Annotated in this window: 37 protein-coding genes (1 of these 37 only partly in view); 29 read left to right on the plus strand and 8 right to left on the minus strand. The window is 61.6% G+C overall.

Annotated features, from left to right (window positions below):
• The 5 genes from I2C21_RS13395 to I2C21_RS13415 form a co-directional block, all read left to right on the plus strand.
• Positions 1–468, plus strand: the 3' portion of a protein-coding gene (locus tag I2C21_RS13395; RefSeq protein WP_195279482.1) for a glucose-6-phosphate isomerase. It extends 867 nt beyond the left edge of the window; 468 of the gene's 1,335 nt are visible here — the last part of the coding sequence; its start codon lies off the left edge, out of view; its stop codon occupies positions 466–468.
• A 172-nt stretch (positions 469–640) separates the two neighbouring features.
• Entirely contained in the window at positions 641–1,054 is a 414-nt protein-coding gene (locus tag I2C21_RS13400; protein WP_101691470.1) for a hypothetical protein, read from the plus strand.
• 192 nt (positions 1,055–1,246) lie between these two features.
• Entirely contained in the window at positions 1,247–2,239 is a 993-nt protein-coding gene (locus I2C21_RS13405) for a PepSY domain-containing protein (RefSeq protein ID WP_195279483.1), read from the plus strand.
• A gap of 118 nt (positions 2,240–2,357) precedes the next feature.
• Entirely contained in the window at positions 2,358–2,924 is a 567-nt protein-coding gene (locus tag I2C21_RS13410) for an RNA polymerase sigma factor (RefSeq protein ID WP_101691591.1), read from the plus strand.
• A gap of 2 nt (positions 2,925–2,926) precedes the next feature.
• The gene (locus I2C21_RS13415) at positions 2,927–4,036 is read left to right on the plus strand and encodes a PepSY domain-containing protein (RefSeq protein WP_195279484.1); all 1,110 of its coding nucleotides are present in this window, start codon (positions 2,927–2,929) and stop codon (positions 4,034–4,036) included.
• A gap of 75 nt (positions 4,037–4,111) precedes the next feature.
• On the opposite strand, the gene I2C21_RS13420 is transcribed toward I2C21_RS13415, so the two are convergent.
• The 5 genes from I2C21_RS13420 to I2C21_RS13440 are packed head-to-tail and all read right to left on the minus strand — an operon-like array spanning position 4,112 to position 10,354.
• Positions 4,112–5,989 (minus strand): S-layer homology domain-containing protein, encoded by a 1,878-nt coding sequence (locus I2C21_RS13420; RefSeq protein ID WP_195279485.1) that lies wholly within the window; start codon positions 5,987–5,989, stop codon positions 4,112–4,114.
• 37 nt (positions 5,990–6,026) lie between these two features.
• Positions 6,027–7,250, minus strand: coding sequence for an ABC transporter permease (locus I2C21_RS13425; protein ID WP_193538294.1), 1,224 nt, complete (start codon positions 7,248–7,250; stop codon positions 6,027–6,029).
• The gene (locus I2C21_RS13430) at positions 7,247–8,023 is read right to left on the minus strand and encodes an ABC transporter ATP-binding protein (RefSeq protein ID WP_101691465.1); all 777 of its coding nucleotides are present in this window, start codon (positions 8,021–8,023) and stop codon (positions 7,247–7,249) included. The genes I2C21_RS13425 and I2C21_RS13430 overlap by 4 nt, the downstream gene beginning before the upstream one ends.
• Before the next feature lie 3 nt (positions 8,024–8,026).
• Positions 8,027–9,706 carry an RND family efflux transporter gene (locus tag I2C21_RS13435; protein WP_195279486.1) on the minus strand — a complete coding sequence of 560 codons (1,680 nt, stop codon included), beginning with the start codon at positions 9,704–9,706 and terminating at the stop codon, positions 8,027–8,029.
• 24 nt (positions 9,707–9,730) lie between these two features.
• Positions 9,731–10,354: a TetR/AcrR family transcriptional regulator gene (locus I2C21_RS13440; RefSeq protein ID WP_101691463.1), complete on the minus strand. Its 624-nt coding sequence runs from the start codon at positions 10,352–10,354 to the stop codon at positions 9,731–9,733.
• A gap of 325 nt (positions 10,355–10,679) precedes the next feature.
• On the opposite strand from I2C21_RS13440, the gene I2C21_RS13445 reads away from it, so the two are divergent.
• The 6 genes from I2C21_RS13445 (at position 10,680) to I2C21_RS17925 (ending at position 17,276) form a co-directional block, all read left to right on the plus strand.
• Positions 10,680–11,840, plus strand: coding sequence for a MalY/PatB family protein (locus I2C21_RS13445; protein ID WP_195279487.1), 1,161 nt, complete (start codon positions 10,680–10,682; stop codon positions 11,838–11,840).
• Positions 11,841–12,162: 322 nt separating this feature from the next.
• Positions 12,163–12,657, plus strand: coding sequence for an NADH-quinone oxidoreductase subunit NuoE family protein (locus I2C21_RS13450; protein ID WP_195279500.1), 495 nt, complete (start codon positions 12,163–12,165; stop codon positions 12,655–12,657).
• Positions 12,641–14,533 carry an NADH-quinone oxidoreductase subunit NuoF gene (locus I2C21_RS13455; protein WP_195279488.1) on the plus strand — a complete coding sequence of 631 codons (1,893 nt, stop codon included), beginning with the start codon at positions 12,641–12,643 and terminating at the stop codon, positions 14,531–14,533. Before I2C21_RS13450 ends, I2C21_RS13455 begins: the two co-directional genes overlap by 17 nt.
• Before the next feature lie 11 nt (positions 14,534–14,544).
• Complete coding sequence (locus I2C21_RS13460; protein WP_195279489.1) at positions 14,545–16,242, plus strand: [FeFe] hydrogenase, group A; 1,698 nt, start codon at positions 14,545–14,547, stop codon at positions 16,240–16,242.
• A gap of 185 nt (positions 16,243–16,427) precedes the next feature.
• On the plus strand, positions 16,428–17,117 hold the full coding sequence (locus I2C21_RS13465; RefSeq protein ID WP_195279490.1) for a carboxypeptidase-like regulatory domain-containing protein: 690 nt from the start codon (positions 16,428–16,430) through the stop codon (positions 17,115–17,117).
• A 27-nt stretch (positions 17,118–17,144) separates the two neighbouring features.
• Complete coding sequence (locus I2C21_RS17925; protein ID WP_502709459.1) at positions 17,145–17,276, plus strand: hypothetical protein; 132 nt, start codon at positions 17,145–17,147, stop codon at positions 17,274–17,276.
• 514 nt (positions 17,277–17,790) lie between these two features.
• Here the strand turns inward: I2C21_RS17925 and gdhA are convergent.
• Entirely contained in the window at positions 17,791–19,128 is a 1,338-nt protein-coding gene (gdhA, locus tag I2C21_RS13470) for an NADP-specific glutamate dehydrogenase (protein WP_193538306.1), read from the minus strand.
• A 294-nt stretch (positions 19,129–19,422) separates the two neighbouring features.
• Positions 19,423–20,319, minus strand: a complete 897-nt coding sequence (locus tag I2C21_RS13475; protein ID WP_195279491.1) for a LysR family transcriptional regulator — start codon at positions 20,317–20,319, stop codon at positions 19,423–19,425.
• A 442-nt stretch (positions 20,320–20,761) separates the two neighbouring features.
• Between I2C21_RS13475 and I2C21_RS13480 the strand changes: the two genes are divergently transcribed.
• The 18 genes from I2C21_RS13480 to I2C21_RS13560 all read left to right on the plus strand — a co-directional run bounded on the left by I2C21_RS13480 (position 20,762) and on the right by I2C21_RS13560 (position 40,577).
• Positions 20,762–21,871: a PTS sugar transporter subunit IIC gene (locus tag I2C21_RS13480; RefSeq protein ID WP_193538308.1), complete on the plus strand. Its 1,110-nt coding sequence runs from the start codon at positions 20,762–20,764 to the stop codon at positions 21,869–21,871.
• A 206-nt stretch (positions 21,872–22,077) separates the two neighbouring features.
• On the plus strand, positions 22,078–23,238 hold the full coding sequence (locus I2C21_RS13485; RefSeq protein WP_101691455.1) for an amidohydrolase family protein: 1,161 nt from the start codon (positions 22,078–22,080) through the stop codon (positions 23,236–23,238).
• A gap of 75 nt (positions 23,239–23,313) precedes the next feature.
• Positions 23,314–23,922 (plus strand): ferredoxin family protein, encoded by a 609-nt coding sequence (locus tag I2C21_RS17830; RefSeq protein ID WP_353654815.1) that lies wholly within the window; start codon positions 23,314–23,316, stop codon positions 23,920–23,922.
• Complete coding sequence (locus I2C21_RS17835) at positions 23,867–24,823, plus strand: hypothetical protein (RefSeq protein ID WP_353654816.1); 957 nt, start codon at positions 23,867–23,869, stop codon at positions 24,821–24,823. The genes I2C21_RS17830 and I2C21_RS17835 overlap by 56 nt, the downstream gene beginning before the upstream one ends.
• 4 nt (positions 24,824–24,827) lie before the next feature.
• Positions 24,828–25,682: a hypothetical protein gene (locus I2C21_RS13495; RefSeq protein ID WP_195279492.1), complete on the plus strand. Its 855-nt coding sequence runs from the start codon at positions 24,828–24,830 to the stop codon at positions 25,680–25,682.
• 25 nt (positions 25,683–25,707) lie between these two features.
• Positions 25,708–26,325, plus strand: coding sequence for an amino acid synthesis family protein (locus I2C21_RS13500; RefSeq protein ID WP_101691453.1), 618 nt, complete (start codon positions 25,708–25,710; stop codon positions 26,323–26,325).
• A 216-nt stretch (positions 26,326–26,541) separates the two neighbouring features.
• Entirely contained in the window at positions 26,542–27,438 is an 897-nt protein-coding gene (locus I2C21_RS13505; protein ID WP_195279493.1) for an NAD(P)-dependent oxidoreductase, read from the plus strand.
• Positions 27,439–27,471: 33 nt separating this feature from the next.
• Positions 27,472–28,341: an FAD binding domain-containing protein gene (locus I2C21_RS13510; RefSeq protein ID WP_195279494.1), complete on the plus strand. Its 870-nt coding sequence runs from the start codon at positions 27,472–27,474 to the stop codon at positions 28,339–28,341.
• An 18-nt stretch (positions 28,342–28,359) separates the two neighbouring features.
• On the plus strand, positions 28,360–28,845 hold the full coding sequence (locus tag I2C21_RS13515; protein ID WP_101691450.1) for a (2Fe-2S)-binding protein: 486 nt from the start codon (positions 28,360–28,362) through the stop codon (positions 28,843–28,845).
• Complete coding sequence (locus tag I2C21_RS13520; protein WP_101691449.1) at positions 28,842–31,157, plus strand: xanthine dehydrogenase family protein molybdopterin-binding subunit; 2,316 nt, start codon at positions 28,842–28,844, stop codon at positions 31,155–31,157. The genes I2C21_RS13515 and I2C21_RS13520 overlap by 4 nt, the downstream gene beginning before the upstream one ends.
• 78 nt (positions 31,158–31,235) lie before the next feature.
• A complete protein-coding gene (locus I2C21_RS13525) occupies positions 31,236–32,426 on the plus strand; it encodes a 3-isopropylmalate dehydratase large subunit (protein ID WP_101691448.1) in 1,191 nt (396 codons plus the stop codon).
• A 1-nt stretch (position 32,427) separates the two neighbouring features.
• Positions 32,428–32,919, plus strand: coding sequence for a LeuD/DmdB family oxidoreductase small subunit (locus I2C21_RS13530; protein WP_101691447.1), 492 nt, complete (start codon positions 32,428–32,430; stop codon positions 32,917–32,919).
• A gap of 6 nt (positions 32,920–32,925) precedes the next feature.
• Entirely contained in the window at positions 32,926–34,788 is a 1,863-nt protein-coding gene (locus I2C21_RS13535; RefSeq protein WP_286167301.1) for a cobalamin-dependent protein, read from the plus strand.
• A 36-nt stretch (positions 34,789–34,824) separates the two neighbouring features.
• The gene (locus I2C21_RS13540; protein WP_193538316.1) at positions 34,825–35,961 is read left to right on the plus strand and encodes a 2-methylaconitate cis-trans isomerase PrpF family protein; all 1,137 of its coding nucleotides are present in this window, start codon (positions 34,825–34,827) and stop codon (positions 35,959–35,961) included.
• Positions 35,962–35,982: 21 nt separating this feature from the next.
• On the plus strand, positions 35,983–37,419 hold the full coding sequence (locus tag I2C21_RS13545) for a glutamate mutase L (RefSeq protein WP_193538318.1): 1,437 nt from the start codon (positions 35,983–35,985) through the stop codon (positions 37,417–37,419).
• A 34-nt stretch (positions 37,420–37,453) separates the two neighbouring features.
• Positions 37,454–38,335 (plus strand): isocitrate lyase/PEP mutase family protein, encoded by an 882-nt coding sequence (locus I2C21_RS13550; RefSeq protein ID WP_101691443.1) that lies wholly within the window; start codon positions 37,454–37,456, stop codon positions 38,333–38,335.
• A gap of 40 nt (positions 38,336–38,375) precedes the next feature.
• On the plus strand, positions 38,376–39,785 hold the full coding sequence (locus I2C21_RS13555) for a serine dehydratase alpha family protein (RefSeq protein WP_101691442.1): 1,410 nt from the start codon (positions 38,376–38,378) through the stop codon (positions 39,783–39,785).
• Positions 39,786–39,869: 84 nt separating this feature from the next.
• Positions 39,870–40,577: a class I SAM-dependent methyltransferase gene (locus I2C21_RS13560; protein ID WP_195279495.1), complete on the plus strand. Its 708-nt coding sequence runs from the start codon at positions 39,870–39,872 to the stop codon at positions 40,575–40,577.
• A 56-nt stretch (positions 40,578–40,633) separates the two neighbouring features.
• Here I2C21_RS13560 and I2C21_RS13565 read toward each other — a convergent pair whose 3' ends face one another.
• Positions 40,634–41,506 carry a fumarylacetoacetate hydrolase family protein gene (locus tag I2C21_RS13565; RefSeq protein ID WP_101691440.1) on the minus strand — a complete coding sequence of 291 codons (873 nt, stop codon included), beginning with the start codon at positions 41,504–41,506 and terminating at the stop codon, positions 40,634–40,636.
• Between the last annotated feature and the right edge of the window lie 151 nt (positions 41,507–41,657).

Here is a 41,657-nt window from a genome sequence, read left to right on the forward strand (position 1 = left end):
GGCAAGGGACTCCTCCCCGCCAGCGTGGAGTTCACCGCCGACCTCCACTCCATGGGACAGTATATCCAGCAGGGCGAGCGGCTGATGTTTGAGAGCGTGGTCCGGTTTGCCGAGTCGCTGGGGAGCTTCACGATCCCCCATGATCCGGACAATGTGGACGGCCTGAACTTCCTCTCGGGCAAGCCCCTGTCCTTTGTGGCGGAACAGGCCATGCGGGGAACCCTCCTGGCCCATGTGGACGGCGGCGTGCCCAACCTGGTCATCCAGGCCGCCCGCCGGGATGAGCACACCGTGGGTGAGCTGATCTACTTCTTTGAGTATGCCTGCGGACTGTCCGGCTATCTGCTGGAGGTCAATCCCTTTGACCAGCCGGGTGTGGAGGCCTATAAGAAGAATATGTACGCCCTCCTGGGGAAACCGGGTTATGAGGCCCAAAAGGCGGAGCTGGAGGCACGGCTGGGCCATTAAGCGTGTTCTTAGAGTGAAAAGGGACCGCTGTGGTGATAAGTACCCAAAGCAGGCGGAACCTTTCTTTGAAATTTAAGCAAACTTCTGTAAATCAGTTGCAATCTAATCTTTGATATGGTAACATGATACAAAGACCGGGGGAGTCCCGGTGGACAAATAAGGAGTGATAATTATGGTGAGAGTGATCATGGGTGTCAAGGGCACCGGTAAGACCAAGCAGATGATCGACCTCATTAATTCTGCCGTTCACAGCGAGCACGGCAATGTGGTATGCATTGAGCGCGGCGGTAAACTGACATATGACATCCATTCCAAGATTCGTCTGGTGGAGTCCAGCAACTACGACATGGGTACCTTCGAGTTTATGAAGGGCTTCATCAGCGGCCTGTATGCCGGTAACTATGACATTACCCATGTGTTCATCGACAGCCTGACCAAGATCGTCAATGCCGATGTCACCGATCATACTCTGGAGGAGTTCCTGGATTGGCTCAATTCCTTCTCCGAGAAGAACAACATCAAGTTCACCGTGACCATCAGCGCTGACCGCGAGCTGGCCAGCGAGGGCGTACAGAAGTACTTCTAATTTGGATGATATGGACGGCGGGACCGCATGTGCGGTCCCGCCGTTTTGCATCTTTTCGGGGCTCGCAAAAAAAGATAAAAAAATTTTTTCAGAGTGTGCGATAAAAACAGGGAGCTGTGCGTTATATGGGTGAAGAGACCAAAAGAGATCCACATACAAACTTGATTTTATATTAGAAGGGAAGGATCAGTTATGATGAAGCAGAATCGCTGGAAGAAGAGTGTCGCCGCTCTGACGATGGCAGGTGTTTTGGCTCTGGGTATGGCGGCGGGGGCCGCGGTGGTCCGGCAGAAGATCACGGCGGAGCTCCGGCCCGACATCACGGTAAAGGTCAACGGAAAGGTGCAGGATCTGGACAAGGACGCCATCAGCTACAATGGCAGCACCTATCTGCCGGTGCGTGCCATCGGTGAGGCGGTCGGCATGGATGTGAACTGGGACAGCAGAACCCAGACGGTTTCTCTGGATGGGGCCAGCAACTGGGACGATGTGGACGCCTACATCACCCTGGCAAACGCCAAGACCATCGCCCTGGAGGATGCGGGACTGAGCGCCAGCAAGGTCACCTTCACCAAGGCGGAGAGCGGATGGGATGACGGACGCCCGGTCTACGATGTGGAGTTTACCTATAACGGGAAGAGCTATGACTATGAGATCTGCGCCTGGACCGGCAATATCATCTCCCGCGACGGCCAGTACTGGAACGATAATTGGGATGATAACTGGGGCAACGGGAATGGCAACGGCAACTATATCGGCATGGCCCGAGCCAAGACCATCGCTCTGGAGGATGCGGGGCTGAGCGCCAGCAAGGTCACCTTTACCAAGACTCAGGGGGACTGGGATGATGGCCGGAAGGTCTATGACATCGAATTTGTCTCCGGCAGCACCAAGTATGAGTATGAGATCGCCGCAGCCACCGGAACGGTCCTGAAGCGGGAGCATGAGAGCTGGAGCGGGGGAACCAGCAGCAGCACGGCCATTGGCGTGGAGAAGGCCAAGACCATTGCGCTGAACGACGCGGGGCTGAGCGCCAGCCAGGTCACCTTTACCAAGGCGCAGACCGACTGGGATGACGGCCGGATGGAGTATGATGTGGAGTTCCGCAGCGGCGGTATCGAGTATGAGTACGAGATCGACGCCTATTCCGGCGCGATCCTGAGCCGGGATGTGGACCGGGATTGAATCCCATGTGGAAATGATCGGAAAACTCTGCTATACTGAGCCCATAAGCTGTAACGGGGGGATGGCCGGCGGCCATCCCCTTTTTGTTAGGGCAAAGGGGGAATGAAGCGTGTTTCTGATGATGGAGGGCGCGTGGGAGGCGGGGCGCCGATTGGCCGCTACCGACTGTGAGGCTCTGCTCCGGCGGATCGGGCAGGGCGATGCGGAGGCCTTTGAGCACTTTTACCGCGCCACAGATCGGGCGATCTATGCCTATGCGCTCTCTCTGACCCGAAACCACCATGATGCGCAGGATATTATGATGGAGGCCTATCTCAAAGTGCGTTCGGCCGCCCATCTCTACCGGCCGGGCGGAAAACCCATGGCCTGGGTCTTTACCATTGTCAAAAATCTGGTGCGGGATCAGCAGCGGCGTACCGGCCGGGAAGAGCTGATGGGGGACTGCCCCGAAGGGGAGCTGGCCATTCCGGAGAGTGACCGGAGCGATGAGGCCATGGTCCTGCGCCAGGCCATGCGTGTGCTGAGTGCAGAGGAGCGGGAGATCGTACTTCTCCACGCGGTATCCGGACTCAAGCACCGGGAGATTGCCGGAATGCTGGAGCGACCCCTTTCCACGGTCCTGTCCAGGTATCACCGGGCGCTGGGAAAGCTGCGCGCCGCGCTGCTGGAATGCGAGGAGGTGTGAGGATGAGAAGAGAATGGAACGACCGTGAGGTAGAACAGCTGCTGCGCCGCGCCGTGGACCGAAGCGTCCCCGATGTGTTTGAGCAGGTCTCTTCTGAGGAGGTCCCTCCGCTGCTGAATGAGGACCACATCGTCCCCTCACCGGTGCGCCGCCGCAGGCGGTGGCCCATTTTTGCGGCGGCCTGTCTGCTGTTGTTCCTTGCAGGGGCATTTTATCTGTGGATGAGTACGGCGGCCATCATCTCGATTGGAGAAGAGCCGGAGATCGAGATGGCAGTCAACCGGTTTCAGCGGGTCCTCCGGGTGGACGGGATAGCGGATGACGCAGTCCTGGGCCAGATGACCCTGGAGGGCGCGGAGGTGGAAGACGCGCTGGAGAGCGTGTTTACTGCGCTGGCCCGACAGGGACTGTTGACCGGTGGACTGGAGACCCCGGTATCGGTAGACGGCGGGAGCTGGCGCTACAACCGGGAGCTGCTGGATCTGGCCCAGGAAGAGCTTCAGGAGGCGTGGGAGGAGTACGGCGGAATACAGCCGCCCGCTCCGAGTGGGGATGATATGGAGCCGGATCTGCCCTCTCCCGAACCCACACAGCCTGTGCCCTCCGCTGCGCAGCCATCTTCCCCCGGGACGGCTGTGACGGCGGTGCCCAGCACCTCTCCGACGGCCGTTGACATGGCCCAGGCCCGGGCTGCTGCACTGGCCTATGTGGGTCTGAGCGAGGCGGACGTCGTCATAGAGAAGGAACAGCAGGACTGGGACGATGGGCAAATGTACTATGAGCTGGAATTCCACAGTGCCGACACCGCGTATGAGTGCGTCGTGAACGCCGCCGGCCAGGTGGTCCAGTGTGAACAGGAGCCGCTGCACGGCGGGGGCGGTGCGATGGAGCGAAACGGACAGAGCGCTTCCATCAATGCCCGCCAGGCGGCCGAGGCGGCCTTGGCCCATGCGGGCGTCAGCGCCGCACAGGTGGCGGACTGGAGCAGCGAGCGGGAGGAAGACAACGGCGTAGTCTATTATGAGGTGGAATTTCAGTGCGGCGCCGTAGAGTATAAGTATCACATTGACGCACAGAGCGGAGCGGTGCTGTCTTATGAACAGGAGAGCTGACCGCCTGTTGGAAGAGAAAAAGAGGCCCCCGGCACGTAATCGTGCCGGGGGCCTCCGTCTGTTTTTGAGAAGGGGTTATTTCGCCTTGGCCAGGATCACGCGGATCTGACCGCCGTCAACGGCCGGTTTATCATAGTAGCCGGTGAGGGTATAATCCCCGTTGTTCACCCGGGAGAGGCTGGAGTAGTAATAGCTGTCATTGCGGATCTCGTAGACGGCCACCTGCTCAGAGACCGGGTATTTCTGATTGGCAGAGGAGATGGCGGTGGTAGAGGAGACCGAGTCCAGCGCGACCTCGCTCAGGTTCCGGACACGGTCGGGGTCCTGAACGGAGCCGATGACCTGGCAGGCTCCCTTGTGTACGCCGTAGACCGTATTGGTGGTGACAAGAGGAATGGAGGTTCCGGCCAGATCCAGGGTGTAGTTGCCCATCAGGGTCATGCCGGCGTTGATCTCCTTGGCGGAGGTAAGTACGCCGTAAGAATGCATATCTCCGGTGACATCTTCCAGGATGAGACGGTCGATCTCGCCCTGTTCATTGGTGGAGTAGAAGCGTACCGCGTCGCTCTTGAGCTTCACGCCGCTCAGACGGTTGGGATAGACCCGGATGGCGGTGGTATCGTCGTAGGTATCCAGGATCTCCACATTGTCGGCCAGAGTATAGTCCCCCAGCTTGGTGGCGTCGGAATTAAAGGAGCCGGAGAGACTGGAGCTGGAGAGACGCTTGACCTGGATGGAGTCTCCGCTTCCGGTCACCCGTACCAGGTCACCCTCGTCCCAGTATTTATCCCGGGTGGGATAGGTAGCGGTGGCGCCGGAGGTGGTGACCAGAGTGATGGAGTAGCTGGTATAGGAGTCGCCGTTTTCGTCCACGTAGGAGCTGTTCTGTACCGCGGTGACCATGCCGACCACATCGGAAGATTCGCCCAAAACGCCGGAGGAACGGATGGCGGCAACGCCGCCGTCCCGGCCCAGCAGCAGGGTAACGGCATCGCCGGTACGGAACTGGCCCAGATCGCTGACGGAGTAGACCGCGTCGCTGCTCTCCAGAGGATACTCAGTTCCGGCTACCGTGACCGAGGTGGGACGGGAAGCAGAGGGAGAGACCCGCTCCAGCGTACCGGTCACCTTCTTGCTGTATGCCCAGAGCTGGTTCATGGAGTCAGACCAGTAGACCACATCCAGAGGCTGGATGGCCTGAGAGGAGGCGAGCTTTCCGTCCCGGTACACGGTGACGGAGGAGAGAGAGAAGGGAAGCTTGGAGGTCCAGCTGCCCTCTGCCACCACGGGGCCTTCCATGGCCGAGTTGACCAGAGCGACCCGGTCCAGCGTACCGTTCTGATCCACCAGATTGAGGCCGGGCTCCAGCGTGTTGAGATAGTAGCTCCCCTGTTTGGTCTTGGCGGTCATAAGATTGTAGAAGAGATAGAGGGCGTCTTCCCGGGTCATGGGGCTGTTTTGGGTGGCGGTGACCCCCTCATCCAGACCCAGATTGTGATAGGCCGCCATCTGCCCGGCGGGATAGGCGCCGGTAAAGTCCTCTGAGGTGTAGCCCAGCAGGGGCAGGACCATGGTCACACCCTCGGCCAGGGTGATGTTGGCCGAGGGGTGGAAGGTGCCGTCCAGATAGCCCGAGACATACCCGGCCGACGCGGCGGCCTGCACATAGGGGGCGGCCCAGTGGGTCCGGGGCACGTCGGGATAGGGAGAGACACTGGCAGCCTCTCCGGCGCTGTCCCGGTAGGGAGAGGCGGCGATCACCATTTTGGTGAACTCCGCCCGGGTGACATAGCGGTCCAGGTGAAGGTCGCCGTTTTCATCCCCCACCAGAATGTCCAGGGCGGAGAGGACCTGGCCCGCCTCCTCCTCAGAGGGGATGGCGGCCAGGGAGGCGGGCATCAGACCCGCCACAAGCGCAGCGGACACAAGTCCGGCGAGAAGCGGTTTTTTCATATAAAAACTCCTTTTTCTCCGACGGGAGGGTATGGGATTACTCATACCGCAGCGCGTCGATTGGATTGAGGCGGGCGGCCTTGTTGGCGGGGAGGTAGCCAAACAGAATACCGATGCCCACCGAGACGCCAAAGGATACGGCGATACCGCCGATGGTGGGGACTGCAACAAAGCCGTTGTTGGTGGTGTTGAGGGCAAACGCGATGACGTTTGTCAGGACGTTGGCCATGATAATGCCCAGGACGATACCGATGGCCCCGCCGATGGCGGAGGTGGTACCCGCTTCAATGATAAACTGGCTGCGGATGTCCTTGCCCTTGGCGCCCAGGGATTTGCGGATGCCGATCTCCCGGGTGCGCTCCGTGACCGAGACCAGCATGATGTTCATAATGCCGATGCCGCCCACCAGCAGAGAAATGGCGGCGATGAGGATCAGGATCATCATGAGGGTATTGACCATGGAGTCCATGGCGTCCATCATCTCGGCCGAGGTCATGACAAAATAGTAGTCCGAGCTCTGGAAGGTCTGATAGAGGCGGTTTTCGATGATGCCCTTGGCAGCGGAGGCGGTGTCGCGGGTGGTGCTGGTGAACATATAGAAGTTGGCGTCCGCCATGCCGTTGAGCCGGAGCGCGCTGGTATAGGGGATGTAGATAATATCGTCTCCGCTGCCCTCACTCAGATCGGCCACGGTGTCCAGCACACCGACCACCGTATAGGGCATGCCGCCGATGGAGATGGTTTGTCCCAGCGGATCGCCGGAGAAGGCGTTTTGCGCCAGATAGGCGCCAATCACACAGACGTTTTGAAACCGGTCCACATCCACGAATTTGAGAAAGCGGCCGGTGGCGAGGGTCTCACCGCGCATGGTGGAGCCCTGCTCGCCCAGGAAGGACTCGCCCACGCCATAGAGGCTGGTGCGCTCATACTCTTCCGTGCCCTGGCGCACCTTGGCCTGGGCGGTGACGTAGGGGGTGACGCCGGAGATATAGTCGGGATACTTTTCGGCCAGAGCATACATGTCTTCCGGCTCAATGGTACGGGAAGAGCCCATGCCGCGGCCGTAGATCTGGACCTGGACCAGGTTGGAGCCCATGCTCTCAAACTGATCGTTCATATAATTCTGCATGCCGTTGCCCAGGCTGGTAATGATGATCACGGCGGCTACGCCGATGATAATGCCCAGCATGGTGAGCAGGGCCCGCATTTTGCTGGTAGCCAGGGATTTGACCGCCAGACGGAAGGATTGGGAAATGTTCATGCCTGCCCCTCCTCACTGTGGAACACACCGGGGGGGATGTCCTCCTCCTCTTCGCCGGAGAGGGTGGGCTGGACGACCGCGCGGGGATCGCTGGCATCTCCATCGTAGATGATCTGTCCGTCCTGAAGGCGGACGATGCGCTTTGCCTTGACGGCGATGGAGTTGTCATGGGTGATGAGGACCACCGTGTCCCCCTCTTCATTGAGCTTGCGGAGAAACCCCAGGACCTCCCGGCCGGTACGGGAATCCAGGGCGCCGGTGGGCTCGTCGGCCAGGATCACCGAGGGATTCCCCGCCAGAGCCCGGGCGATGGAGACACGCTGCTGCTGTCCGCCGGAGAGCTGATTGGGGAGGTTTTTGCGCTTGTCGGCCAGCCCCACCCGCTCCAGGGAGCGGATGGCCCGCTCATGCCGCTCGTCGGCCGGGATGCCGGCGTAGAGCAGGGGGAGTTCCACGTTTTCCTGCACATTGAGCTTGGGGATCAGATTGTACTGCTGAAAGATGAATCCAAGCATCTTGTTGCGGATCTCAGCCTGCTGGTCGTCGTCCATGGTCGATACGTCCACGCCGCCCAGATGATAGGTCCCGGAGGTTGGCACATCCAGACAGCCGATGATATTCATGGCCGTGGATTTGCCGGAACCGGACTGACCGACGATGGCCACGAACTCTCCCTCGTCGATGGTGAGGTTGATGCCGTCCAGTGCGTGGACGGTCTCGGTACCCATCTGATAGATTTTATAGACATCCTTGAGTTCGATGAGATGTTCCAAGGCTTAGCCTCCCATCATCATTGCCATGGCGCTGGAGGACTCGTTCTTTTTCAGGACAATATCGCCCTCCTGCAGGCCGTCCAGGATCTCGATGTACTCGTCGTTGTTCCGGCCCAGGGTGACCTTTCGGGTCTCAATGGTGCCGGGGGAGATCATGGTGCCGTTTTCGTCATACACGGCGTCGGGACCGGGGAGCTTGACGGAGCCGCCGTCTGCGCGGTCCACCGTGTCGATGGGGACGCACAGGGCCTGGCCCGACCGCTCCACGATGATCTTGGCCGAGACATTCATGCCGGGGTAGAGCCCCTCCGGATTATCCACCTGGACCGTGACCGGATAGGTGGTGACTCCGTTGGCGGTGGTGCCGTTGATGTTGATTTTGTCGACCCGTCCGGTAAAGGTCTTGCCGTCCAGAGCCTCGGAGGTGATCTCCACCTCCTGGCCCACCTGGATCTTGCTGATATCCAGCTCGTCGATGGGCAGGTCGAAGGTGAGGGCGCTCAGGTCATAGATGACGGCCGGATAGCTGACACCGGTGGTTCCCGTATTTCCACCGGAGGTGGTGGAGGTGCCGTCGATGTTGTCCCCTACATCCAGATTCTTTTCGATGACCGTGCCGTCGATGGTGGAGGTGATGGTGTAATTCTCCAGGCTGTCCTGGGCGCTTTGCAGGGTCAGCTTGGCATTCTCCACATTCAGGCGGGCATTTTCGATCTGGGTGGTGATGGAGTCGGCATCGAAGGAGCCGATGGTCTGACCGTCGGTGACCGAGTCCCCCTCTTTGACGGGGAGAGAGGCCAGTTCACCGCTGGTCTTGGCGACCACGGTCTTTTTGGCGGCATACTCAAAGGGACCGGAGGCGGCACAGGAGAGGGTGCCCACGGTGGCGGTTCCCGTGGAGGAATCGGTGATGATGCCGGGGTTGGTCACCGAGATGGTGACCGTGCGGGTCAGGGTGCCGCCGGTACCCACCTCCTCCAGCGGAGAGATGTCGGTGACCGTGCCGGTGATGGGCTGGGCCGTGCCGTCCACGACCACCGTGGCGCTCTGTCCCAGAGAGAGCGCGGCGGCGTCCGCGGAGTGGAAGGGGACCTTGAGCTTCATGGTGGAGCGGTCCAGAATGTCGGCCACCTGCTGTCCAGCGGTCACATTGTCGCCCTCGTCCACGTAGAGCTTGGAGATGATGCCGCTGGCATTTGCGGTGAGCTTGGCGTCCTTGGCGCTGCTTTTCAGATTGTCGTACGTAAGCTGGGCCTGCTGAACGGCCAGTCGGGCCTGTTCAATGGAGGTCTCCACATCGCTGGCATCGATGCGGAAGAGAACATCCCCCTTGTGGACGGTGTCGCCCTCTTCGAAGGGAGCCTCCAGGATCTCGCCCCGGACCAGTGTAGTTACTTTATAGGAGTGGATGGGGGAGATGGTACCGGTACCCGACACGGTGACCGTCAGGTCCTGCATAGAGACTGTTTCGGGAAGATAGCTGCCGGCCATGGCCATCTGTGTGCCGCCCATGCAGCTTTTCAAGAGAAAAGCCACAATGGCCACGATGACCACCAGCACAATGAGCCGCTTGACCCATTTGCGCTTTTTCTTGGGCGGTTTGAACTTGGGGGCATGTTCCTTTTTGGCGGGTGCGGCGGGTTCCGCCACAGCCGTGCCCTGGGTGAGTTGGGTTTGTTCCATACGTATCTCCTTTTCCTAAAGTGGCTACGGCAGCTCCGGTTTGGAGACCATGCCGCGCTGAAGAATATCAAAAATGCGGACCAGACGTGCCCGGGCAGGGGCGGGGTCCTCCATCTGAATCCCGGAGAGGATGGCTGAACCGGTGACGGCACACAGCAGATGAAAGCTCTCACGCAGATCTTCTTCATGCCGCAAATCCAAACAGGTCGGATCGATCTGGTCCAGAAGACGGAGCAGCGGCGGCTCCGGAAGATCGGAGCGGAGAATGAGATCGGGATTCATGGGATGGTTGAGCTGCAGGATGCGCACCACCTCTTCAAACGCGCGGTCCCGCTGCGGCAGGCGGTAATAGGCCTGCAGCTGGTCAAAAAGATCCAGCAGGGCGGGAAAGGGGTTTCCGCCCCGGCTGCGCAGCGCGGAAAGGGCGGGCGCCTCCAGTTGATGGGCATAGAGATCCAGAAGATAAAAAAATAACTCCCCCTTGTCGCGAAAATACATGTAAAAGCTTCCGCGGGAGATGTCGGCCTCCTGAATGATCCGGTTAATGGAGGCATCGGCAAAAGGGACCCGTGCAAACTCCTTTCGGGCGGCGCAAAGCAGTTTCTCCTGCTTTTCCGGCGGCAGGCGGAAAAAGGTGCTGCTGGGCAATCATCGACCACTCCTTCCTGCATGATATGACAACTTGTCATATATCATCATAGAGGACCGTATGACATCTGTCAATCAAAGGGCGGCGGAGTTTAAAGAATCTTAACATTCACCGGAACAAGAATACACCTTTCACCCGGTGAAAAGTCAAGAGAAAAGGGACAGTGGTATGATACCGCAGAAAAAGCTAAGTCCCGACTAAAAAAGGATGAAGATTTTATTAAAAAATGGCAGGTATATCGGGCGGGGAAGGATGATTGACGGACGGGGAAAATGCGGCTACAATGGCCTTACCAACATTCACAGGAGAAACGGAGTGTGTACTATGCAGTCGATCTTTGACCGGACAGTGGACCGGAGAGGGAGCGGGAGTGTCAAATGGGACCGGGCGGACAAGAATTTTGGAGGAACGGATCTCCTGCCCATGTGGATTGCCGACATGGACTTTCCGTCACCCCCGGGGGTGCTCGCGGCAATCCGGCAGCGGGTGGAACAGGGGATTTTTGGATACAGTGTGCTGACGGAAGCGTACTATGAGGCCGTGATCGGCTGGATGGCCCGCCGTCACCAGTGTGAGGTAAAGCGGGAGTGGATCGTGTTCGCACCGGGTGTGGTCTCCGCATTGAATTTCGCTGTACAGGCTGTGACGGAGCCGGGGGACGAGGTGATGATCTCCACGCCGGTATATGCCCCCTTCTACCGGGCGGTGGAGGAGTGGGGACGGGTGGTAAACCGGTGCCCGCTCAAGCGCTCAGACGGGCGGTACACCTTTGACTTTGAGGAGATGGAGCGGCGCATCACCCCCCGGACCCGGGCGCTGATGCTCTGCTCTCCTCACAATCCGGTGGGCCGGGTCTGGACACGGGAGGAACTGGAAGCGCTGGGCCGGTTCTGCCTGCGGCACGATCTGATGGTCATTGCCGATGAGATCCACAGCGACCTGGTATTCCAGCCCCATACCGTGTTCTGGAATGCGCTGCCCGAAATGGCCCAGAGGACCATCCTCTGCACAGCACCCAGCAAGACCTTTAATCTGGCGGGGATCCAGACCTCCAATATCATCATCCCCAATGAGGAACTGCGGCGGAGATACCGCTCGGTGGCGGAGCGCCATCACGCCCTCTCGCCCAATGCCTTTGCGGAGGCAGCGGTCGTGGGAGCCTATCGGGACTCGGAGGCATGGCTGGATGAGCTGTTGGTCTATCTGAAAGGAAATGTGGATTATTTTTGTGCCGAGGTAGGCCGTAGTTTGCCGAAGCTGCGGGTGCTGCCTCCGGAGGGGACCTATCTGGCCTGGGTGGACTGCTCCGGCCTGGGCCTTTCGCCGGAGGAGCGGCAGCGCTTTTTGGTAGAGAAGTGTAAAGTGGCGTTTAACGACGGGAGCAGCTTCGGACCGGAAGGCGCAGACTTTGTGCGTGTCAATCTGGCCTGTCCCCGCTCTACCGTGGAGGAGTGTCTGCATCGGCTGCGGACAGGCGGCTGTTGAATCATTGCTTTGAGACCCGGGCGGTACAGTTCTGGCTGTGCCGCCCGGACTGTTTTTTTGTGGCTGCAAGGACCAAAAACAGCAAATGTCCGCGAGAGATGGACTATCATGCGCGCAAAGAACAAATATTAAACTCGCCGTTTTGGAAATTAAATTGTTCAAAACGCATAATTATGTGGAATTTTTCAAATAGGGCCGGTCTGCGATTGACTTTCTTGGTAAAATAATCTACAATCTTTTAAGTTGAGAAGTTTGTGAACTTTAGCGTTTGGATTCGAGAGGAAGACAAGCGATAGACGATAACGGAAGAAAGCAGGTGGAGATCATTAAGCCCGAAGATAAGCAGATTCTGGACCGCATCCTGCAGGCGCATGGATATCGGAAGGATCAGGTGATCGGAGTGCTCCAGCAGGTCCAGCAGGAGTACCACTATCTACCCGAGGAGGCCCTCACCTATGTGGCCCGGGGCCTGAAGCTCAGCGAGGCCCGGGTATATGGCGTAGCGACCTTCTATGAGAATTTTTCCCTGGAGCCCAAGGGAAAGTATGTCATCAAGGTGTGTGACGGCACGGCCTGCCATGTGCGCCACTCGGTCCCGGTGCTGGAGGCCTTCCGGGAGGAGCTGGGGCTGAGCGCCGAGCGGCGCACTACCCCGGACATGCTCTTCACGGTGGAGACCGTGTCCTGCCTGGGGGCCTGCGGACTGGCACCGGCCTGTACGGTCAACGATCAGGTCCATCCGGCCATGACGCCGGACAAGGCCCGGGCCCTCATTGCCCAGCTGAGAGAGGAGGAGCAGAATGGAACGGATCAGTAACCGCAAACAGCTCATTGCCCTGCGGGAGCGCTGCGCCGGCCTTCTGCGCAGCCAGCGCAAGCAGGTGCTCATCTGCGCGGGTACCGGATGTGTGGCCGGCGGCTCCCTCCAGGTGTTTGAACGCCTGAAGACCCTCATGGAGGAGCGGGAGATCCCCTGCACCGTCACGCTGGACCATGGTCCCCATGAGCATCCCGTGGGTATGAAGAAGAGCGGCTGTCACGGCTTTTGTGAGTGCGGCCCGCTGCTGCGCATCGAGCCCATGGGTCTTTTGTACATCAAGGTCAAGGTGGAAGACTGTGAGGAGATCCTGGAGAAGAGCATCCTCCGGGACGAGGTCATCGACCGGCTGATCTACCATGACGCTGAGGGCAACGCCTTTGCGCGGCAGGATGACATTCCCTTCTACCGCCAGCAGACCCGCGTGGCGCTGGAGCACTGCGGACACATCAATGCCGAGTCCATCCAGGAGTACATCGCCGTAGGGGGCTACTGCGCGCTGGAGAAGGCCCTCTTTGAGATGACGCCCGAGCAGATCGTGGAGGAGATCAGTGCGTCCAGCCTGCGGGGCCGGGGCGGCGGCGGCTTCCCCACCGGAAAGAAGTGGCGGCAGGTGCTGGAGCAGAAGTCCGACATCAAGTATGTGGTCTGCAACGGCGACGAGGGCGACCCGGGCGCCTTCATGGACCGCTCCATGATGGAGGGCGATCCCCACCGGGTCATTGAGGGCATGATCGTGGCCGGTATTGCCACCGGAGCACACCACGGCTATATCTATGTCCGGGCAGAATATCCTCTGGCGGTGGCCCGTCTTCAGAAGGCCATTGCCCAGGCGGAGGAGCTGGGCCTGCTGGGTGAGCACATCCTGGGCTCGGATTTCTCCTTTGACCTGAAGATCAGCCAGGGCGCGGGCGCCTTTGTCTGCGGCGAGGGCAGTGCCCTGACCGCGTCCATTGAGGGCAAGCGCGGCATGCCCCGAGTCAAGCCTCCCCGCACGGTGGAGAAGGGACTCTTTGAAAAGCCCACTGTCCTCAACAATGTAGAGACCTTCTGCAACGTTCCTCCCATCCTCAACCGGGGTGCGGCCTGGTATCAGACCATCGGACCGGAGAAAAACCACGGTACCAAGGCCTTTGCCCTGACCGGAAATGTGTGCAACACCGGACTCATCGAGGTCCCCATGGGCACCACCCTGCGCCAGATCATCTTTGATATCGGCGGCGGTGTAAAGGACGGCAATTTCAAGGCGGTGCAGATCGGCGGCCCCTCCGGCGGCTGCCTGTGCTTCAACAGCGCGGAAGAGCACCTGGATATGCCTCTGGACTTTGACTCCCTGAAAAAGGTGGGCGCCATGATCGGCTCCGGCGGCCTGGTGGTCATGAACGACAAGAGCTGCATGGTGGAAGTGGCCCGCTTCTTTATGAACTTTACCCAGAACGAATCCTGCGGTAAGTGCGTCCCCTGCCGTGAGGGTACCAAGCGGATGCTGGAGCTGCTCAACGACATTGTGGAGGGAAGAGGCACGGAGGAGCACATCCATCTGCTGGAACAGCTGGCGGATACCATCTCTGCCACCGCCCTGTGCGGTCTGGGCAAGACGGCGGCCGGCCCGGTGGTGAGCACGCTCAAATACTTCCGGGATGAGTACCTGGCCCATGTGGTGGATCATACCTGCCCGGCCGGTCAGTGCAAGGCGCTGCTCTCCTACACGATCGACCCGGAGCTGTGTAAGGGCTGTACCAAGTGCAGCCGCAACTGCCCGGTGGGCGCCATCTCCGGTACGGTGAAGAAGCCCCATGTCATCGACCAGAGCAAGTGTATCAAGTGCGGCGCGTGCATGGAAAACTGCAGCTTCCATGCCATATCCCGGGGTTGAGGAGGATGCAGATGTCTAAGTATATGTTTATTGACGGGATCCGGGTGGAATTTGACCAGGAACCCAATATTCTCACTCTGGTGCGCAAGGCGGGAATCGAGCTGCCCACCTTCTGCTATTATTCCGACCTCTCCATCTACGGCGCGTGCCGGATGTGCATGGTGGAGGACGAGCGGGGCGGCATGGTGGCTGCCTGCTCCACCCCGCCCAAGCAGGGTATGAGCATCCGCACCCATACCCCTAAGCTCTACAAGCACCGCCGCATGATCCTGGAGCTGCTGCTCTCCGCCCACTGCCGGGACTGCACCCTGTGTGAAAAGAGCGGCAAGTGCAGCCTTCAGAAGCTGGCCCGCCGCTTTGGTCTGCGGGACATCCGGTTCCGCCCCCTGGAGGAGCAGAAGCCCCTGGACAACTCCTCCCGGGCCATTGTGCGGGACCCCTCCAAGTGTATCCTGTGCGGCGACTGTGTCCGCATGTGCAACGAGACCCAGCATGTGGGCGCCATTGATTTTGCCCACCGGGGTGCCCGGATGACGGTCTCCACCGCCTTTGAGCGCCCGCTGGCCGAGACCAACTGCGTGGACTGCGGGCAGTGCGCCGCGGTCTGCCCCACCGGCGCGATCACCGTCAAGAGCAGCGCGGACGGGGTGTGGAGCGCCATCCACGATCCCGGTGTGCGCACCGTAGTCCAGATCGCCCCCGCCGTCCGTGTGGCGCTGGGCGAGGAGTTCCGGCTGGGCGCCGGAGTAGATGTGATGGGCCGGATCATCGCGGCCCTCCACCGCATGGGCTTCGATCAGGTCTTTGATACCGCCGTAGGCGCCGATCTGACCATTATGGAAGAGGCCGGTGAACTCAAAAAGCGCCTGGAGGAGGGGGAAAAGGAGTATCCGCTCTTTACCTCCTGCTGCCCGGCCTGGGTTCGGTATGCCGAGACGGCCCATCCGGAGCTGGTTCCCCATCTCTCCACCTGTAAGTCTCCCATGGAGATGTTCGGTGCGGTCCTCCGGGAGCACTACCGCCTGGAGGATGAGCGGGACGGGAAAAAGACGGTCTCGGTGGCCATCATGCCCTGTACCGCCAAAAAGGCGGAGGCGGCCCGGGAGGAATACATCCGGGATGGACGCCCCGACGTGGACTATGTCCTCACCACCACCGAGCTGGTGCAGATGATCGAAGAGGCGGGCATCGAATTTGACGAGCTGGACATCGAGGCTCCCGACATGCCCTTCTTCCTCTCATCCGGAGCCGGCGTCATCTTCGGCGCCACCGGCGGCGTGACCGAGGCGGCGCTGCGCCGTCTCTCCGAGGACAAGAGCCCCCGTGCCCTGCGGGAATTTGAGTACGCAGGTGTGCGCGGCATGCAGGGCGTCAAGACCTGTGAGGTCCCCTATGGCGAGCGGACGCTGCGCATTGCCGTGGTCAGCGGACTGGGCAATGCCGACCAGCTCATCGAGCGGATCGAGGCAGGGGAGGAGCATTTTGACTTTGTGGAGGTCATGGCCTGCCCCGGCGGCTGTGTGGCCGGTGCCGGTCAGCCCTTTGGACACCGGGGCCAGGTGGACCTGCGCTCCCAGGGACTCTACAAGGCGGACAAGGCCTCGGTGATGAAGCGCAGTGAGGAAAATCCCCTGATCCGCTCCCTCTACGACGATATCCTCAAAAATCGGGTCCACCAGATGCTCCACGTCCACCGGGGACAGAACTGAGGCTGGGTGAACCGTATTCCACCATTTTGTGGATAAGTCTGTATGCGGCAGAAAACGCTCCGCGAATTCGTTTTTTGACATGGTGCGCCGTTTGGCGCACCATGTTTTTTCTCTCTGGGGCGGACAGGAACGCCGGGAAAGGGAGGGGCATACAGATGCCTGATTTTGTTCAGGAGGTCACGTTTATGCCCGAAATCAAGCAGGATCTGCTGGGATTGCAATATAGTCAGCCCTTTGCCGTGGAGGGAATGCAGGAGGCGGACATCAATCTGAGTCTGTCCCCCGCGGCCGGTTCCTTTGCTACCCTCTACGGTCAGGTAACCGACGGGACGGTGCCCATCCCCGGTGCTACGGTAAAGATCTTTGATGATAAAGGGGTTCCCTTCAAGCACACCATGACCGATGACAACGGTGAGTACACGATGGACGGGATCCCCGCGGGGACCTACACGGTCGCGGCGGTCAAGCAGGGCTACCGCCTCAGTCCCGCAGCCGGGGTAACGCTTGCCGTGGGAGACACCACGGAGGTCGCACTGGTCTGTGCGCTGGATGCCACGCTGGCGCTGGGCGCCATTGCGGGCGTGGTCCAGGTGATGGAGGAGAGTATGGCCGTCCCGCTGAGCGGGGCAAAGGTCACGCTGAAAAACAGCGGCGATACGGCGATTGCCTCCACCTACACGGCAAAAGACGGGGAGTTTGCCTTCTATGACGTGGCGGACGGCGTGTATACGCTGCTGGCCACGGCCGACGGCTATCTTCCCTCTGCCCCGATGATCGCGACCATTACCGGAGGGTCTATTGCCAACATCATCATGACCATGGTGGTGGATACCCGCACCTATAACGGCACGGTAAGCGGGGTGATCCGGGATTAGAGCGGAAACGCGGTGGCCGGGTGCTTTGTGGGCCTGTTTGCGGTAAGTGCCGGGGAAGAGCGGCTCGTTGCCACGACCAAGACGAATACAGAGGGGAAGTATCTCTTTGGTGGCGTTGGAAGCGGGCAGTATATGGTAAAAGCGAAAAAGAGCCAGTAACCTGGAGCTGGACAGGGCATTCTTTTTGTCTGTGTGGGGAAGAGGAGCGGTCGGAGGACGGATGCCTTCGGCCTACGCCGAAGCAAAGCTGGCTGCGGGTGAGTGCGCCGCTGGGAGCGGCCGGAGCCCTTCAGATCACCCTCCAGCGCTGTGGGAGCTGCACGTACTCCAGCCACGAACCCCGGAGCAGCGGGATGGCGGTATTTGACCATCTGCGGGCAGGCGCCTATGTGCTTCGCCTGTGGGAGAGAGGTCATGGGGCTTGGCTTTTTCTGCGGCTTGCCCCGGGGCAGGGACTGGTTCTGCGTGCCTCGGAGGATGCCGCTTCTTATGAATGGAATATGGAACGCTGTCCCGGCCTGGAGTGGGGAATGGGATAGAGGCGTACAGCACAAGACGCCGGGGTCCGTTTTGGACCCCGGCGTCTCAATATGTGGAAGGGTATGGAGAAGTACCTTAAAAATATGGCACTTCTTTCGAAACGGTATGTCTACAGACTGATTGCGGCGAAGAGTTATACCAGACCCTGGGCCATCATGGCGTTGGACACCTTGAGGAAGGCGGCCACGTTGGCGCCGGAGACAAAGTCGTCGGCGCTCTTGCCATACTCGGCAGCGGCGGAGGACATGTTCTGATAGATGTTGGCCATGATGCCCTGGAGGCGCTGGTCCACTTCCTCGAAGGTCCAGGAGAGCCGCAGGCTGTTCTGGCTCATCTCGAGCGCGGAGACGGCCACGCCGCCGGCGTTGGCGGCCTTGCTGGGGACAAAGAGGATGCCGGCCTGCTCAAAGGCCTCCATGGCCTCCAGCGTGGAGGGCATGTTGGAGCCCTCACAGACCATCCAGCAGCCGTTCTGAATGAGCGCCTTGGCGGCGTCCAGATCGATCTCGTTCTGGGTGGCGCAGGGGAAGGCGATGTCGCAGGGGATGTTCCAGATGCCGCGGAAGCCCTCGTGATACTCGGCGCTGGGGCGAGCGGAGACATACTCCTTGATCCGGGCACGGCGGACCTCCTTGAGGTCCTGAATCACGGCGATGTCCACGCCGTCCTTATCATAGATGTAGCCGTTAGAGTCGCACATGGCGATGACCGTGGCGCCCAGCTCCTGAGCCTTCTTGGCGGCATAGATGGCCACGTTGCCGGAACCGGAGACGATGACCTTCTTGCCCTCCAGGCTCTTGCCGCGATGGGTGAGGACCTGGTTAGCCAGATAGATGACGCCGAAGCCGGTGGCCTCGGTCCGGGCCAGAGAACCGCCGTAGGTCAGGCCCTTGCCGGTGAGCACACCGCAGTACTGACCGGTGATACGCTTGTACTGGCCGTAGAGATAGCCGATCTCACGGCCGCCCACGCCGATGTCGCCGGCGGGCACATCGCAGTCGGGGCCGATGTGACGGTAGAGCTCGGTCATAAAGCTCTGGCAGAAACGCATGACCTCGTTATCGCTCTTGCCCTTGGGGTCAAAGTCACTGCCGCCCTTGCCGCCGCCGATGGGCAGGCCGGTGAGGGAGTTCTTGAAGATCTGCTCAAAGCCCAGGAACTTCATGATGCTCTGGTTGACGCTGGGATGGAAGCGCAGGCCGCCCTTGTAGGGGCCGATGGCGCTGTTGAACTGCACCCGGAAGCCGCGGTTGATCTGATATTCGCCCTTGTCATCGACCCAGGGTACCCGGAAGGTGATGATGCGCTCAGGCTCCACCAGGCGCTCCAGCAGCTTGGCGTCGCGGTATTCGGGGTGCTGCTCCACCACACGGCGCAGAGAACCCAGGACCTCGGTAGCGGTCTGAAGGAACTCCGGCTCATAGGCGTTCTTTTCTTTGACGGCGGCTAGTACCTGATCAACATACTCCATAACAAAAGACCTCCTGTTTTGGTTGCGCAGTCCCCGCGATTAGGGGTATTGCGGCGGCTCGGCTGCATTCACTCGGAATCAAACTGCAAGGTATTGAGAGATACGTTGCAATCGGCGGAATGGAGCGCGGAACGGGCCTCGCATCCAAAACTGACTTATACTCCAACTGAAAGCATGGCCTATTATAAAACCAGAAGTAGGGGTGCTGTCAATAGATTTTTCAAAAAAAGAGATAAAATTTGCATGAGTATGAATTAATACTTGCAAAAATGACATCGGATGACGGATGAGTTGTCAGATCATGGCCATAAAGGCCATCGCCTCGGGAGAGAGATTGACCAGCGGGTCCCAGATCAGACAGACACGGGGACAGAGGGAGAAGGATTCCAGCCGGCGAATGACCAGATTGGGGTCACTGTTGATCGCGGCGGAGGTGTAGGGGGCGATGGCGATGCCGATCCCGGCGCTGGCCCAGCTGAGGGAGGACTGGATCTCGCCGTTTTCACAGATGATGTGGGGACTGAAGCCCCGCTTGCGGCAGGCGCTGAGCAGCATTTCCCGGTAGCGTTGATGGATCACCAGGGGCTTTCCCTGGAGGGCCTCCAGAGGAGTGGAGGCCAGATGCCCCCCCTCGTAGTAGAAATCAAAGAATTGAGGCAGGGCGATGGCCACAAAGTAGTCGTTTTCCCCCGGGCTCAGAACCGGGTCCTGAATGGGGAGGGAACGAAAGCCCGCCACATTGAAGGGCTCGCGGACAAAGCCAAAGTCTACATTTCCGCCCTCCAGATCCCGGAGCACCGTGTCGGTGCGGCCTTCACGCACCTGGAAGTGTACATAAGGATATTCGCGGCAGAAGCGCGCTATGATCTGAGGAAGCAGACGATTGTTGACCGAGCCGATGGACCCGATCCGGATCACGGACTCTTTGTTTTGCGCGGCGACCTGAATATCGTGGGCCGTCTCCTCCAGAAGGGCGAGGATGGCCTCCGCCCGCTCCCGCAGCAGGCGTCCTTCCGACGTGATTTCCAGATGGCGCTTATTGCGGATAAAGAGCGGGGTACCCAGCTCCTCCTCCAGGGATTTTAACTGGAGACTTAGGGGAGGCTGAGAGATATTTAGATTCTGTGCTGCTTTGGTCACGCTGCCCATTCGAGTGATCTCCAGAAAGTATTCCAGCTGTTTTAGAGTCATTGCACAAAATACCTCCGTTCTTTTTGACGCTTTAGGAGCGAATTATATATTTAAAATATATATGAACAAAGTTGCAGATTGTAAAAGTATTTGAAAAGAGAGAGGTGAAATGATATAATTTCAGCATAAAAGAAAGAATAAAATTAGTCAATATGTAAAAGTAAAAAGAACAGAAAAGAAAAAATGTAGACATATCAACGGCTTTGTGTCATATAAATTATAATATATAATTTTCGTTGGTTCAAGAGAGCGCAAAAGCATTTGATATGGAAAAGGAAAGCAGGGGTCCGCAGGGGCCCTTACGTCTGTTGAGTATATTGCGTTCCCCGTGTGGAACGTGGTATAAACGCTGGCAATTGGAAGGCGCCAGAAGCCGGCATCGCATTCCCCACCCCCAAAAAAAGCACAGTTGAGTGTAAGTTTCAGAGAGGGAGGAACGTCTATGTCTGAGCAAGCAAACAAGCAAGAACTGACAGGATTCCGCAAGTACATGAAGGAACAGAACATCGAGTTCTCGTTCAACCGCATCTTCATCCAGGGCCTGGGCGGCATGGCGCACGGTCTGTTCGCCTCGCTGCTGATCGGTACCATCCTGGGTACGATCGGTCAGTTCACCCCTGGAGCGGTCGGAACCTTCCTGGCGGAGGTATCGGCCTACACCAAGGAGATCCAGGGTGCGGCCATGGCAATGGCCATCGCTTACGCCATGAAGGCCGATCCCTATGTTCTCTATTCCCTGGCGACCGTTGGCCTGGTGGCCAATAAGCTGGGCGCGGCCGGTGGGCCGCTGGCGGTGTATTTCGTCAGCCTGGTGGCCATCCTGGCCGGTAAGCTGGTCTCCAAGCGCACACCGATCGACCTGATCATCACCCCCACCGTCACCATCTGTGTGGGTGTTCTGGTTGCCAATTTGATCGCACCGCCCATCGGCTCCTTTGCCGTGTGGCTGGGCACCATCATCATGTGGGCCACCAACCAGCAGCCCTTCCTGATGGGTATCCTGGTGTCGGTCATTGTGGGTATCATTCTGACCCTTCCCATCAGCTCTGCGGCCATCTGCGCCGGCCTGGGTCTGGTAGGCCTGGCCGGAGGCGCGGCGGTTGCCGGCTGCTGTGCTCAGATGGTTGGCTTTGCAGTCTGCTCCTACCGTGAGAACAAGCTCAACGGTCTGGCCTCCATCGGCCTGGGCACCTCGATGCTGCTGGTACCCAACCTGCTGAAGAAGCCCATCCTCTGGATCCCCCCCACGCTGACCGCCGCCATCACCGGCCCCATTGCCACCTGCCTGTTCAGCCTGCGTATGAACGGCGCGCCCATCTCCTCCGGTATGGGCACCTCCGGTATCGTGGGCCCCATCGGTGTGGTGACCGGCTGGCTGAATCCCTCTGAGGCTGCCGTGAAGATGGGCGAGGTCGCCCTCACTCCCGGCGCGATGGATTGGATCGGCATGATCCTGATCTGCTTCGTCCTGCCCGCCATTCTCTCCTGGGTCATCTCGGAGTTCATGCGCAAGAAGGGCTGGATCGAGTTTGGCGACTACAAACTGGTATAAGAGAGACGAAGGGTACAAGGACAGGACCCGGACTTAGTTTCAAACGCTGGCGCCGGGGCTTCCGTTGAAAAATGGATGCCCCGGTTCCTTCCGGCGAAATGATTTGCCGGTACCCACCCATCCAGTTGGGCGGCACTGGTATCACGTTGCAACAGACAAGCAGTGGACGGCAGAAACCGCCCAAAGGTTGAAAGGAGATTGTCATTATGGGTTCCACGATCATCAAAAATATCGGTATGATCCTCAGCGGAGACATCGAGCATCCCGTCCTGGACGGAGATACCATTGTCATCACGGATAAGAAGATCGCAGCCGTCGGCAACAGCAGCGTGGCCGACGGTGTGGAGGCGGACAAGGTCATCGACGCCGCAGGCGCCACCGTGGCCCCCGGTTTCTTCGACACCCATGTACATACCACCATCGGGGATTATGCCCACCGTCAGTTTGCCAGCAACTTCATCGAGGGCGAGCTCCACGGCGGCGTGACCACCATCATCTCCGCTGGTGAGTGCCATATGCCCGGCCGTCCCAAGGACCCCGCCGGCACCAAGGCTCTGGCCATCCTGGCCCACAAGTCCTTCGCAGCCCTCCGCCCCGCCGGCGTCAAGGTCCATGGCGGCAGCGTCATCCTGGAGAAGGGCATGACCGAGCAGGACTTCATCGACCTGAAGGAGCAGGGCGTCTGGACCGTGGGCGAGATCGGCCTGGGCAGCGTGAAGGATCCCGCCGATGCCGCCCCCATGGTGGAGTGGGCCCACAAGCACGGCTTCAAGGTGCAGATGCACACCGGCGGCACCTCCATCCCCGGCAGCTCCACCGTCACCGCTGAGCAGGTCATGGCCACCAAGCCCGATGTCATTTCCCACATCAACGGCGGCCCCACCGCAGTTCCCCTGCACGAGGTGGATAAGCTGATGGACGAGACCGAGTTCGCCATGGAGATCGTCCAGTGCGGCAACCCCAAGGTCACCGACTATGTGGCCCGCCGCGCGCAGGAGAAGGGACAGCTGGGCCGGATCATCTTCGGCAACGACGCCCCCTCCGGCACTGGCATCATCCCCCTGGGCATCCTGCGCAACATCTGCCAGGTGTCCTCCGTTTCCGGCATCCCCGGCGCCCAGGCGGTCTGCATGGCCACCGGCAACAGCGCCAAGGTGTACGGCCTGAACACCGGCGTCATCGCCGTGGGCCGCGAGGCCGATCTGGTGTGCATGGATGCCCCCATGGGCTCCGTGGCCAACACCGCCGCCGAGGCCTTTGAGTGCGGCGACATCCCCGGCATCAGCATCGTGCTCATCGACGGCGAGGTCAAGGTGACCAAGAGCCGCAACACCCCGCCCTGCAAGCGCGCGGCCAAGGTGGTATAAAAACAGAAGACCCGGTCCGCGCCGGGGATTGGAGACGCCGGAGCGGACCCAGGTATAGAAGGAGGCGAGACCGCCATGGTCGTGGTGAATCAGGAGGCCTGTAAGGGCTGTACCCTGTGTGAAAAGAACTGTCCGCTGGATGCGGTCCACATTGTGGAGCGCAAAGCGGTGGTCGATGAAGAGAAGTGTGCCGAGTGCGGCATCTGTACCCGCGTTTGTAAGTTCGGCGCCATTTCCCGTCCGGAGAAGTCCACGGATGGGAGCGTGGTATGCTCCTCCTGCCCGGTGCAGTGCCATGTGCCCGTGGGACATACCGGTGCCTGTAAGCGCTATACCAATGAGAACGGCAAGCTGGTGCGCAACCGGAAGCTGGTGCTCCAGAACGACGCCGTACATTATCCGGATTCCCGCCTGAACGGGCCCGTCATTACCGCTGTTGGCGCGGGAACCAACTATCCCTGTATCCGTCCCGCTCCCCACATCGTCTCGGAGGTCCGGGACGGGGTGGAGGTCGTCACGGTGGTCACCGGCGCCTCTGAGCTATTCGGGCGTCACGGTCAAGCTGGATACCAATACCTACATCGGAGAAGAGGGCGATCCCGTCTACCGGGACGGCAAGCTGGTTGGCATGGTCAACACGGAGGAGTACGGCTCCAAGATGATCGCTGTGGGCGGCGCCAATAAGCTGACCGGCCCCGACGGCTTTACCGTGGCCCGCACCATCGTGGAGCTGGCCAACGGCGAAGAGGTGGAGCTCTCGGTCAACAAGAAGATCAAGATCCGCGTCCAGGCCGGGAAGGCCCCCGTCATCAACGGCGTGGAGGAGTCCAAGATGCGCATCGGCTGCGGCAGCGCCACCGTGGGACTCTTTGCCAAGAAGATGAAGGAAGCGGTGGACGAGGTCATCGTCATCGACCACCATGTGGTGGGCCTCTTCACCGAGCATCTGGCCGGCGCTGAGGTGGGCATGGAGTGGAGCGGCGTGGTGCCCAACGCCACTAAGTCCTCCCGGGGCCGTTACTTCGGAGAGCATGGCACCGGGATTGGCGGCACCACCATTGCCACCCCCCGGGATGCCATCAAGAGCGTGGACATGACCCGGGCCAAGGCCGGAATGCAGATCCTGGTGACCAACACCACCGGCGAGATCCGCGCTCTCTTTGAGGTCCAGGCTGACGGCGATGTGAAGGAGATCCCCCTGACCGAAAAGGCCGCGGCCCTGGCCGACGACATTACCAACAACTGTGAGTCCTCTCTGGCCTCTGTCATGTACGTAGGCGGAACCGGCGGCAGCGCCCGAGGCGGCGTGTGCTCCAAGCCGGTGGCCATCACCAAGGCGGTCCATGAGGGCAAGGCAGTGCTGACCGTGGGCGGCGCCCCCGCCTACGTGCTCCCCGGCGGCGGCATCAACTTTATCGTGGATGCCGGCAAGGTGGTGGACCACGGCTTTACCTGGGTGCCCACCCCCGCCACGGTGGCTCCGGTGGAATACACCATGACCAGAGCCGACTATGAGGCCATCGGCGGCCACATGGACTGCATCCGCCCCGCGGAGGAACTCCGCAAGGAAGTGGAGCAGGGGTAAGCCTATGACAGCGGATGTGATGCAGAACCTGAAACCGGGACAGGTGTTCGTGGATTTTGGACCCGTCTCCATGGTGATCACCGCCAGCCGGAACGGGGAAGGGGATACGCAGCTGTGCCGCGCGGCATTCCCGGTCATTGCCGCCTGTCTGGAGGATCTGCGTCCATCCCTGGAGATGCTCCGCCGGTATCCCCCCCAGGTGGAGCTGGAACAGCTCACCGGAGCGGGTGAGACCATGGCCCGTGCGGTACTCCGGACCGGAGACCCCTGGCTCACCCCCATGGCGGCGGTGGCCGGAACGGTGGCCGACGCGGTAGCCGATTTCCTCTTTGCACAGGGGGCCGAGAAAGTCACCGCCAACAACGGCGGAGACATCGCCCTCCGCCTGGCGCCCGGCCAGAGTCTGGGGCTTGGCGTACTCTATGATCTGGAGCGGGGCGGAGTGGACCGGGTGGTCCACCTGACCGCCGAAAAGGGCGTGGGCGGAGTCGCCACCAGCGGGCTGGGCGGACGGAGCCTGACCACTGGAATCGCCAGTGGAGTGACGGTTTTCTCCCGCCGCTGCGCACAGGCCGACGCCCTGGCCACCCTGCTGGCGGACCGCTCCTGCATCGACTCCCCGGCCGTCCATACCCGCCTGGCGGGTGAGCTGGACCCGGACAGCGACATTGCCGACCTCCCTGTGGTGGTATCCGTGGAGCCCCTGAGCCGGGAGGAGAAGGAACGGGCGCTGGAACAGGTGCTGCGGGAGGCGGAGGAGCAGTACCGCAGAGGAAACCTTCTGGCCTGCATCGCCACGGTGCAGGGCGTGACCGTCACCTATGACCCAAATGGAATTTTGGAAGAGAATATAACCTAGTTTTGAATAAAAGGAGTGTTTTTCCATGAAAGAGCCTAAGATTCGCAAGATCGTCACCAACCTGGAAGAAGTCTTTTACGAGGGCGGCGCGGACATGCCCGTAGAGAACGGCGAGAAGAAGTCCATCAAGACGGTCTCCGTGGCGGCGGTCATCAAGAATCCCTATGCCGGCAAGTGGCAGGAGGATCTGAGCGAGCTGACCGAGTACGGCGAGTATCTGGGCGACCTGCTGGCCCGCAAGGGTGCGGAGCTGCTGGGCGCCGAGAACGTGGAGACCTACGGCAAGGGCTGCCTGGTCGGCGTGGACGGCGAGCTGGAGCACTCCTCCGCCATGCTGCATCCCAAGGCCGGCAAGCCCATCCGTGACGCCATCGGCGGCGGCAAGTCCATCATCCCCTCCAACGAGAAGGTGGCCGGCGTGGGCGCCTCCCTGGACATCTCCCTGCATTACAAGGATGCCGCCTTCGTGCGCACCCACTACGGCTCCTTCGAGGTCCGTGTGCCCGACGCCCCCAAGGCCGATGAGATCATCATGGCCGTGGTCCTCTCCGACGGCGGCCGTCCCCATGCCACCGTCAACGGCGCTGGCCGGATCGGCGGCCTCCAGAAGTCCGAAGCCAAGTGCGAGGATGGCCTGCGCTGATCCGTACCAAGCCAATGCATGACTGAGGTGCCCCCTCCGTCCGTCCGATCCGGCGCTCGGAGGGGGCTTTTTCAAAATCACCGCATGACACACCGATGTAACGTAAGGATATGCGCGGGTCGTTGCGGATCCCGACTGAGACAAAGCAGAGAGAACGCGCAGTCGTGGTCCGCAACGGCCCGAAGGATGGAAATTTGAGAAGTGGAGTGGTTAAAGATGAAAATTGGATTTATCGGTCTGGGCGCCATGGGTAAGCCTATGGCCTGCAATCTGATCGCCGCCGGCTATGAAGTGCACGCCTTCGATGTGGTGGAGGCTGCGGTAAAAGAGATGGAGGGCAAGGGCGCCATAGGCGCCGCCACCGCCGGAGAACTGGCCGCCCGGGTGGACGCCATCATCTGCTCCCTCCCCAATGCCAAGATCGTAGAGGGCGTGATGACCGGCAAGGGAAGCGTCTTTGACAACTGCAAGAAGGGCACCGTCATCATCGACATGAGCTCCGTGGCCCCCAACAGCACCAAGGCCATGGCCCAGAAGGCGGCCCAGAAGGGGATCTCCTACATCGACGCCCCGGTCAGCGGCGGCGTGTCCGGCGCCACCGCCGGCACCCTCACCATCATGGTGGGCGCTGACGACGATGCCTTCCAGAAGGTCAAGCCCGTGTTCGATGTGCTGGGCAAGAACATCTACCACATCGGTGAGGTGGGCGGCGGCGACGCCATCAAGATGGTCAACAACCTCCTGCTGGGCTGCAATATGGCGGCTCTGGCCGAGGCCCTGACCCTGGGCGTCAAGTGCGGATTGTCGGTGGAGACCATGAAGGAGGTCATCTCGGTCAGCTCGGGCCGGAGCTATGCTCTGGACGCCAAGCTGGAGAAGTTCATCATGGCCGACCAGTTCACCGGCGGCTTTGCCGTGGATCTCCAGTACAAAGACTTGGGCCTTGCCCTGGAGGCCTCCCGGGATGAGAAGGTGCCTCTGCCCATGACCGCCGCTGCGGTGCAGGTCTATGAGGCGGCCCGGGCCAAGGGCCAGGGCCGGGAGGATATGTCCTCCGTGGTCAAGGTCTGGGAGGACCTGACCGGCGCCAAGATCTGCGGGACCGGAAAATAAGGCGGCCTGCGCACAGAAAGGAGTTATGTGGTGATGAAGCCATTTACTTATCATGCCCCCCGCTCTGTGGAGGAGGCCCTCTCCCTGCTGGAACAGCATCAGGCCAGCTGCGCCGTGGTGGCCGGCGGCACCGACGTGGTCATCGAGCTCAACGAAGGGGTCAAGCGCCCCGAGCATGTCATTGATATCGGCAAGATTTCCGAGCTGCGCTATGTGAAGGAAGAGGACGGCCTGGTCAAGCTGGGCGCGCTGGATACCTTCACTTCCCTGGAGCGCCATCCCTATGTTCAGGAGCATCTGCCCGCCCTCTATGAGACGGTCATCCATGTGGGCTCCCCCCAGATTCGGAACCTGGGCACCATCGGCGGCAACGTGGTCAACGCCTCCGTCGCCGGCGACTCGCCCACGGTCTTCCTCACCTACGGGGCTGAAGTGGTGCTCAAGAGCACCCGCGGTGAGCGGATCATGACCATTGAGGAGTTCAACCAGGGCCCGGGCAACTGCCAGATCCGGCCCGACGAGCTGCTCACCGAGGTGCGCTTCCCCGCCCCCGGCAAGGATGAGGCGGTGGGGTACTTCAAGATCGGCAAGCGCAAGTCCCTGGCCATTGTGGTGCTGGCGGTGAGCGTGTACATCAAGCGCACCGCGGACAACCGGGTGGAGGACGCCCGGGTGATCCTGGGCGCCGTGAGCAAGCACCCCATGCGGGTGCCCGCGCTGGAGGAGGCCCTGAAGGGACTTCCCCTGACGAAGGAGGCTCTGGAGGGAACCCTGCCGCTCTTTACCGACGCGGTACAGGCGGCCATCGCCAACCGGCCCTCGGTCGTCTACAAGCGGGAGGGCGTCCGGGGCGCCGCCCGCCGGTGCTTTGATCAGATCCTCACCCAGTTTGGCCTGATGTGAGGCGAGGAGGAAGCAGAGATGGAACAGATCACGATTCGATTCAACCTCAACGGCCGGGACGTCTCGGTTCAGGCCGATCCCAATAAGCGCCTGGTGGACTTCCTGCGGGAGGACATGGGCATGCTCAGCGTCAAGGAAGGCTGCGGCGAGGGCGAGTGCGGCGCCTGCACCGTTATCTACAACGGCGAGGCGGTCACCTCCTGCCTGATGCTGGCCGGCCAGGTGGAGGGCGGAAGCGTCATCACACTGGAGGGCGTGGGCAAGGAAAACGGCGAGCTGGACGAGATCCAGCAGGCCTTTGTGGAGGCGGGCGCGGTACAGTGCGGCTACTGCACGCCGGGCATGATCCTCTCGGCCAAGGCCCTTCTGGACCGCAATCCCAAGGCCACCCATGAGGAGATCCGCCGGGCCATGTCCGGCAATCTCTGCCGCTGCACCGGTTACAGCAAGATCATCCAGGCCGTGGAGATGGCCCGGGACGCGAAGGGAGGGGCTGCCGTATGAAGCCGGAGACCAAGGTTTTAGAGCAGGAAAAGCTGGAGGTGACCAGCGCGGTCCAGGCCAGCCACGCGGTTCTGGGCAAGAGCGTGGTCAAGAAGGACACCATGGAGAAGGTCCGGGGGACCGCCCGCTTTGCCGCCGATCTGGAGATGCCCAACATGCTCTACGGCGGGGTGTTCCGCAGCACGATCACGGCCGGATACATCAAGTCCTTTGATCCCTCCGCGGCCCTCGCCATTCCGGGGGTAGCCTGTGTGCTGACCTCCAAGGACATTCCGGGCAAGAACCGCATCGGCATCATCCTCAAGGATGAGCCCATCCTGGTGGACGACAAGATCCGCCGCTACGGCGACGCCATTGCCGTGGTGGCAGCCGAGACGCCCGACCTGCTGGAGGACGCGCTGGCGGCCATCCGGGTGGAGTATGAGGAGATCGAGCCGGTCCTCTCGGTGGAGCGGGCCGCCCAGGCAGATGCCCCCAAGATCCACGGGGACACCAATGTCCACCAGAGCAAGCACCTGGAGCACGGAAATGTGGATGAGGCCTTTGCCAAGTGCGACATCATCATCGAGAACGACTATGAGACCCCCATGCTCTCCCACATGTTCATTGAGCCGGACGGCGGCCTGGCCAGCTATGAAAACGGCATCATGACGGTGTACGCCTCCACGCAGAACCCCCACTATGACCGGGGTGAGGTGGCGGCCATGCTGAACTTCCCCAACAACCGGGTCAGCTCGGTGCAGGTGACCACCGGCGGCGGCTTCGGCGGCAAGCTGGATATCTCGGTCCAGTGCCATGCGGCCCTGCTCTCCTACTATACCAACCGCCCGGTCAAGATGGTGCGCAGCCGGAAGGAGTCCACCATGGTCTCCTCCAAGCGCCACCCCATGAAGATGCACTATAAGACCGGCGCCACCAAGGACGGCAAGATCCTGGCCGTGGAGGCCACGCTGCTGGGCGATACCGGCGCCTATGCCTCCTATGGCCCCGCGGTCATCACCCGCGCCGCCGTCCATGCGGCCGGCCCCTATGAGATCCCCAACGTCCGGGTGGACGCCACCTTCTACTATACCAACAATCCCATGGCGGGCGCCTTCCGCGGCTTCGGCGTGCCTCAGGTGGCCGTGGCCCATGAGGGTCAGATGAATGCACTGGCCAAGGCGCTCAACATGGACCCCATCGACATCCGCATCCTCAATGCCCACCGTCCGGGCTCCATGACGGCCACCGGTCAGGTGCTGGACGACGGCGTGGGATTTGTGCAGTGCCTGGAAGCGGTGAAGAAAAAGGCGGCGGAAGTCCTGCCTCCCTGTGTGCCCACCGCACCCCATAAGCGCCGCGGCAGAGGATATGGCGCCATGTACTACGGCATCGGCAACACTGGCCTTCCCAACCCGGCGGGCGCTTTCGTGGAAGTGCTCCCCGATGCCAGCGTCAACCTGATGGTTGGCTGCGCCGACATCGGCCAGGGCTCCACCTCCGCCATGGCCCAGATCGCTGCGGAGGAGCTGGGCCTCGAATATGAGGACATCCGGGTCACCGCCGCCAATACCCAGGTCACCCCCGAGGGCGGCGCCACCTCCGCCAGCCGCCAGACCTTTATTTCGGGCAGCGCCACTATGCTGGCGGCCCGCATGGCCAAGGCGACCCTGGCCGAAGTGGCATCGGCTTATCTGAAGGTCCCGGTGGAGGGGCTTGTGTTCCGGCATCGGGAGATCTTCTCCGCTGCCGACCCCACGGTCAAGATGACCTATCCGGAGCTGATGGGTGAGATGAAGCGCCTGGGCAAGCTGGCGCTGGGCTGCGGCTCCTATAACCCCAAGACCACCGGACTCAACCCCGCGGATATGTTCGGCATTCCCTTCGAGGTGTACTCCTACGCCGCCACTCTGGTGGACCTGGAGGTGGACACCGAGACCGGTCTGGTGGATGTGCTCAACGTGATCTCGGCCCACGATGTGGGCACTGCGGTCAACCACCAGGCGGTGGAAGGACAGATCGAGGGCGGCGTGGTCATGGGTACCGGCTTTGCCCTGCTGGAGAAGATCGAGACCAAGGACGGACGCATCACCAACCCGGTGTTCTCCAAGTATCTGCTGGCCACCTCCATGGACGCCCCCACCATCTACCCCATCGTGGTGGAGAGCGGCAACGGAGAGGCCGGACCCTTCGGCGCCAAGGGCGTGGGCGAGCCCGCCCTGATCCCCACCATCCCGGCGACCGCCGACGCGGTGGAAAATGCGCTGAACATCCGCTTCGGCAAGCTTCCCATCCAGCACCTGGACATCATGCGGGAGCTGAACAAGAAATGACCCATAGGCGGAGAGACCCGTGGGTCTCTCCGCCTGTTTCCCTGTGATACAAACCGGAACGAATTGGAGTGAACGGCTATGAACTGTATCGAGCGGTACCTGGCCCAGGCCGCCGGTGTGGCCGAGGCCAGACCGGGACAGGATCTGTCCTGCCGGGTCAGCTATGTGGCGGCCCATGATGTGACCGCCCCCATTGCCATCAATATGTTTCGCCAGATCGGCGTGAAGAAGGTCTTTGATCCCGACAGGGTGATCTTGATTGTGGATCACATCTATCCCGCCGCCAGCGAGAAGGCCCGCAACAGCGTGTGGGCCATGGACGATTTTGCCCGGGAGTTTGGGGTCCACCTCTACCAGCGGGGCGAGGGCGTGATCCATCAGCTCATGTATGAGAAGCACCGGGCCAAGCCCGGAGAACTGGTGGTCATCGCCGACTCCCACACCGGGACCTGCGGCGGTTACGGCGCCATCGGCGTGGGCGTGGGCTCCACCGAGCTGGCCGCCGCCATGGCCACCGGAAAGCTGGACCTGGAAGTCCCCGAGGTGGTCCAGATCCATCTGAGCGGAAAACGGCCCGCCAATGTGTTCGGCAAGGACCTGATCCTCTATCTGGGCAGCCTCTTCGGCACCGATTACCTGGTGGACCGGGCCCTCCTCTTCACCGGCCCCGGCATCGCCGACTTCCCGGTGGAGGAGCGGATGACCGTGTGCAACATGGGCATTGAGCTGGGCGCCATGATCACCCTCTTCGGCACCGAGGAAAAAGAGCCGGACACCGTGGAGACCCGCGAGCTGGATCTCTCCGCCATGGAGCCCCAGATCGCCCGGCCCTTCTCTCCGGCCAATGTGGTGCCGGTGAAGGAAGTGGCGGGCACCAAGGTCACCCAGGTGGTGGTGGGTTCCTGCACCAACGGACGCCTCAACGACATGGAGCAGGTGGCCAAGGCTTTCCGTGGAAAGCATGTCCACCCCGATGTGAATACCCTCATCGTCCCCGCCTCCCGGGAGGTGCTGGACCAGATGGAGGAGCGGGGCTGGTGTAAGATCATCCGGGACGCGGGCGCCACCGTCCTCAACCCCGGATGCGGCCCCTGCTTCGGCGCCCATGAGGGCCTGACCAGCGAGCGGGACGTGGTGGTCTCCACCACCAACCGCAATTTCCCCGGGCGCATGGGCAGCATGAAGGCCAACATCTATCTGGCCTCGCCGGCCACCGCCGCGGCCACCGCTCTGGCGGGGGTCATCACCGTGCCGGAGAAGGAGGACTGACATGGAAATCATCAAGGGAAAGATCATCGTCCTGGGGGACGATGTGGACACCGACCAGATCCTCCCCGGCTATGCGATGGCCGAGCCCTATGACAAGCTGGGCGGCTTTGCCATGGCGGGACTGGCCGGACTGGATTTCAACGCCGTCTATGAGCCGGGCAGCATCCTGGTGGCCGGGCGCAACTTCGGCTGCGGCTCCTCCCGGGAGCAGGCCCCCATCGCCCTCAAGCAGCGGGGCGTGTCCCTCATCATGGCCAAGGGCTTTGCCCGTATCTTCCGCCGCAACTCCATCAACATCGGACTTCCGGTGTGGGCGGCCGATCTGGCCGGACAGGTCAAGACCGGCGACCTGGCGGAGGTAGACCTGGAGCAGGGCAAAGTGACGGTGAACGGAGTGGAGTACACCTTCCCGCCTCTGGCGGAAAATGTATTGAAGACACTGGCCTATGGCGGCCTGATCCCCCGGGTCCGCGCCGAGCTGGGAATGGAGTGAGTGAATATGGATATGCAGGAAAAAACCAAACGGATCATCCGGGAAGATATTGAGGCGGTCCGCGCCTATGCCGACTGCTTCGGCGTGGAGATGCCCGATCTGGACGAGAACGGAGAAGTGGTGGGCCTTCCCGCCCCCTATCCCAGAGAGGTGGCGGGCGTGGTCCGCAGCGGCTACCGCATCCATGAGCTGGCCCTGAAGGCCAGAGAGCGGGGCTGGCCGGTCCAGAACCCCATCCTGGGGCGCAACACCGCCGAGGAGACCCTCAAGGAGTCCAAGGAGATGTACGCCTTTGCCGAGAAGTTCGACGAGACCATCTTCCACTTTGTCCACTCCGAGGCCACCCGTCACATCGACCCCCTGAAGGGCCGGGAGCTCATCGAGCAGTCCCGGGGCAAGGGCGGCATTACCCCCAAGGGTGAGCGGGAGTTCATTCAGATGGGCGGCGGTTCCCGCCATCCGGTGCGCATCAACGCCACGGGCGATACCCCCCATCTCTCCATTCTGAACGCTCTCATCGCGGGCTTTGACGGCACCGACATCGGCCCCGTCATCCACGTCCACTTCGGCGGACGCGGCATCCACGACTACCGCACCAAGGTGGTCAACGGCTATAAGGCCCTCCAGATCTGCGCCGAGAACAAGATCTATGTGCAGCTGGATTCCCACAAGCACCTGAACAACATCGGCGGTACCGACGGCATGGCCCTGGCCATGTGCCTGCTGGCCGAGGGTCTGGCCATCCACGCCGGACTGCCCCGGGAGCTCTCCGCCATTCAGATGAACATTGCTGGCATCAATATCTTTGCCGACCTGGCCCTGATGCGGGCCTTCCGGGAGACCCTGTGGAGCGACGGACTCATCGTGGTGCCCGAGACCTTCCAGAGCCCTCCGGGCGACCTGATCGCCGAGGCGGCCCACTTCGCCCGCATGGCGGTCAACGCCAAGCTGGGCGGCGCCGACTTCTACCGGCCCAAGGCGGCCGAGAGCGTGGGCATCCCCACCGGCGACTCCATGGGCCGTGCCATTTGGGGCACTGAGAACGTATTCACCAACACCTATGCCGTGGACATCGAGGACAGCCGCATCACCGAGCGCAAGGCGGAGATCCTGGAGGAGGCCATGGCGGTGCTGGAGGCGGTGCTCCACCTGCCCGAGCGCAGCCTGAAGCCCAAGGACATCACTCCCGCCTTCTGGATGCAGTGGAAGGACACCGAGCTCATCGACCTCATCGTGGAGGGCGGCAAGAGCGGCCGGATGGACTGCCCCCGTGCCGGCGGCTGGGACCTGAAGCGGTTCGTCAAGGTCAACCGGGACCCCGACGGGATCAAGCGCTACGTGCCCGGCTACACACCTCTGGGGATCGATCCCAGCCGGGTGGCCGTCACCAAGGAGGACATCCAGGTGGAGCCCGAGAAGGAGCCCACCCGTCCTGAGAAGATCGTACTGGCCACGGTGGGCGCCGACGCCCACGTCAACGGCATCAATCTCATCCGGGAGACCTTCCAGCACGCGGGCTATGAGGTGGTCTTCCTCCGGGGCATGAACCTGCCCGAGACTGTGGCCGAGGTGGCGGCCGAGGCCAACGCCGACGCCGTGGGCGTGAGCAACCTGCTGGGCCTGGGCGGCACCCTCTTCCCCCGTGTGGAGCAGCGGCTCAAGGGGCTGGGCCTGCGGGACAAGATGGTGGTCTGGGCCGGCGGACGCATCGCCGAGAAGGAAGAGGAGCACCAGTATTACGAGGAGAAGATCAAGAAGGAGGGCGTGAGCTTCCTGGGCGTAGACGCCTTCTTTGGTCCGGATTCCACCCCCGAGCAGTGCCTGGAGACCATCACCCGGCTCATCCAGGAGAAGAAAGCCAAGAAATAAGAGACCCCATTTTTCAGACAGGAGGCTGTGAGAGCCATGAGCGAGCAAAAACGAATTCCCCTTGTCATCATGCGCGGCGGCACCAGCAAGGGTATCTATATCAAGGAAAACGACCTGCCCACCGATCCCAAGGAGCGGGATGAGCTGATCCTGCGGCTGTTCGGCAGCCCCGATGTGCGCCAGATCGACGGCCTGGCGGGGGCGGACCCCCTGACCAGCAAGCTGGCCATCATCGGGCCTCCCTCCCGGCCGGACGCCGATGTGGACTACACCTTCGCTCAGGTCTCCATCACCGACCGGGTGGTGGACTACAAGGGCAACTGCGGCAACATCTCCTCCGGCGTGGGTCCCTTTGCCATCGACGAGTCCCTGGTCAAGGCGGTGGAGCCGGTGACCCGGGTGCGCATCCACAATACCAACACGGGCAAGATGCTCTATGCCGAGGTCCAGGTGAAGGACGGCAAGGCCCGGGTCAAGGGAGACTGCGCCATCGCTGGCGTGCCCGGTACCAGCGCCCCCATCCTGCTGGACTTTGCCTCCACCGCGGGCGCGGCCACCGGCAATGTCCTGCCCACCGGCCACCCGGTGGACACCCTGGAGACCAGCCGTGGTCCCATTGAGGTCTCCATTGTGGACGTGGCCAATCCCTGCGTCTTTGTCCGCGCGAAGGATGTGGGCATGAAGGGGACCGAGACCCCCGACGTCATCGACGGCAACAAGGAGCTGCTGGCCTATCTGGAAGAGATCCGCTCCAAGTGCTGCGCCATGATCGGCATGGCCAAGGACCCCGCCGACGCCACCAAGCATTCTCCCGCCTTCCCCATGGTGGCCTTTGTCACCGAGGCGGCCGACTATGTGGACTTCACCAGCGGCAAGACCATCCATAAGGAGGATGTGGACTTTGTCTCCCGCCTGATGTTCATGCAGGTGCTCCACAAGACCTATGCCGGCACCGCCACCGCCTGCACCGGCGCGGCGGCCAAGATCAAGGGCACCATCGTCAATCAGGTCATCCCCCACATCGATGCGATCGACACCATCCGGATCGGCCATCCCGCCGGCGTCATCCCCGTGGTGGCCGCCGTGGAGGGCAACGAGGTGAAGAAGTCGGCGCTGGTGCGCACCGCCCGCCGTCTCATGGAGGGCTATGCCCTGGTGCCCGACGAGGACTGAGCAAAACGGGAGGAGTGCCACATGCGTGCCAATACGCTGGTCTACGACGTAGGCAGTACCTATACGAAAGCGGCTGCCTTCCGGCTGGAGCGGGGTAAATTCACCTTTCTGGGCCGGGGTCAGTCCCTGACCACACTGGACAACATTATGGACGGGGCGGCCCGGGCCGAACAGAGCATCCGGGAGCAGGGCGTGGACTTTGACGAGGCGGTACAGCGGTACAGCTCCTGCAGCGCCGCCGGCGGCCTGCGGATGGTGGCCCTGGGGTATATGCCCCGGGTCACCGCCAAGGCGGCCAAAGAGGTCTCCATGACTGCCGGAGCCCGGGTCATGCAGGTGGTCTCGGCCGAGGAGCCACTCGCCTACCGGAAAGAGGTGCTCCTGGAGATCAACCCCGACATCATCCTGCTCTCGGGCGGGACGGACGGGGGAGATGAGAGCTGTGCCCTGGAAAACGCGGAGATGATCTGCGAGCTCCACAGCCGGGCCACCGTCATCATCGCCTGCAACAAATATGCCCAGCGGGAGGTGGCCGAAAAGCTGGCCCGGGCTGGGGTGTCCTATGTGCGGGTGCCCAACATCATGCCCACCATCCACGAGCTCAACGTAAAGCCCGCCCGGGAGGCCATCCACGAGCAGTTCATCAAACAGATCACCCGGGCCAAGGGCCTGATGGAGTTCCGGGACAGTCTGGCCGACCACACAGTGGTCCCCACCCCCGGCGCAGTGCTGCTGGCCAGTGAGCTGCTGGCCCGGGGCACCTATGAGCAGGAGGGGGCGGGCTCCCTCATCCTGGTGGATATCGGCGGCGCCACCACCGACATCCACTCCATCCTGCCGGAGCTGGAAAAGCTCACCATTGAGGAGCGGGGCCTGGTCATCAACAACGAAAAGCAGTTTGCCTACCGCACGGTGGAGGGCAACCTGGGCCTGCGGGTGAGTGCCACCGGCATCCCCGAGGCAGTGGGACCCAATGCCATCCTCCGGGCCATGGACGACCCGGACGGGACGACCCCGGAGGGGGTGCTGGCCTTTGCCCAGAAGCTGGAGGACCAGCCCGACTACATCCCCCAGACCGAGGAGGAGCGGATGCTGGAGCGAGCCATGGCCACCTGCGCCATCCGCACGGCTCTGCGCCGCCATGCGGGCCACTACGCCGAGGTGGAGGACCCGGTCATGGGCATCATGGCGGGAACCGCCATGGGACGCGATCTGCGCCATGTGCACCGGGTGCTCTGTGTGGGCGGCATCTTCGTCCACACAGAGGAGGCGGCGGGACGGACCATGGTCCTGCGGAGCTTTGAAGAGCCGGGGATCTCCCTCCTCCCGCTGGAGGAGCCCGATGTGATCCTGGACCGGAATTATCTCCTCTACGCCATGGGCGTTCTGGGCAAGCACTATCCCGACGCGGCCTGCTCCTTCCTCAAGGAGTATGTGGGAGCCGCAACGGAAGAATAAATGATCTAAAACATCAAATTTAGGAGTGATTTTCATGAACGGACCGAAGAAGATCCGGGAGCTCTTTGCTTCCAAGAAGACCATTGTGGCGCCCGGAGCCCATGATATGCTTACCGCTAAGATCATCGGCCGCCTGGGCTTTGACGCGGTGTACATGACCGGCTATGGCCAGTCCGCCAGCCATCTGGGCAAGCCCGACGTGGGCCTCATGACCATGAGCGAGATGGTGGCCCGGGCCGCCAACATGGTGGAGTGCGCCGGCGTCCCCGTGATCGCCGATGCGGACACCGGTTTCGGCAACGCCGTCAATGTGATGCGCACCGTTCGGGAGTATGAGAAGGCCGGCGTGGCCGTCATTCAGCTGGAGGACCAGGTCATGCCCAAGAAGTGCGGCCACATGGTGGGCCGTGAGGTCATCCCCATGGAGGAGATGGTGGGCAAGATCAAGGCCGCGGTGGACGCCCGCGTGGATCCCAACTTCATGATCATGGCCCGCACTGACGCCCGCACGGTCCACGGCATCGACGCCGCGCTGGAGCGCGCCCATGCCTACAAGGAGGCCGGCGCCGACATCCTCTTTGTGGAGTCTCCCGAGTCCGAGGAGGAGATGCGCCGCATCAATGAGGAGCTGCCCGGCTGCCTGACCCTCGCCAACATGGTGGAGGGCGGCCGTACCCCCATGTTCAAGAATGCTCAGCTCTCCGAGTTTGGCTACAACCTCATCATCTACCCCACCGCGTCGGTCTATGTGACCACTAAGGCCATGGTGGACCTGTGGGAGGGCATGCGCCGGGACGACACCACCGAGACCCTCATCGACACCATGATCCCCTTCGCCCAGTTCAATGAGATCATGGGACTGCCGGAGATCCGGGCCATCGAGGCCAACTACGCCACCGGCCGCGTGGTAAAGTAAGACGACCCATTCGTCATATACGGAAAAAGGAGGAGAACCAATGCCTGACATGAGAGCTGCGATCCAGGAAAAACTGCCCCTGACCGTCAGTGAGATGGTGGCCGTCGCTCAGGAATACGGCGTGCGAGTGGTGGACGTGGTCCTGGTGGAGACCGAGCTGCGCACCGGCAAGTCCCGGGAGGAGATCCTCACGGGGATCATGGAAGAATATGCCCACAACCTCAAGGCGGTGGAGATCGGTGTCAAGGACGGCGAGAGCATCCTGTTGGGCACGGTAGCCTCCCAGCTGGCCGCGCAGGAGGGAAGCAAATGCTTTGAGGACTCCTTCCTGGACGACGCCCTGCTCTACACCCTGGGCGCCCAGGTGGGCAACCACTGCGTGGGTCTGCGCCCCTGCGCCGGAACGGGCGATTCCTGCCCCTACTCCGGATTCATCAAGGCCATGATGGTTCACGGCTATGATGACAAGACGGTGGCCGAGACCGCCGCGCTGGTCATCAAGATCGGAAGCCTGTTCCGGGTGGGCAAGGTGACCACTGGGTGCAATATGGAGGGCTTCGGCGCCGGTTCCGCCTGCATTGCGGCGGCCACCGTCTCCATCGGGGGCGGCACCCCCGAGCAGATGGAAAAGGCCATGGTGCTGGCCCTCTCGCCCACCATCGGCGTGCCCTGCACCCCCCGGGTGCTGGTGCCCGCCCTGTGCACCACCCACGTGGGCGGCGCCATCCTGATGGGTATGTATGCCGGTCGGCTGTGCATGAAGGTGGATATGACGGTCAACGTTCCCTTTGACGTGATGCTGGCCATGGCCGCAGAGGTCCATGTGGAGTCGGGCCGCCACCTGGTACCCACCGTGGTGGAGTATATGGAGCCCTTCTTCAAGCGCAAGCCCGCGGTGGAATCCCTGGTGAGCCAGGCCGTCCGGGATGCCGAGGCCAAGAAGATGGCCGAGACGCTGGAAAAGGCCAAGGCCAAGGCCAAGCAGCTGGCCCAGGGGACCGAGAGCATTCTCCACACCCTGGGAGACGCTGTGGTGGGCGGAAGCAGCCAGGCGGTGGGCAGCCCCACTAACGCGGCCCGCATCTGCCATGAGCTGGTCAAGGGGACCATCCGCAAGGTACGGGTGGAGCTCTATCCCGAGCTGTTTGCCCGCCGTTCCATCAATATCCCGGGCGTTCTGATGGGCGCGGTGTACGGGGCATCCACCTCGGACTATGCCATGTACAACAAGGCCGTGCAGATGGTGAAGGACGACGGGATCGAAGTGGAGATCGTAGAGGGACATGAGCCCTCCCTCCAGAAGATCACCATTACCACCGATGAGATGACCTGTATGGTGGATACCCTCAACCGCGGCGGCGGCCGCCTGGTGCTGCGGGATGCCTCCCCGTCCCTGGCCGAGGCGGAGGAAGCGGCAAAGCGGCTGGGGATCGTCCTGGTACAGCCGTAAGACACGGCGATATGCACTGCGCCCCCGGACCTGGGAAGAGGACCGGGGGCGCAGTTTGCCAAATCAGAATAGGAGGCGCGGCATATGCTGCATTTAAAGGAATATCTGCCCGAACTGAACCAGGGCCTGGCCCTGGATGTGGGGACCCGCTTTGGAGAATTTGCCTTCAGCCTGGCGGAGGTCATGCCGGAGGGCTCCCGGATCATCGGCCTGGACAGCGATACCCGGACCGTGGAGCAGGCCCGGGAGAAAAACGGGGACAAGGGGATCGAGTTCCAGGTGGGAGAGGGGGCCCATATGGAGTTTGCCGACGGTACCTTTGAGGTGGTGGCCCTCTCCAACACCCTGCACCACATCGAGGACTATGACGCAGTGCTCCATGAGATGCTCCGGGTGCTGCGGCCGGGCGGGTGGCTGGTCATCAATGAGATGTTCTCCGACGGTCAGAACCGCCCTCAGCAGGTCCACTTTGCCCAGCATACGCTGGAGGCTAAGTTGGATATGCTCTCGGGGGGCTTTCAGCGTCCCACCTGGAAGAAGGAGGAGATCCTTGCCATCCTGAGCCGCCTTCCGCTCCGGGAGGTGCGCACGGCAGAGCTTCTGGAGGAGCCCGAGATGGACCGGAAGCTGGAGACCAAAAATGCCAAGCTGGTAGAGCTGGTGGAAAAGAAGGCGGCCGGTAAGCCGGAGTATGAGGCGCTTCTGGAAGAGGCGCAGCAGATCCAGAAGGACTGCGCCGCATATGGTATCCAGCGCTGTACCCAGCTGCTCTATCTGGGAAAAAAGGAATAAAAAACAGGCGGGAGGATCGGTCAGATCCTCCCGCCTGCATGTTTGGTGGGGAGATGTTATCGGATGTGGGTCCGCAGGAGACCCACGCCCTGGATCTCGCACTCCACGGTGTCGCCGCTCTTGAGCCAGCGGGGCGGGTCAAAGCCCATGCCCACCCCGGCGGGGGTGCCGGTGGCGATGATGTCGCCGGGCTCCAGCGTGATGCCATGGGAGAGCTCAGAGATGAGATGGGGGATGTCCGCAAGAAACAGCCGGGTATTGCTGCTCTGACGCAGTTCGCCGTTGACTCGGCTGCACACGTCCACCTCAATGGGGAAGGGAAGGGCGCTCTTGTGGACCAGTGTGGGGCCCATGATGGCAAAACCGTCCAGGCTCTTGCCCCGGTACCACTGGTTGTGCCGCATCTGGATGCCCCGGGCCGACATGTCATTGAAAACGGAGTAGCCAAAGATATAGTCCTCCGCCTCCTCCGGGGCCACATTGCGGCATTCCCGGCCGATGACGACGGCCAGTTCCACCTCGTAGTCCAGACAGGGGTCCAGATCCAGATGACCGTCAATCGTGGCGTCATGGGGCGTCATGATGTGGGCGCGCTTGGAGAAATAGACGCTGTCCTGATGGGCAATCTTGCCCATTGCGGCCTCACTCTCCTCCAGGTGGTCCCGGTAGTTGACACCCACGCACAGAATGTCATGGCAGGGCTTTGGGATGGGCGCGAGCAGCTGCACGGAGGAGAGGGGCGTTCCCTCCGACTGCGCCGACGCCGACGCAGCCCGGGCCAGCAGGTCCGGACCGGCGTCGGCGATGAAGGCGGTCAGAGTGGACCACGCGCCCAGACCCGCTTCCTCCAGGGAGAGCACCCGCTGCCGGTCCGCGGTGAGCAGACCGGGCAGCTGGATGCCGTCCCGCAGAAAGGTCACGAATTCCATGGGATGGTACACCTCTTATTCAGATGAGAGTAAATTACACGTAGTTGCACACGCGGGCAATGGCCATTTCCATATAGCCGAGAGACTCGGCCTTGGTCTGCTTGCCGCTGGCCACGTCGGCCACCAGCTGCAGGAGCTCGTCGCCCATCTG

The organism is Clostridium sp. J1101437_171009_A5, assembly GCF_015547905.1.
Classification (GTDB): domain Bacteria; phylum Bacillota; class Clostridia; order Oscillospirales; family Oscillospiraceae; genus Pseudoflavonifractor_A; species Pseudoflavonifractor_A gallinarum.

What these genes read in the sequence shown, in the direction of transcription:
- I2C21_RS13400 (WP_101691470.1), top strand. Translation starts at nt 641, where the DNA reads ATGGTGAGAGTGATCATGGGTGTCAAGGGCACCGGTAAGACCAAGCAG.
- I2C21_RS13405 (WP_195279483.1), top strand. Translation starts at nt 1,247, where the DNA reads ATGATGAAGCAGAATCGCTGGAAGAAGAGTGTCGCCGCTCTGACGATG.
- I2C21_RS13410 (WP_101691591.1), top strand. Translation starts at nt 2,358, where the DNA reads ATGATGGAGGGCGCGTGGGAGGCGGGGCGCCGATTGGCCGCTACCGAC.
- I2C21_RS13415 (WP_195279484.1), top strand. Translation starts at nt 2,927, where the DNA reads ATGAGAAGAGAATGGAACGACCGTGAGGTAGAACAGCTGCTGCGCCGC.
- I2C21_RS13420 (WP_195279485.1), bottom strand. Translation starts at nt 5,989, where the DNA reads ATGAAAAAACCGCTTCTCGCCGGACTTGTGTCCGCTGCGCTTGTGGCG.
- I2C21_RS13425 (WP_193538294.1), bottom strand. Translation starts at nt 7,250, where the DNA reads ATGAACATTTCCCAATCCTTCCGTCTGGCGGTCAAATCCCTGGCTACC.
- I2C21_RS13435 (WP_195279486.1), bottom strand. Translation starts at nt 9,706, where the DNA reads ATGGAACAAACCCAACTCACCCAGGGCACGGCTGTGGCGGAACCCGCC.
- I2C21_RS13445 (WP_195279487.1), top strand. Translation starts at nt 10,680, where the DNA reads ATGCAGTCGATCTTTGACCGGACAGTGGACCGGAGAGGGAGCGGGAGT.
- I2C21_RS13455 (WP_195279488.1), top strand. Translation starts at nt 12,641, where the DNA reads ATGGAACGGATCAGTAACCGCAAACAGCTCATTGCCCTGCGGGAGCGC.
- I2C21_RS13460 (WP_195279489.1), top strand. Translation starts at nt 14,545, where the DNA reads ATGTCTAAGTATATGTTTATTGACGGGATCCGGGTGGAATTTGACCAG.
- I2C21_RS13465 (WP_195279490.1), top strand. Translation starts at nt 16,428, where the DNA reads ATGCCCGAAATCAAGCAGGATCTGCTGGGATTGCAATATAGTCAGCCC.
- gdhA (WP_193538306.1), bottom strand. Translation starts at nt 19,128, where the DNA reads ATGGAGTATGTTGATCAGGTACTAGCCGCCGTCAAAGAAAAGAACGCC.
- I2C21_RS13475 (WP_195279491.1), bottom strand. Translation starts at nt 20,319, where the DNA reads ATGACTCTAAAACAGCTGGAATACTTTCTGGAGATCACTCGAATGGGC.
- I2C21_RS13480 (WP_193538308.1), top strand. Translation starts at nt 20,762, where the DNA reads ATGTCTGAGCAAGCAAACAAGCAAGAACTGACAGGATTCCGCAAGTAC.
- I2C21_RS13485 (WP_101691455.1), top strand. Translation starts at nt 22,078, where the DNA reads ATGGGTTCCACGATCATCAAAAATATCGGTATGATCCTCAGCGGAGAC.
- I2C21_RS17830 (WP_353654815.1), top strand. Translation starts at nt 23,314, where the DNA reads ATGGTCGTGGTGAATCAGGAGGCCTGTAAGGGCTGTACCCTGTGTGAA.
- I2C21_RS17835 (WP_353654816.1), top strand. Translation starts at nt 23,867, where the DNA reads ATGGTCAACACGGAGGAGTACGGCTCCAAGATGATCGCTGTGGGCGGC.
- I2C21_RS13495 (WP_195279492.1), top strand. Translation starts at nt 24,828, where the DNA reads ATGACAGCGGATGTGATGCAGAACCTGAAACCGGGACAGGTGTTCGTG.
- I2C21_RS13500 (WP_101691453.1), top strand. Translation starts at nt 25,708, where the DNA reads ATGAAAGAGCCTAAGATTCGCAAGATCGTCACCAACCTGGAAGAAGTC.
- I2C21_RS13505 (WP_195279493.1), top strand. Translation starts at nt 26,542, where the DNA reads ATGAAAATTGGATTTATCGGTCTGGGCGCCATGGGTAAGCCTATGGCC.
- I2C21_RS13510 (WP_195279494.1), top strand. Translation starts at nt 27,472, where the DNA reads ATGAAGCCATTTACTTATCATGCCCCCCGCTCTGTGGAGGAGGCCCTC.
- I2C21_RS13515 (WP_101691450.1), top strand. Translation starts at nt 28,360, where the DNA reads ATGGAACAGATCACGATTCGATTCAACCTCAACGGCCGGGACGTCTCG.
- I2C21_RS13520 (WP_101691449.1), top strand. Translation starts at nt 28,842, where the DNA reads ATGAAGCCGGAGACCAAGGTTTTAGAGCAGGAAAAGCTGGAGGTGACC.
- I2C21_RS13525 (WP_101691448.1), top strand. Translation starts at nt 31,236, where the DNA reads ATGAACTGTATCGAGCGGTACCTGGCCCAGGCCGCCGGTGTGGCCGAG.
- I2C21_RS13530 (WP_101691447.1), top strand. Translation starts at nt 32,428, where the DNA reads ATGGAAATCATCAAGGGAAAGATCATCGTCCTGGGGGACGATGTGGAC.
- I2C21_RS13535 (WP_286167301.1), top strand. Translation starts at nt 32,926, where the DNA reads ATGGATATGCAGGAAAAAACCAAACGGATCATCCGGGAAGATATTGAG.
- I2C21_RS13540 (WP_193538316.1), top strand. Translation starts at nt 34,825, where the DNA reads ATGAGCGAGCAAAAACGAATTCCCCTTGTCATCATGCGCGGCGGCACC.
- I2C21_RS13545 (WP_193538318.1), top strand. Translation starts at nt 35,983, where the DNA reads ATGCGTGCCAATACGCTGGTCTACGACGTAGGCAGTACCTATACGAAA.
- I2C21_RS13550 (WP_101691443.1), top strand. Translation starts at nt 37,454, where the DNA reads ATGAACGGACCGAAGAAGATCCGGGAGCTCTTTGCTTCCAAGAAGACC.
- I2C21_RS13555 (WP_101691442.1), top strand. Translation starts at nt 38,376, where the DNA reads ATGCCTGACATGAGAGCTGCGATCCAGGAAAAACTGCCCCTGACCGTC.
- I2C21_RS13560 (WP_195279495.1), top strand. Translation starts at nt 39,870, where the DNA reads ATGCTGCATTTAAAGGAATATCTGCCCGAACTGAACCAGGGCCTGGCC.
- I2C21_RS13565 (WP_101691440.1), bottom strand. Translation starts at nt 41,506, where the DNA reads ATGGAATTCGTGACCTTTCTGCGGGACGGCATCCAGCTGCCCGGTCTG.